The 56381-nt window shown below is 63.8% G+C and carries 57 protein-coding genes, 2 tRNA genes and 1 other RNA gene (1 of these 60 running past the window's edge); 17 read left to right on the top strand and 43 right to left on the bottom strand.

Translation table 11 applies throughout. The features are described from left to right. On the top strand, positions 1 to 29 hold the 3' portion of the coding sequence (locus Q0D44_RS10480) for a citrate synthase (RefSeq protein WP_294136341.1). It extends 1258 nt beyond the left edge of the window; the window shows 29 of its 1287 coding nt (coding positions 1259–1287); its start codon lies off the left edge, out of view; its stop codon occupies positions 27 to 29. Positions 30 to 93: 64 nt separating this feature from the next. Here the strand turns inward: Q0D44_RS10480 and Q0D44_RS10475 are convergent, their stop codons facing one another. From Q0D44_RS10475 to Q0D44_RS10460, 4 genes are all read right to left on the bottom strand, one after another. Further along, entirely contained in the window at positions 94 to 1473 is a 1380-nt protein-coding gene (locus Q0D44_RS10475) for a HAMP domain-containing sensor histidine kinase (RefSeq protein ID WP_294136339.1), read from the bottom strand. Then, on the bottom strand, positions 1470 to 2558 hold the full coding sequence (locus Q0D44_RS10470) for a DUF2336 domain-containing protein (protein ID WP_294136338.1): 1089 nt from the start codon (positions 2556 to 2558) through the stop codon (positions 1470 to 1472). The genes Q0D44_RS10475 and Q0D44_RS10470 overlap by 4 nt, the downstream gene beginning before the upstream one ends. Before the next feature lie 57 nt (positions 2559 to 2615). Continuing rightward, entirely contained in the window at positions 2616 to 3797 is a 1182-nt protein-coding gene (locus Q0D44_RS10465) for a hypothetical protein (protein WP_294136336.1), read from the bottom strand. A gap of 90 nt (positions 3798 to 3887) precedes the next feature. Next, entirely contained in the window at positions 3888 to 4190 is a 303-nt protein-coding gene (locus Q0D44_RS10460; RefSeq protein WP_017184587.1) for a hypothetical protein, read from the bottom strand. Between the two features lie 81 nt (positions 4191 to 4271). Here Q0D44_RS10460 and Q0D44_RS10455 point away from each other — a divergent pair, with 81 nt between their 5' ends. Next, positions 4272 to 6944, top strand: a complete 2673-nt coding sequence (locus Q0D44_RS10455; RefSeq protein ID WP_294136333.1) for a hypothetical protein — start codon at positions 4272 to 4274, stop codon at positions 6942 to 6944. Between the two features lie 12 nt (positions 6945 to 6956). Here the strand turns inward: Q0D44_RS10455 and Q0D44_RS10450 are convergent, their stop codons facing one another. The 24 genes from Q0D44_RS10450 to Q0D44_RS10335 form a co-directional block, all read right to left on the bottom strand. Beyond that, on the bottom strand, positions 6957 to 7220 hold the full coding sequence (locus tag Q0D44_RS10450) for a DUF1467 family protein (RefSeq protein ID WP_217672160.1): 264 nt from the start codon (positions 7218 to 7220) through the stop codon (positions 6957 to 6959). Positions 7221 to 7229: 9 nt separating this feature from the next. Next, positions 7230 to 8867, bottom strand: a complete 1638-nt coding sequence (locus tag Q0D44_RS10445; protein WP_294136331.1) for a ribonuclease J — start codon at positions 8865 to 8867, stop codon at positions 7230 to 7232. Beyond that, a complete protein-coding gene (locus tag Q0D44_RS10440; RefSeq protein WP_294136329.1) occupies positions 8867 to 9646 on the bottom strand; it encodes a type III pantothenate kinase in 780 nt (259 codons plus the stop codon). The genes Q0D44_RS10445 and Q0D44_RS10440 overlap by 1 nt, the downstream gene beginning before the upstream one ends. Before the next feature lie 14 nt (positions 9647 to 9660). Continuing rightward, on the bottom strand, positions 9661 to 10365 hold the full coding sequence (locus Q0D44_RS10435) for a biotin--[acetyl-CoA-carboxylase] ligase (RefSeq protein ID WP_294136502.1): 705 nt from the start codon (positions 10363 to 10365) through the stop codon (positions 9661 to 9663). Continuing rightward, on the bottom strand, positions 10362 to 11798 hold the full coding sequence (gene nuoN / locus Q0D44_RS10430) for an NADH-quinone oxidoreductase subunit NuoN (protein ID WP_294136327.1): 1437 nt from the start codon (positions 11796 to 11798) through the stop codon (positions 10362 to 10364). Before nuoN ends, Q0D44_RS10435 begins: the two co-directional genes overlap by 4 nt. After that, positions 11798 to 13351 carry an NADH-quinone oxidoreductase subunit M gene (locus Q0D44_RS10425; RefSeq protein WP_294136325.1) on the bottom strand — a complete coding sequence of 518 codons (1554 nt, stop codon included), beginning with the start codon at positions 13349 to 13351 and terminating at the stop codon, positions 11798 to 11800. The genes nuoN and Q0D44_RS10425 overlap by 1 nt, the downstream gene beginning before the upstream one ends. Then, on the bottom strand, positions 13351 to 15387 hold the full coding sequence (nuoL, locus tag Q0D44_RS10420) for an NADH-quinone oxidoreductase subunit L (protein ID WP_294136323.1): 2037 nt from the start codon (positions 15385 to 15387) through the stop codon (positions 13351 to 13353). Before nuoL ends, Q0D44_RS10425 begins: the two co-directional genes overlap by 1 nt. A 10-nt stretch (positions 15388 to 15397) precedes the next feature. After that, entirely contained in the window at positions 15398 to 15703 is a 306-nt protein-coding gene (gene nuoK / locus Q0D44_RS10415; RefSeq protein WP_294136321.1) for an NADH-quinone oxidoreductase subunit NuoK, read from the bottom strand. Then, a complete protein-coding gene (locus Q0D44_RS10410; RefSeq protein WP_119743844.1) occupies positions 15700 to 16311 on the bottom strand; it encodes an NADH-quinone oxidoreductase subunit J in 612 nt (203 codons plus the stop codon). Before Q0D44_RS10410 ends, nuoK begins: the two co-directional genes overlap by 4 nt. A gap of 136 nt (positions 16312 to 16447) precedes the next feature. Then, complete coding sequence (nuoI, locus tag Q0D44_RS10405) at positions 16448 to 16933, bottom strand: NADH-quinone oxidoreductase subunit NuoI (protein WP_017184597.1); 486 nt, start codon at positions 16931 to 16933, stop codon at positions 16448 to 16450. Next, positions 16930 to 17979: an NADH-quinone oxidoreductase subunit NuoH gene (gene nuoH, locus Q0D44_RS10400; protein ID WP_294136316.1), complete on the bottom strand. Its 1050-nt coding sequence runs from the start codon at positions 17977 to 17979 to the stop codon at positions 16930 to 16932. Before nuoH ends, nuoI begins: the two co-directional genes overlap by 4 nt. Beyond that, positions 17976 to 19982, bottom strand: a complete 2007-nt coding sequence (gene nuoG, locus Q0D44_RS10395; RefSeq protein WP_294136314.1) for an NADH-quinone oxidoreductase subunit NuoG — start codon at positions 19980 to 19982, stop codon at positions 17976 to 17978. The genes nuoH and nuoG overlap by 4 nt, the downstream gene beginning before the upstream one ends. Before the next feature lie 2 nt (positions 19983 to 19984). Then, complete coding sequence (gene nuoF, locus Q0D44_RS10390) at positions 19985 to 21331, bottom strand: NADH-quinone oxidoreductase subunit NuoF (protein WP_294136312.1); 1347 nt, start codon at positions 21329 to 21331, stop codon at positions 19985 to 19987. Next, positions 21331 to 21480 carry a hypothetical protein gene (locus tag Q0D44_RS10385; protein WP_294136310.1) on the bottom strand — a complete coding sequence of 50 codons (150 nt, stop codon included), beginning with the start codon at positions 21478 to 21480 and terminating at the stop codon, positions 21331 to 21333. The genes nuoF and Q0D44_RS10385 overlap by 1 nt, the downstream gene beginning before the upstream one ends. A 106-nt stretch (positions 21481 to 21586) precedes the next feature. Then, positions 21587 to 22255 carry an NAD(P)H-dependent oxidoreductase subunit E gene (locus Q0D44_RS10380; protein WP_294136309.1) on the bottom strand — a complete coding sequence of 223 codons (669 nt, stop codon included), beginning with the start codon at positions 22253 to 22255 and terminating at the stop codon, positions 21587 to 21589. A gap of 297 nt (positions 22256 to 22552) precedes the next feature. After that, positions 22553 to 23788, bottom strand: coding sequence for an NADH-quinone oxidoreductase subunit D (locus Q0D44_RS10375; protein WP_294136307.1), 1236 nt, complete (start codon positions 23786 to 23788; stop codon positions 22553 to 22555). Positions 23789 to 23914: 126 nt separating this feature from the next. Next, positions 23915 to 24721, bottom strand: coding sequence for an NADH-quinone oxidoreductase subunit C (locus Q0D44_RS10370; RefSeq protein ID WP_294136305.1), 807 nt, complete (start codon positions 24719 to 24721; stop codon positions 23915 to 23917). 1 nt (position 24722) lies between these two features. Next, a complete protein-coding gene (locus Q0D44_RS10365) occupies positions 24723 to 25277 on the bottom strand; it encodes an NADH-quinone oxidoreductase subunit B (protein WP_294136303.1) in 555 nt (184 codons plus the stop codon). After that, positions 25268 to 25642 (bottom strand): NADH-quinone oxidoreductase subunit A, encoded by a 375-nt coding sequence (locus Q0D44_RS10360; protein ID WP_006959701.1) that lies wholly within the window; start codon positions 25640 to 25642, stop codon positions 25268 to 25270. The genes Q0D44_RS10365 and Q0D44_RS10360 overlap by 10 nt, the downstream gene beginning before the upstream one ends. A gap of 128 nt (positions 25643 to 25770) precedes the next feature. Then, positions 25771 to 26583, bottom strand: a complete 813-nt coding sequence (locus Q0D44_RS10355; protein WP_294136301.1) for an inositol monophosphatase family protein — start codon at positions 26581 to 26583, stop codon at positions 25771 to 25773. Between the two features lie 120 nt (positions 26584 to 26703). After that, positions 26704 to 27267, bottom strand: coding sequence for an elongation factor P (efp, locus tag Q0D44_RS10350; protein ID WP_119743854.1), 564 nt, complete (start codon positions 27265 to 27267; stop codon positions 26704 to 26706). Positions 27268 to 27369: 102 nt separating this feature from the next. After that, a complete protein-coding gene (locus Q0D44_RS10345; RefSeq protein WP_294136501.1) occupies positions 27370 to 27924 on the bottom strand; it encodes a M23 family metallopeptidase in 555 nt (184 codons plus the stop codon). 2 nt (positions 27925 to 27926) lie between these two features. After that, positions 27927 to 29009: a L,D-transpeptidase family protein gene (locus Q0D44_RS10340; RefSeq protein WP_294136295.1), complete on the bottom strand. Its 1083-nt coding sequence runs from the start codon at positions 29007 to 29009 to the stop codon at positions 27927 to 27929. A gap of 67 nt (positions 29010 to 29076) precedes the next feature. Then, positions 29077 to 31191: a malate synthase G gene (locus Q0D44_RS10335; protein ID WP_294136500.1), complete on the bottom strand. Its 2115-nt coding sequence runs from the start codon at positions 31189 to 31191 to the stop codon at positions 29077 to 29079. A 95-nt stretch (positions 31192 to 31286) separates the two neighbouring features. Between Q0D44_RS10335 and Q0D44_RS10330 the strand changes: the two genes are divergently transcribed. The 6 genes from Q0D44_RS10330 to Q0D44_RS10305 all read left to right on the top strand — a co-directional run bounded on the left by Q0D44_RS10330 (position 31287) and on the right by Q0D44_RS10305 (position 38433). Further along, a complete protein-coding gene (locus tag Q0D44_RS10330) occupies positions 31287 to 32210 on the top strand; it encodes a LysR family transcriptional regulator (RefSeq protein WP_294136293.1) in 924 nt (307 codons plus the stop codon). 9 nt (positions 32211 to 32219) lie between these two features. After that, on the top strand, positions 32220 to 34487 hold the full coding sequence (locus Q0D44_RS10325; protein ID WP_294136291.1) for an NADP-dependent malic enzyme: 2268 nt from the start codon (positions 32220 to 32222) through the stop codon (positions 34485 to 34487). Between the two features lie 53 nt (positions 34488 to 34540). After that, positions 34541 to 35224 (top strand): L,D-transpeptidase family protein, encoded by a 684-nt coding sequence (locus Q0D44_RS10320; RefSeq protein WP_294136289.1) that lies wholly within the window; start codon positions 34541 to 34543, stop codon positions 35222 to 35224. A 111-nt stretch (positions 35225 to 35335) separates the two neighbouring features. Continuing rightward, complete coding sequence (locus tag Q0D44_RS10315) at positions 35336 to 36544, top strand: MFS transporter (RefSeq protein WP_294136287.1); 1209 nt, start codon at positions 35336 to 35338, stop codon at positions 36542 to 36544. Positions 36545 to 36584: 40 nt separating this feature from the next. Further along, complete coding sequence (locus tag Q0D44_RS10310; RefSeq protein WP_294136286.1) at positions 36585 to 37724, top strand: aspartyl/asparaginyl beta-hydroxylase domain-containing protein; 1140 nt, start codon at positions 36585 to 36587, stop codon at positions 37722 to 37724. A gap of 88 nt (positions 37725 to 37812) precedes the next feature. Then, entirely contained in the window at positions 37813 to 38433 is a 621-nt protein-coding gene (locus tag Q0D44_RS10305; protein WP_294136284.1) for a YitT family protein, read from the top strand. On the opposite strand, the gene Q0D44_RS10300 is transcribed toward Q0D44_RS10305, so the two are convergent. The 13 genes from Q0D44_RS10300 to Q0D44_RS10240 all read right to left on the bottom strand — a co-directional run bounded on the left by Q0D44_RS10300 (position 38427) and on the right by Q0D44_RS10240 (position 49017). After that, on the bottom strand, positions 38427 to 38957 hold the full coding sequence (locus Q0D44_RS10300; RefSeq protein ID WP_294136282.1) for a hypothetical protein: 531 nt from the start codon (positions 38955 to 38957) through the stop codon (positions 38427 to 38429). The genes Q0D44_RS10305 and Q0D44_RS10300 overlap by 7 nt on opposite strands. Next, positions 38944 to 39315: a phosphoribosyl-AMP cyclohydrolase gene (gene hisI / locus Q0D44_RS10295; RefSeq protein WP_294136280.1), complete on the bottom strand. Its 372-nt coding sequence runs from the start codon at positions 39313 to 39315 to the stop codon at positions 38944 to 38946. The genes Q0D44_RS10300 and hisI overlap by 14 nt, the downstream gene beginning before the upstream one ends. A gap of 90 nt (positions 39316 to 39405) precedes the next feature. Then, positions 39406 to 39482: transfer RNA gene (locus Q0D44_RS10290), tRNA-His, on the bottom strand. 104 nt (positions 39483 to 39586) lie between these two features. Then, entirely contained in the window at positions 39587 to 40150 is a 564-nt protein-coding gene (locus Q0D44_RS10285; RefSeq protein WP_294136278.1) for a septal ring lytic transglycosylase RlpA family protein, read from the bottom strand. 195 nt (positions 40151 to 40345) lie between these two features. After that, positions 40346 to 40618, bottom strand: coding sequence for an HU family DNA-binding protein (locus tag Q0D44_RS10280; protein ID WP_006959670.1), 273 nt, complete (start codon positions 40616 to 40618; stop codon positions 40346 to 40348). 182 nt (positions 40619 to 40800) lie between these two features. Next, positions 40801 to 43197: an endopeptidase La gene (gene lon / locus Q0D44_RS10275; RefSeq protein WP_294136271.1), complete on the bottom strand. Its 2397-nt coding sequence runs from the start codon at positions 43195 to 43197 to the stop codon at positions 40801 to 40803. Positions 43198 to 43351: 154 nt separating this feature from the next. After that, positions 43352 to 43675 carry a YbaB/EbfC family nucleoid-associated protein gene (locus Q0D44_RS10270; protein WP_119744209.1) on the bottom strand — a complete coding sequence of 108 codons (324 nt, stop codon included), beginning with the start codon at positions 43673 to 43675 and terminating at the stop codon, positions 43352 to 43354. Between the two features lie 3 nt (positions 43676 to 43678). Further along, positions 43679 to 45289: a DNA polymerase III subunit gamma/tau gene (locus tag Q0D44_RS10265; protein ID WP_294136269.1), complete on the bottom strand. Its 1611-nt coding sequence runs from the start codon at positions 45287 to 45289 to the stop codon at positions 43679 to 43681. Positions 45290 to 45337: 48 nt separating this feature from the next. Next, positions 45338 to 45435, bottom strand: an RNA gene (gene ffs, locus Q0D44_RS10260) — signal recognition particle sRNA small type. A gap of 57 nt (positions 45436 to 45492) precedes the next feature. After that, a complete protein-coding gene (gene blaSGM, locus Q0D44_RS10255; RefSeq protein ID WP_294136267.1) occupies positions 45493 to 46467 on the bottom strand; it encodes an SGM family class A beta-lactamase in 975 nt (324 codons plus the stop codon). Positions 46468 to 46469: 2 nt separating this feature from the next. Further along, complete coding sequence (locus tag Q0D44_RS10250; protein ID WP_217672132.1) at positions 46470 to 46805, bottom strand: 2Fe-2S iron-sulfur cluster-binding protein; 336 nt, start codon at positions 46803 to 46805, stop codon at positions 46470 to 46472. A 17-nt stretch (positions 46806 to 46822) separates the two neighbouring features. Continuing rightward, positions 46823 to 47911 carry a cysteine desulfurase family protein gene (locus Q0D44_RS10245; protein ID WP_294136263.1) on the bottom strand — a complete coding sequence of 363 codons (1089 nt, stop codon included), beginning with the start codon at positions 47909 to 47911 and terminating at the stop codon, positions 46823 to 46825. Then, a complete protein-coding gene (locus Q0D44_RS10240) occupies positions 47908 to 49017 on the bottom strand; it encodes an aminotransferase class V-fold PLP-dependent enzyme (protein WP_294136261.1) in 1110 nt (369 codons plus the stop codon). Before Q0D44_RS10240 ends, Q0D44_RS10245 begins: the two co-directional genes overlap by 4 nt. Positions 49018 to 49169: 152 nt before the next feature. Between Q0D44_RS10240 and Q0D44_RS10235 the strand changes: the two genes are divergently transcribed. Continuing rightward, positions 49170 to 49826: an alpha/beta hydrolase gene (locus Q0D44_RS10235; protein ID WP_017184627.1), complete on the top strand. Its 657-nt coding sequence runs from the start codon at positions 49170 to 49172 to the stop codon at positions 49824 to 49826. Between the two features lie 180 nt (positions 49827 to 50006). On the opposite strand, the gene Q0D44_RS10230 is transcribed toward Q0D44_RS10235, so the two are convergent. After that, positions 50007 to 50198, bottom strand: a complete 192-nt coding sequence (locus Q0D44_RS10230) for a hypothetical protein (protein WP_294136239.1) — start codon at positions 50196 to 50198, stop codon at positions 50007 to 50009. Positions 50199 to 50300: 102 nt separating this feature from the next. Here Q0D44_RS10230 and rpiB point away from each other — a divergent pair, with 102 nt between their 5' ends. From rpiB to Q0D44_RS10210, 4 genes are all read left to right on the top strand, one after another. Continuing rightward, positions 50301 to 50738, top strand: a complete 438-nt coding sequence (rpiB, locus tag Q0D44_RS10225) for a ribose 5-phosphate isomerase B (protein WP_294136236.1) — start codon at positions 50301 to 50303, stop codon at positions 50736 to 50738. A gap of 11 nt (positions 50739 to 50749) precedes the next feature. Continuing rightward, positions 50750 to 52051, top strand: coding sequence for a serine hydroxymethyltransferase (gene glyA / locus Q0D44_RS10220; protein WP_217672127.1), 1302 nt, complete (start codon positions 50750 to 50752; stop codon positions 52049 to 52051). Positions 52052 to 52182: 131 nt separating this feature from the next. Beyond that, on the top strand, positions 52183 to 52641 hold the full coding sequence (gene nrdR, locus Q0D44_RS10215) for a transcriptional regulator NrdR (RefSeq protein WP_294136230.1): 459 nt from the start codon (positions 52183 to 52185) through the stop codon (positions 52639 to 52641). Positions 52642 to 52717: 76 nt separating this feature from the next. Then, positions 52718 to 53797: a TrmJ/YjtD family RNA methyltransferase gene (locus Q0D44_RS10210; protein ID WP_294136228.1), complete on the top strand. Its 1080-nt coding sequence runs from the start codon at positions 52718 to 52720 to the stop codon at positions 53795 to 53797. 77 nt (positions 53798 to 53874) lie between these two features. On the opposite strand, the gene Q0D44_RS10205 is transcribed toward Q0D44_RS10210, so the two are convergent. Beyond that, entirely contained in the window at positions 53875 to 54171 is a 297-nt protein-coding gene (locus Q0D44_RS10205) for a chorismate mutase (protein WP_294136225.1), read from the bottom strand. Between the two features lie 213 nt (positions 54172 to 54384). Here Q0D44_RS10205 and rpsD point away from each other — a divergent pair, with 213 nt between their 5' ends. The 4 genes from rpsD to Q0D44_RS10185 all read left to right on the top strand — a co-directional run bounded on the left by rpsD (position 54385) and on the right by Q0D44_RS10185 (position 55982). Further along, positions 54385 to 54999 carry a 30S ribosomal protein S4 gene (rpsD, locus tag Q0D44_RS10200; RefSeq protein WP_006964269.1) on the top strand — a complete coding sequence of 205 codons (615 nt, stop codon included), beginning with the start codon at positions 54385 to 54387 and terminating at the stop codon, positions 54997 to 54999. Positions 55000 to 55080: 81 nt separating this feature from the next. Continuing rightward, on the top strand, positions 55081 to 55308 hold the full coding sequence (locus Q0D44_RS10195; RefSeq protein WP_294136219.1) for a hypothetical protein: 228 nt from the start codon (positions 55081 to 55083) through the stop codon (positions 55306 to 55308). 44 nt (positions 55309 to 55352) lie between these two features. Then, positions 55353 to 55883 (top strand): 2-amino-4-hydroxy-6-hydroxymethyldihydropteridine diphosphokinase, encoded by a 531-nt coding sequence (gene folK / locus Q0D44_RS10190; RefSeq protein ID WP_294136216.1) that lies wholly within the window; start codon positions 55353 to 55355, stop codon positions 55881 to 55883. Positions 55884 to 55906: 23 nt separating this feature from the next. Then, a tRNA-Lys gene (locus Q0D44_RS10185) sits at positions 55907 to 55982 on the top strand. Positions 55983 to 56381 lie beyond the last annotated feature (399 nt).

The raw sequence follows: 56381 nt of genomic DNA, 5'->3' as shown, positions 1-56381 counted from the left end.
GCGACTATGTGCCGGTCGACAAGCGCTAACACGCCCGACCACACCGAAAATGCAGAACGGCGCTCCCATCAAGGTGCGCCGTTTTTCATGGGATCATAGGCCGGTCGGCAATGACAGGATGAAGCGCGCGCCCTCGCCCGGCGCGCCGCTAATGCGAATATCGCCCCCCATCGCGCGGGCAAGACGGCGGGAGATATAGAGGCCCAGGCCACTGCCCCCGGCATCGTCGCGGCCCAGCCGCTCGAACTTCTCGAAAATCCGCTCGCGATCCGCGACCGCAACCCCCTGCCCCTGGTCGATCACCATGATCCGCGCCTGGCCATGATCGCCTTCAGTAACGATCCGCACTTCACTGCCTTCGGGCGAATAGCGCACCGCATTGCCGATCAGGTTCACCAATATTTGCAGCACCCGGCGAAACTCGCCGATCGCGGGCGTGCTGGCGTCCGCCTCCGGCGCAATGATGCGAATCTGCCGGTCGAGCGCCTTGACCGCCAGCAATCCGGCAGCGCGACGGCCCACATCGGCCAGATCGACATCTTCGGCGATCACGCTGAAATCGGGCCGGTCGATCGCCTGCAAATCGGCCAGATCATCGACCAACGCCATCAGATGCCGACCGGCCGCCGCGATGTCCGTCGCATAATCGGCATAATCGGGACGCAGCGGCCCTTCCAGCTGCGCACTGATCGTATCGGCGTTGGCGATGATCCGCCCTAGCGGCTGGCGCAGCGACCGGTCCAGCCGCTTGCCAAATTCGCCGGGATAGAGCGCGACCGCCGCTTCCTGCTCCATCGGCACGACCACCGTCTGCTCCAGCGGAAAGGCGGTGCCGCGATAGCCGGTCAGTTGTCCGGCCAGATCGAACATGGGAAAACCCGACAGACGAAACGACCGCGCCGGATCGTTGATCAGCGCTGCCGTCTGGTCGCGAAAGGCGCGCCGCTGCGCAAAGGCGCGCAGCATCGCCATGTCGCCATCCTCGTCAGGCAAAAGCTGGAAATAGCCGGAAAAGCGGCTGCCCGGCACCGGCGGATCGGTCGGCAGCGCGCCATGCGCGTCGCTGCCCGCCAGCACCATCTGGAACCGCAACTGCATGTCGATCTGCCAGCTCCAGCCATCGGCCAGCGCGGCAATATCCGCCTCGCGCCGCGCTGTGTCCGCTGGCAGCGCGACCGCAGGCCGCTCATGCCAGTCGATGATCGAGAGGGTCACGCCATCGCTATCGGGCCGCGCCCGCACCCACATATCGATGTCACCATGCTCGGTCGCGGCGATGATCGGCCGCGATACGGTGATGCCCAGCCGGGCCGACAGCCGCGCGATCGCGGCCAGTTGCGGCACGGCCACTGGCCCGCCCAGATCACCCCCCGCCTCGCGCTGAAGCGTCAGCAGGCGCAGGTCTGCGCTCAGCAAAAGGCCGTCGCTGGAGATGGAGGCCCGGATGATCGCAGGATGCGACGGCATGTTCACGCGCCCGTCAACCGGCGCAAATGATCGAGCCGGGAGCGGAAGGCGGGCGGCGAGCGTAGCGCGCTGACGGCCGCATCGGCCTGCATGTCGGTCAGCCCCTGATAGCGCTCCGCCTCTGCCACGATCGCAGCGTCGGACAGGGCCGGGCGCACAGGACGCAACGCCAGCAGCAAATGGCGATAATCAGCGTCCGATCCGCCCAGCGCCCGGCAAAGCATCGCCACCTGCGCCAGCGGTCCCATCACCAATATGTCCGTCGCCTGGACCGTCGTCATGCGCAGCCGCCTTGCCGCCAGCGCCGTAAACAGCAAAAAGCGCCGCTGCCCCAGCGCGATCCCCATCAGTTCCGGCGAATCAGCCAGCTCGCCCATCCGCCGCACCAGGCGGTCGGCCTCGGCAATCGGACTGGCGCTTTCATCATGGTCGGCGAGCAAGGCCCAGCCCGACCGTTCAAACGCCGCCAACATGGCATCGCCCAGATCAGCCGCGCTCCGCTGGACCACCGCCGCCAGACAGGCCGCTGCCGTCCACACCAGTTCGGCAAAATATTCAGCGGGCAGGTCCGGTCGCATCGATCGATCCTCGCCGCCCGTGGCGATCCAGCGTCCCTCCGCCAGCGCCAGCGCGGACAGCGCATCGCCGACCAGCGGATCATCGCCCAGCGCCAACACGCCGCCATCGCCATCTTCCAGCCGCTCGATGTCGGGCTGACCAAATTGCCGCAGCATCAGGCTGACCCCGGCACGCATCTGCATATGCGCCAGCAGCGCCGGTCCGATCAGCGTCGGTTGCGCCTGCACCGTCGGCCAGCATAGCGAGTCAGGCGACCGGGAAAGGATCTGCGCGACATCGGGCGCATGGTCGAGCGACAGCCGCAGCGCCATCTCGATTGCATTGAGGCATCCGCCCAGATGCCGCCGCGTTTCCGCGATCAGCGCATCATGGCGTGCCCGTTCCTCGACCGGGAAGAAGAAAGCCAGATCGATGGCATGGCCAACCGGCACGGCGGACATGCCCGCCATGACTTGCGCCATAGGCCAGCTGTCCGCCATGGCCGCACCGGTAAGGGACGAATAGGCGTTCATACCGGGACCATAGCCCGACGTCCTTAAAATGCACTAAACCCTGGCGGCGAAATATGCTCAGTCGCGCGGGCGCAATATGATCGCCCCGGCCGATGCGATCAGCGCCAGCATCGCCACTCTGATGCCCTGCGCCAGCATCCCGACCAGCCCGGCGACGATCAGCAACAGCAGGACCGTTCCGGGCGTGACGATCATCCATGGCCGGGCATTGCCGGTCCGTCGCCAACGATCCGCCACCAGCATGATCCCCAGCAACAGCGCGAGATCAGCGGCCAGCGTACTGCTGCCCGCCAGCACGATGCCGATCAGCGCCAGCAACGGCGTCACGAACGCCAGCAAGCCCATGGGCGGCGGTCGCAGCGCCAGTTCGTCCAGCCGGTCGGCGATTTCCGCCAATAACAACGCCACCAGCAACAGGGCAAATCCGGTCAACGTCCACAGCAGCTCGACCGGCACCAGCGCGATCGCTCCCAGCGCGATGGCGGCGATCCGCACCTGCATCGCAGGCACCTGCATCCGCATCAGTGCCGGGCTGATCATCCGGGCGAGGGGCGAGAGAAGATAATGTTCAACGCCCCCGCGCGCCCGCGCCGACGACGCACCCGCTGCCGTCACCGCCTGCGCCACCAGATCGGCCTGCTGCTGGGTTTCGATCAGCGCGACCCGCCCTTCGAGCAGATCATCCTGTGACACGGTGACGCGGCGCGCGCCTTTCTGCACCGCCGCGCGCACCAGCGTCAGCGACAAATCCCAGTCGCCGATCATGTCGAGCGTGCCGAACAACAATGTCGGGCTGATCCGCGCCAGCCCGGCCCAGCGTTGTCCGGCGTCGATCCGCTCGAACGGCGTGCTGGCACGGCTGTCGTCCGTGACCAGCAGGGCATTGCCCTCTGCGCTGCCCATCGCTTCGAAATGCGCCTGCGACACGATCGCCCCGTCGGCGACCAGCAGCACGTCGGCATCACGCGGCGCATCCCGCACCATCGACACCATGTCCCGCACCAGCGCGACCGCGATCCCGTCGGCGCTCAGCCGGTCGACGGCCTGCGACAAAGCGGGCGTAATGACGCTCACCAAAATCATGATGCGATCCGCGCCAGCCTGCGCCGCCTGCCGCGCCTGATATTCCACCAGCGTCTGCCCGGCAAAATACAGACTCGCGCGCTGACCCCCGGTCGATTGGCCCCCGGACGAATCGCCCGAAGCCCGGCTGGCGCTGAGAATAGCCGCGAAACTCATATCGTTATGGTATCGACCCGATTGTTGTGCAGCGGGCCTTGTCGCAAGGCTTAGGGCTTCGCGCAAGCGCAGCCGTGCCCGCGTCGCGATTCAGGTCTGTTGCAGCCCCGCCAGCGCCGCGCGCAAACGGCGCAACACGCGCGGATCGCCCGGTGCCGCCTCTGCCGCTTCGTCGGCCAGCGCCATCAGCGCGGTCAGCCCGAAACTGGCCGCCAGCCCTTTCAGCCGCCACGCCGCCAGTTCCCAATTGGCGTCGCACCGCGCCCGCCCCAGCAGGTCGATCTGCCGCTCCGCACTTTCCATGAAGGCGACGCGCAAGTCCGCAATCAGGGCGCTGTCGTCGCCGACGGCTGCGGATAAAGCTGCATGGAGGGCGCCAGGATCATAGGACATAGAGACAGACGCTATCTGGCTTGCGTTAAGTTTTGGTAACAGGGCATTTGCGCGGGCGGAAAAGCTGCTAGGATGCACGCCATGACAGGGGGCAGCACAATCGTCGAGTTTTGGCGCGACGAACCAAGCGCAGCCAGCGATGCGTCGCAGGCGGATGACATTTTACTTTTGAAACAGGCGGCTCTCAACATCGACGAAGATGATTCGGATGATGGCGCGGGCGATGCCTGGGTCAGGCGTGTGCGTGTCGGATTGACCTTGCTTGGCGTCGGCTGGGTCGGCTTTGCCGGCTGGGCGATGGTGGCGTCGGGCGATCTGGCCGGTGGTCCCTTGTTCTGGGCCAATGCCATCGCCACGCTGGTCGTCCCGCTCATCCTGCTTGGCCTGGCTTATCTGCTGTTGATGCGGAACAGCCGCGCCGAATCGCGCCGCTATCTCGACACGGCCCGCGCCCTGCGGACGGAGGCCGATCTGCTCGAACTGCGCCTTGGCCGGATCGCGACCCAGTTGGAAACCGCCCGCCAGTCCATGCAGGATCAGGCCGAATTGCTCGACAGCTATGGCGCGGCCGCCAGCAGTAATATGGAAGCGTCCGCCGAACTGATCGCCAGCCGGTCGCAGGCGACCGCCGACCGCGCCGAATCGGCCGAACGGGCCAGCACAGCGCTCCTTGCCAAGATGGACTCTCTGATCGCGTCGATCCCCGAACTGGAGGACCGCACCGGTCGCATGGCCGCGCAGATCATGGACAATGGCCATGCGCTGGCCGAACGGATCGACACGCTGGAAGCGCGGCTTCATGCACTGGCCGAATTGTCGGACGACGCCCGCGCCCGCACTTTGTCTGCGACCAAGAGCCTGTCGAGCCAGCTTACCCAACTCCAGGAATCGACCCGCGCCGCCAATGAAGAAGTGACCGGCATGGCCGAGATCGCCGCCGGACGCATCGACGCCACCGCGCAGAGCGCGCGGCAGGCGATGGATCGCACCCGTCAGGATATCGAATTGCAGGCAGCGGCCCTGGCAACTTTGGTCGAAACCGCCGGAACCGGCATCGCCAGCACCAGCGAAAGCGTGCGGGCGACGTTGATCCATGATCTCGACACGGCGCAGGCAGATTTGACCGGCCGTCTCGACAACGCTTTGCGCAGCGTGCGCGCCACCATGGCGACGACTGACGAAGGCCTGTCCCGCCGCGCCGAACATCTCGAAGCACTTGTTGCAGCCGCACAGGCCGGGATCGGCAATGTCAGCGAGACCACGCTGTCGACGTTGACGCGGGACATGAATGCCATCGAAACCGACCTGCGCGAACGGCTCGACGCTGCGCTGGCCCGCGCGCAGGAAGCGCTGGCGCTGACCGACGGCAATCTGTCGTCCCAGTCCGCCGCGCTCGAATCGCTGGTTGCCCGGTCGCGCGACAGCCTGGACGCCATTGGCAGCGAAACGGTTACGGGTCTGGCCAACACGATCGGCGACGTCGAAAACCGGCTGCACCAGATCAATGACGTCATGGCGGGGCAGCACAGCCTGATGACCGGTATCCAGGCCGGGCTGGACGAAACGATCACCACGACGGAGACCCGCTTCGCAACGCTGGAGGAAGTGGCCCTTGCCCGCAGCGAACGGTTGACCGAAGCGCTTGCGCGCCTGACCAGCGAAACGCAGCGGATCGACGGCGCGCTGGCCAATGGTGGCATGACCGCCGAAAAGCTGATCGGCTGCGCCGAAACGCTGCTCGTCGCGCTCGATTCGAGCGTGCGCGAACTCGACGAGACCTATCCCGCCGCACTGGAGCGGTTCGACGCCCGGCTGGAACAGAGCCGCGCGCTGCTGGGCAACACGACACCGGAAATGGAGCGGCTGGAGGCGATCTCGCAGGCGCTGGTCGGTCGGGCGGAAGAGGCCGAATCGTTGCTGCGCGGTCAGGGCAGTCGCCTGACCGAATGGCTGGAAAGCACGCAGGGCGGGCTGGAAGCCAATCGCAATCTGGTCGAACGGCTGCGCGTGGCGCTGGACGGCGCGCATCAGGACGCGACTCGCATCACCGAGGGTGCCGGGCCGCTGCTCGTTACTGCCCTGCTGCGCGTCAAGGACACGGCCGATCAGGCGGCCGAGCGCGCGCGTCAGGCGCTGGGTCGCGCCATTCCTGAAGCCGCCCAGGCACTGGCCGACGCCAGTGAACAGGCGATGCAGACCGCCATCGGCGACAAGGTCACGGCGCAGATCGAACAGGTCGCGCGGGTCGCGGAGGACGCGGTCAAGGCCGCACATCAGGCGTCCGAGCGGCTGACCCGCCAGTTGCTGACCATCGCCGACACCAGCGCCAGCGTCGAACAGCGGATCGAGGAAGCCGAGCGCGCGTCCGAAAATCGCGACCGCGACCATTTCGCCCGCCGCTCCGCGCTGCTGATCGAATCGCTAAACAGCACCGCTATCGACGTCGCCAAGATCCTGTCCAACGACGTCACCGACTCAAGCTGGTCGGCCTATCTGAAGGGCGATCGCGGCGTATTCACCCGCCGCGCAGTCAGGCTGCTGGATGCCGGGGAATCGCGGGAAATTGCACTGCATTACGACAATGACCCGGAATTTCGCGATCATGTGAACCGCTATATCCATGATTTTGAAGGGATGCTGCGGATCATCCTGTCGGCGCGCGACGGCAACGCGCTGGGCGTCGCTATCCTCTCATCGGATATGGGCAAACTCTATGTCGCGCTGGCGCAGGCGATCGAGCGGCTGCGCCAGTAAGCGGAGCGGAATTTAGCGCGAATAGCCCGGCAGCATGTCCAGCGTGATCCAGCCCTGCACATAATTGGCGTAATAGAGGCCGAACAGCAAAGCTGACAGCAGCGTCGCTCGAAGCGCCACTACGCCCGGACGGAAATTGCTGGGCGCGCTATCCGCCTGCCCCTTCACCATCCGCTCGCCCGTTTCGTCGGGCGTGCGGATGCCGAAAGGCAGGATGATGAACGCGCTGATCACCCAGAACAGCACATAGATAGCGAAAATGGCGTAGAGGTTCATGGCCGCGATTTACGCCCGAATGAGCAGCACGTCCACAATCGGTTTCTTGCCCGTCCATCGCGTCGCGGTGCGGCGCACGGCCAGGCGGATACGCTCGCGCACCGCCTCTTCCTCATGCGATCCTTTGGCAATCACATCTGCCGCATCGTCGGCGGCTTCGGCCAGGAAGTCCGCCTTATCCTCTTCCACTGGAACGCCCTGCGTCCGCAGCGTCGGTCGGCCAAGCAGCCGCCCCTTGGCATCGAGCGCCACGGCGACGCTGATCTGGCCATGCAGCCCCAGCTTGCGCCGCTCGTTCATGGTCGCGCCCTCGGCAGGCAGGATAACGTCGCCATCCAGCACCAGCCGCCCGACTTCCTGCCGCCCGATGATCGTCGGCTTGCCCGGCGCCAGTCGCAGCAGGTCGCCATTGGACTGTACCACGGCGTTGGGAATGCCCGTCGCCAAACCCAGCCGCGCCTGTTCCGCCATATGCCGTCGTTCGCCATGGACGGGCAGCAATATCTCTGGCCGGATCCAGCGATACATGGCTTCCAGTTCAGGACGCCCCGGATGGCCCGATACATGGACTTCGGCCTGCCGGTCGGTGACCATCTCGATATTCTTGGTCGCCAGCGCATTCTGAATGCGACCGATGGCGATTTCGTTGCCGGGGATCTGCTTGGAGGAAAAAACGACCAGATCGCCGTCGGTCAGCTTGATCGGATGGCTGTCGAACGCAATACGCGCCAGCGCCGCGCGTGCCTCACCCTGGCCGCCCGTGGCAATGATCATCACCTCGTCACGGGGCAGCTTCATCGCCTCGTCCCAGTCGACCGTGGGCGGGAACCCTTTGAGATAGCCGCTCGCCTTGGCCATGCCGATGATCCGGTCGAGCGAACGGCCCGCGACGCACACCTTGCGCCCCATCGCGACCGCCACTTCGCCCAGCGTCTGGACGCGCGCGGCATTGGACGCAAAGGTGGTGACCAGCACCCGGCCCTTGGCCCCCTCGATCGTCTGCATCAATCCTTCGCGGACATCGCCTTCGGACCCGCTGGCCTTGTCATTGAACACATTGGTGCTGTCGCACACCAGCGCCAGCACGCCCTGGTCGCCCACCGCGGTCAGTTCCGCCGGGGTCGATGGCACGCCGAGCAGCGGCTGATCGTCCAGCTTCCAGTCGCCGGTGTGGAAAATCCGGCCATGGGGCGTGTCGATCACCAGCGCATTGCCCTCAGGGATCGAGTGCGCCAGCGGCATGTAGCGGAAACCAAACGGGCCGAGTTCAAAGCTGCCCTCGTTCGGGATGACGTGGAGCTTAACCTCCTTGGTCAACCCCTCTTCCTCCAGCTTCAGGCGGATGAGGCCAGCGGTAAAGGGCGTGGCATAAAGCGGCACGCCAAGGTCCGCAGCGAGATAGGGGATCGCGCCGATATGATCCTCATGCCCGTGGGTCAGCACGATGCCGAGCAGATCCTTGCGCCGTTCCTCGATAAAGGTCAGGTCCGGCAGCACCAGTTCGATGCCCGGATAATTGGGATCGCCAAAGGTCATGCCGAGATCGACCATCACCCATTTGCCTTGGCAACCGTATAAATTGACGTTCATGCCAATCTCGCCCGACCCGCCAAGGGCCAGGAAGAGCAGCTCATCCTTGGGTTTCATTACGCTTGTAAACTCCGTTCGTGCATCAGCGCGAGGCCCTGAACCGTCAGGTCCGGCGCGATCGCATCGAAAATATCGCTGTTATCATTGAAGAGGACCGCAAGGCCCCCCGTCGAAATCACTCTGGTCGGGCGGCCAATTTCGGCCCTCATCCGGGCGACCAGCCCCTCCATCATGGCTACATAGCCCCAAAAGACGCCGATATGCATCTGTGCTTCGGTCGTCCGGCCAATGACCGATCGATTTTCCGGCGGGGCGATGGCGATCTTGGGCAGTTTCGCCGCCGCCGCGACCAGCGCATCGAGCGAAAGGTTGATGCCCGGCGCGATGACCCCGCCCTTATAAGCGCCGCTATAATCGACCACGTCGAACGTCGTCGCGGTGCCAAAATCGATGACGATCAGGTCGCCTGCATAAAGATGGTGCGCGGCGATGACGTTTACAACCCGGTCAGCCCCCACCGATCCTGGCTCGGCCACATCCAGTTCTATGCCCCAGTCGACCGGTGCTTGCCCGGCGATCAACGCCGTCGTCCTGAAATATTTTTCGGCCAGCACCTGCAGATTATGCAGCGCGCGCGGCACCACGGTCGCAATGATGACCGCATCAACGTCAGCGATCTTATAGCCTTCCAGCATCAGCAACTGGTTGAGCCACACCGCATATTCGTCCGCCGTGCGGCGCGGATCGGTCGCAATCCGCCAGCGCGCGCGGATGGTCCGCCCTTCGAGCAGCGCGAAAACCACATTGGTGTTGCCCGCGTCGATCGCGAGAAGCATGGCCGGTCCTTGGTTCAGGTGAGAAATATGTCACCGGCGTGAATGGCACGGCTCTGCCCGTTCGCCAAGCGCAGGATCAACATACCCTGCCGATCGAGCGTATCGAATAGGCCGTCAACTGTCTCGCCATCGGGTTGCACCACCCGCATCGGCGTGCCGGTCGGGTGGGCGTTGAGCAGCCAGTGGGTCCGCACCGGGTCCAGCCCCTGCGCCCGCCAGATGGACAGCCAGTGCGCGAAAAGCTGCGCCAGCCGCTCCAGCAACGCGCCCGCCTCTGCATCGGCCGCGCCCTGCGCCAGCAGGCTGGTCACGGGACGGTCGAGATTGCGTGGATGGTCAGCAACGTTGATGCCGATACCCACGACGACAGCGTCGCCAGCCCTCTCCAGCAAGATGCCGGCAATCTTCGCGCCATCGACCAGAACGTCATTGGGCCATTTGATCCGTGCCTGTCCCGCACAGAGCGGCGCGACCAGCGCGTGGACTGCATTCGCCGCGACCAGCGCCAGCGTGTGCGGTAGGGGATCGCCCGCCCGCAACCGAACCAGCGTAGAACAATGAAGATTGCCAACCGGGCTTTCCCAGCTGCGGCCCATCCGCCCCTTGCCGCCCGTCTGCCGCCCCGCGCGCAGCCAGCTGCCATCGGGCGCGCCCTGATCCGCCAATGCCAGCATGTCGGCATTGGTGGACCCGGTCTCGGCAACGAAGCGGATGGTCAGAACAGGGACGCCGCAGCGGCGGCGCTCGCCTGATCCAGCACGGGATTGAGCAGATAGCCCAGCACGATGACGACGGCGCAGGCAGTCAGGATGACATTTTCGACCGCCCCGCCCTTCGCCTCATAGGCACCGGTCGGCTCGTCGAAATAGATCGTCTTGATGATCTTGAGATAATAAAAAGCCCCGATCACCGACGCCGCGATGCCGAACGCCGCCAGCGCGGTCAGGCCCGACGCCACCGCCGCATCGAACACCAGGAACTTCGCCCAGAAACCGAAGAGCGGCGGGATACCAGCCATCGAGAACATGAAGATCGCGAACGCAGCCGCCAGACCTTTACGCGACTGCGACAGGCCCGCCAGGCTGGCGATCGTCTCGACCGGCTTGCCGTCGGCATCGCGCATCTGGAGGATGCAGGCGAAGGCGCCGATCGTCATGACGACATAGATCGCCATATAGCTCATCGTCGCGGCAACACCGGCAGGTGTGCCTGCGGCAAGACCGATCAGCGCAAAGCCGACATTGTTGATCGACGAATAGGCCATCAGCCGCTTGATGTTGCTCTGGCCGATCGCCGCGACCGCACCGAACAGGATGGAGGCAAGCGCGACGAAGATCACGATCTGCTGCCAGTCCAGCCCCGCCGGACCCAGCGCCTCGATCGCGACGCGAACGGTCAAGCCCATGGCCGCGACCTTGGGCGCGCTGGCGAAGAAGGTCGTCACCGGCGTCGGCGCGCCTTCATAGACGTCGGGCGTCCACATATGGAACGGCACGGCGCTGATCTTGAAGGCAAGGCCTGCCAGCACGAACACCAGGCCGAACAATTCGCCCTTGCCCACGCCATCGCCCAGCGCAACGGCAATGCCGTCAAACGCCGTGCTGCCGGTAAAGCCATAGAGCAAAGAGATGCCATAGAGCAGGATGCCGCTCGCCAGAGATCCCAGCACGAAATATTTAAGGCCCGCTTCGGAAGAACGCCCGTCCTGCCGCATGAAGCTGGCGAGGACATAGGAGGCGAGGCTGTTCATTTCGAGGCCAACATAGAGCGTCAGCATGTCGCCCGCCGACACCATCATGCCCATGCCGATGGCTGCGAACAGGATCAGGATGGGATATTCAGGCCGCAACGCGCTGTCGGTCGAAAAGAAGCGTGGTGCCAGCAGGATCGCTGCTGCCGCCGCCGCGTAGATCAACGCCTTGGCATAGACGGAGAAGGCATCGGCGCGGACGAGTCCGCCGAATGCGTCAGGGCCGTGCGCCAGCGAGCAGGACAAAGCGACGCCCGCGACGATCAGCGTCAGCACCGACAGCGCGTTGACGATCCGCGCCGTGCCGTCGCCACCGAAGGCAGCCACCAGCATCAGGATCAGGCCACCGGCCGTCAATATGAGTTCCGGCAGAACGGCCAAAAGGGAAGCGGAGTCGATCATCAGTGCGCCTCCCCGTGCGCCGAAACTTCTTCATGGTGTGCCTCGCCAGCAGGCTTGGGCGCACCCATCTTGATCTTGGAGTCTCCCGCCGGAGCGGCAGGCGCGAGGCGGGCTTCGAGCGCGCGAATGTCGGGACGCATGGGGCTAAGGAAGCTTTCGGGATAAACACCCATCCACAGCACGACAGCGGCGATCGGTGCCAGCAGCCAGATTTCGCGGCCCGACAGGTCGGGCATCGCGGCGGCATCGGCGTTGACCTGTTCGCCATAACAGATGCGGCGATAGAGGTAGAGCATGTAGGCCGCGCCCAGGATAATGCCCGTGGTGCAAACAAGCGCCACCCAGGTGGATGCCTGATAAATGCCCATCAGCGCCAGAAATTCGCCGACAAAGTTCGACGTGCCGGGCAGACCGACCGACGCCATGGTGAAAAACAGGAACAGCACCGCATAGCGCGGCATGTTGATCGACAACCCACCATAGCGCGCAATCTCACGGGTATGCAGGCGATCATAGATCACGCCCACACACAGGAACAGCGCGCCCGCGACCAGACCATGGCCCAGCATCACCATCATCGCGCCTTCGATGCCCGCCTGGTTGAAGGCGAACAGGCCGACCGTCACGATCGCCATATGCGCGACCGACGAATAGGCGATCAGCTTCTTCATGTCCGACTGCACCAGCGCGACGAGCGAGGTATAGACCACCGCGACCATCGACAGGCCCCAGACCAAAGGCGCGAGTTGCGCCGAGGCTTCGGGGAACATCGGCAGGGAGAAGCGGATGAATCCATAGCCACCCATCTTCAGCAGCACACCCGCCAGAATGACAGAACCCGCGGTCGGTGCCTGAACGTGCGCGTCGGGCAGCCAGGTGTGGACTGGCCACATCGGCATCTTCACCGCGAAGCTGGCGAAGAAGGCCAGGAACAGCCAGGTCTGGACATGCGGATCGAAATTATAGGCCATCAGCACCGGGATTTCGGTCGTCCCGGCCTCATGCACCATCCACATCATCGCGATCAGCATCAGGACCGATCCGAACAATGTGTAGAGGAAGAATTTATAGCTGGCGTAGATGCGATCCGCACCGCCCCAAATGCCGATGATCAGATACATCGGGATCAGGCCGGCTTCGAACATGATGTAGAAGAGGTAGAGATCCTGCGCCGTAAAGACGCCGATCATCAGCACCTCCATGAACAGGAAGGCCGCCATATATTCGCCGACGCGCTTGTTGATCGCGTTCCAGCTGGCACCGATGCAGATCGGCATCAGGAACACGGTCAGCGCGATCAGCATCAGCGCGATGCCGTCGATACCCAGCGCCCAGGCGAATTTGCCGAAGATCGGCGCATATTCCTGAAACTGCCACTGTGCGCCGCTGCCCGACTGGTCGAAATTCGCCCACAGGGCCATGCCCAGCACGAAATCGACCAATGTGGCGATCAATGCGATCCAGCGCGCGCTGTTCGCGCCCACGAACAGACAGGCGATGGCCCCCGCCATCGGCACTGCCATCATCAGGGAAAGGATGGGGAAGCCGTCCATTATCGTGTCATCGCCCAGGTTGCGGCAGCGGCGAGGCCAATCAGCATCACCAGCGCGTAGGTGTAGAGGTAGCCGGACTGGAGCCGACGGGTCACTTTATTGCCCTGCACGACCAGCGCCGCCAGACCATTGGGTCCGAACCGGTCGATGAAACCGACGTCACCGAACTTCCAGAAGAAGCGTCCGATGGCGAAGGCTGGCTTGACGAACAGAAAATTATACAGCTCGTCGAAATACCATTTGTTGAGCAGGAAGCTGTACAGACCGGTGAAGGTCGCGACGAAGCGCTGCGGCCAGTCGGTATTCTTGATATAGGCCAGCCAGGCGATCAGCAGCCCGGTCAGCATCACCGTGAACGGCGCGAACTTGACCCACGTCGGCACTTCATGCGCGGCGTGCATCAGATGGCTGTCGAACGACAGCGCCCCCTTCCAGAATTCGATACCACCTTCGGCACCGATAAACTGGTCGTGGAACAGGAAGCCCGCAAATACCGCGCCAAGGCTCAGCACGATCAGCGGCACCAGCATGACCCAGGGACTCTCGTGCGGATGATAACCGCCGGTCCCGGTTGCGGGCGCATGATGATGATCGTCATGCGCATGATCGTCGTGATGATCGTCATGCCCGTGGGAATCGTGGAGAGCGTGCTGGATATGCTCCGACGCAGCCCAGCGGGCTTTGCCGAAGAAGGTCAGGAACACCAGACGCCACGAATAGAAGCTGGTGAGCAGCGCCGCAAAAATACCGACCAGAAACGCGCCGGTCCCCGCCCCGCCAGCGGCATAGGCCGCTTCAAGGATACCGTCCTTGGAATAGAAGCCCGCAAAGCCGACGCCGATGAGCGGCAGGCCAACGCCGGTGATGGCCAGCGTCCCCAGCGTCATCGTCCAGAAGGTGATCGGTATCTCTTTCCGCAGCGCGCCATAATAGCGCATGTCCTGCTCATGGTGCATCGCATGGATGACCGAGCCTGCGCCCAGGAACAGCAAAGCCTTGAAAAAGGCGTGGGTGAACAGGTGGAACATCGCCGCGCCATAGGCGCCGACGCCCGCGGCGAAGAACATATAGCCCAGCTGCGAGCAGGTCGAATAGGCAATGACGCGCTTGATGTCGGTCTGCACCGTGCCGACGGTCGCCGCGAACAGGCAGGTCGCTGCGCCGACATAGGTCACGACGGTCAGCGCCGTTTGCGACGTCTCGAACATCGGCGACAGGCGGCACACCATGAACACGCCCGCCGTCACCATGGTCGCAGCATGGATCAGCGCGGACACCGGCGTCGGGCCTTCCATCGCGTCCGGCAACCATGTGTGCAGGCCAAGCTGCGCCGACTTGCCCATGGCCCCCACGAACAGTAGCAGACACAGCACCGTCATCGTATCGAAGCGGTGGCCGAGGAACCCGATGGTCGATCCCGCTATGGACGGGGCCATTTCAAGGATTTCGGGGATGGAGATCGTATTGAACACCAGATAGGTGCCGAAAATCCCCATCATGAAGCCAAGGTCGCCGACGCGATTGACGACGAACGCCTTGATCGCGGCCGCATTGGCGCTGGGCTTGCGGAACCAGAAACCGATGAGCAGGTAGGAAGCGAGGCCCACCCCTTCCCAACCGAAGAACATCTGGAGCAGATTGTTCGCGGTCACGAGCATCAGCATCGCGAAGGTGAAGAGCGAGAGATAGGCGAAGAAGCGCGGCTGATCCGGCTCCTCGTCCATATAGCCCCAGCTATACAGGTGGACGAGGCTGGACACGCTGGTGATGACCACCAGCATGACCGCCGTCATAGCATCGACCCGCAGCGCCCATTGCGCGTCAAAGCTACCCGACTGAATCCAGGTGAACAGCGGCGTGACATGCGCTTCGGCGCTGCCCGTCAGGAAGCTGATGAAGATCGGCCAGCTCAGCGCGCAGGAAATGAACAGTGCGCCGGTGGTGAGGATCTTGGCAGGCAGCTTGCCCAGCGCCTTGTTGCCAAGGCCCGCAATGGCAGCGGCCAGCAGTGGAAGAAGAACGATAAGCTGGATCATGAGTTCAGGCTCAGCCCTTCATCCGGTTGACATCGTCGACGGCGATGGTGCCGCGACCACGGAAGTAAATGACGAGGATGGCCAGCCCGATGGCCGCCTCACCCGCCGCGACGGTCAGCACGAACATGCTGAACACCTGCCCCACCAGATCGCCCAGAAAGGCGCTGAAGGCGACGAGGTTGATGTTCACGCTCAAAAGGATCAGCTCGATCGCCATCAGAATGATGATGACATTCTTGCGGTTGATGAAGATGCCCAGCACCCCCATCACGAACAGGATGGCGCCGACCACCATATAATGTTGAAGGCCGATCACAGCTCCACCCCCTGCCCGATGGGCTGATTGATATTGCGGACCGCATCCTGCGGACGGCGGCGGTTCTGCTTGGCGATATTCTGGCCCTTCACCCCGCCCCGCGCCCTATGGGTCAGGACGATCGCGCCGATCATTGCGACCAGCAGGACAATGCCCGCCGCCTCGAATAGGAAGATATAGCGGGTATAGAGCAATGTCCCGATCGCCTTGATGTTCGATACATCCGGCGCGGTCGGCGCGGCGCGCTGCGCCAGTTCGATCGGACCCGCGCTCCACAGGCCAATGCCCAGCACGATTTCCGCCAGCAGCACAAAAGCGATCAGCAGACCAAAGGGCAGGTAACTCACGAAACCGGCGCGCAGTTCGGCAAAGTCGATGTCGAGCATCATGACGACGAACAGGAACAGCACCGCGACCGCGCCGACATAGACGATGACGAGCAGCATCGCGATGAACTCAGCCCCCAGCAGGATCATCAGACCCGCCGCGTTGAAGAAGGCCAGGATCAGCCACAACACCGAATGGACCGGGTTGCGCGACAGGATCGTCAGCGCACCGCTGGACACCACCAGGATCGCGAACAGGTAAAAGGCTAAGACGTGGATCAATGGATGGCCCCCGGAAACCGTTCGGGCTGAGCGAAGTCGAAGCCTTCCACTGAACGAAGTGAAGTGACTTCGCTACGCTCAGTCGAACCCTTCGACAGGCTCAGGGCGAACGGGTTTGAGTTAGACACGGCGCGCATTACCGATAAGGCGCATCGGCGGCAAGGTTCGCGGCGATCGCGCGTTCCCACTTGTCACCATTTTCAAGAAGCTTGGCCTTGTCGTAGATCAGCTCCTCGCGGGTTTCGGTCGCAAACTCGAAGTTCGGACCTTCCACGACCGCATCCACCGGGCAGGCTTCCTGACAGAAACCGCAATAGATGCACTTGGTCATGTCGATGTCGTAGCGCGTCGTGCGGCGGCTGCCATCCTCGCGCGGCTGCGCCTCGATGGTGATCGCCTGCGCCGGACACACCGCCTCGCACAGCTTGCACGCGATGCAGCGCTCTTCCCCGTTGGGATAGCGACGCAGCGCATGTTCACCCCGGAACCGCGGCGAGATCGGGTTCTTCTCATAGGGATAGTTGATCGTCGCCTTGGGCTTGAAAAAATATTTCAAGGTCAGCCAGTGCGCTTTCACAAACTCCCAGAGGGTAAAGCTTTTGACGTAATATCCGAGGCTCATTGTGCGCCTCCATAGCGCGTCAGCATGAGGAAACCCGACACCAGAAAGACGAAGAAGAGCGAGGTCGGAAGAAAAATCTTCCAGCCCAGCCGCATCAACTGGTCATAACGGTAGCGGGGCACCGTCGCCTTTACCCAGGAAAAGACGAAGAAGAAGAAGAGTATCTTGGCGAACAGCCAGAGGATGCCCGGCACATAATAGAGCGGTGCCCAGTCGACCGGGGGCAGATAGCCGCCCCAGAACAGGATCGCGTTCAATGCGCACATCAGGATGACGTTGGCATATTCGCCCAGCCAGTAGAGCGCGAAGGCCATGGACGAATATTCGGTCTGATAACCCGCGACCAGTTCGCTCTCCGCTTCGGTCAGGTCGAAGGGCGCACGCGCGGTTTCGGCCATGGCGGAAATCAGGAACATGATCGCCATCGGGAAGAGCAGCGGATTGAAGCCGTTGCCGTTCAGGAAGCCATAATAGCCCTTCTGGCTTTCCACGATCGCGGTCAGGTTGAAGCTGCCCGCCCACAGAACAACACAGATCAGGATGAAGCCGATCGAGACTTCATAGCTGATCATCTGCGCGGACGCGCGGATCGCGGAATAGAAGGGATATTTGGAGTTGGACGCCCAGCCCGCCAGCACGATGCCGTACACGCCCAGCGACGAAATCGCGAGGATGTAGAGCAGCCCGACATTGATGTCCGCCAGCACCACGCCGACATCGAACGGCACCACCGCCCAAGCCAACAATGCCACCGTGAAGGTGATGATCGGCGCGATGATGAACAGCGCCTTGTTCGCCGCGGACGGGATGATGGTTTCCTGCAGGAACACCTTGGCCCCGTCCGCAAAGGACTGGAGCAGGCCGAAGGGACCAACCACGTTCGGCCCGCGCCGCAGCGCCATCGCCGCCCAGATCTTGCGATCGGCATAGATGATCATCGCGACCGCCAGCATCAGCGGCAGGGCGATCACGAGGATGCCGATGATGGTCGAGAGGAACCAGGCGACACCGAACGGCGCGCCCCATGAAACGAAAAGCGCGGTCACTCTGCGGCCTCCGCAAATTCAACCCCATGGACCAGTTCCGCCGAGCATTGCTGCATCGTCGGGCTGGCGCGGCAGATGGCGTTGGTCAGGTAGAAATCCTTGATCGGCGAAGCCAGTTCGCCGGTCGCGCCGGTGGGCACCGAAGGCACGGACCAGCCATAATCGGCCAGACCCTCGACACCCAATGCAGGCACCGCCCTGATCATTTCGGCGCGCAGTTGCTCGAAATTGTCGAACGGCAGCGTCGCACCCATCACTTCGGACAGAGCGCGCAGGATCGACCAGTCCTCACGGGCGTCACCCGGCGCGAACACGGCCTTTTCGCCCCGCTGCACGCGGCCTTCGAGATTGACGTATGTGCCGGCCTTTTCGGCATAGCTTGCGCCCGGCAGGATCACGTCTGCCGCGTGCGCGCCCTTGTCGCCATGATGGCCGACATAGACTTTGAAGCTGCCCTCGAAGGCGGCATAATCGACCTCGTCCGCGCCCAGCGCAAAGAGCAGCTTTGGCTTGGCAGCAGCCACCGCCTTGATCCCGCCAGCCGTCGCATAGCCGAGCATCAGCCCGCCCATCCGCGCCGCCGCGAAGTGCAGCACATTATAGCCGTTCCAGCCATCTTTCACGAGGCCCAGCGTCTCGACCAGCCCCAGCGTGTCGCCATGCGCGCCGTCCTTGGCCAGCACACCGCCGCCCACGATCATCGCGGGCCGCGCGGCCTTGCCAAACGCCTCGACAACGGCGGCAGGCAGCTTGCCCAGCAGCGACGCATCATTGCCCAGCCACTCGACCTTGTAGGTCAGGTCAAACTCCGGCCCGATGCCAAAGACCTTCGCGCCCTTCTTGATCGCCTTGCGCAGCCGCGTGTTCACCAGCGGCGCTTCCCAGCGCAAATTGGTGCCGACCAGCAGGATGACGTCAGCGGTTTCCAGATCGGCCAGCGGCGTGTTGAACACTACCGACGACAGGCTCGACACATCATAGGCAAGGCCGGTCTGACGCCCTTCGAGCATCGTGCCGCCCAGCTTCTCGACCAGCGCCTTGCCCGCAAACATCGTCTCGCAATCGAGCAAATCGCCCGCGATGGCCGCGACGCTGCCGCCATGCTGCACCGCCGCGACGGCGGCAAAAGCCTCCGCCCATGTCGCAGGCACCAGCTTGCCGTCCTTGCGAACATAGGGCTTGTCGAGCCGCTTGCGCACCAGACCATCGACATTGTGCCGGGTCTTGTCCGACGCCCATTCCTCGTTCACGTCATCATTGATGCGCGGCACCGCGCGCAGCACCTGACGGCCCCGGCTGTCGAGACGGATGTTGGTACCAACGGCATCCATCGCGTCGATCGCATGGGTCTTTTTCAGCTCCCAAGGCCGCGCCTCGAACGCATAGGGCTTGGCGGTCAGCGCGCCGACCGGGCACAGGTCGACCACATTGCCCGACAGCTCGCTCTTGGCGGCATGTTCCAGATAGGTGGTGATCTGCATATTTTCGCCGCGATAGATGGCGCCGATTTCCGGCACGCCCGCGACTTCCTCGGCAAAGCGCACGCAGCGGGTGCACTGGATGCAGCGGGTCATGACCGTCTTGACGATCGGACCCATATTCTTCTCGGTCACCGCGCGCTTATTTTCGTCATAGCGCGACGCGCCGCGGCCATAGGCGACCGACTGGTCCTGCAAATCGCATTCGCCGCCCTGGTCGCAAATCGGGCAATCGAGCGGATGGTTGATGAGGAGAAACTCCATCACCCCTTCGCGCGCCTTCTTGACCATTTCGCTGTCGGTGCGGATCTCCTGCCCCTCGGCAGCGGGCAGCGCGCACGACGCCTGCGGCTTGGGCGGTCCGGGCTTCACCTCGACCAGGCACATGCGGCAATTACCCGCAATGGACAGCCGCTCATGATAACAAAAGCGCGGAATTTCCTTCCCCGCCAGTTCGCACGCCTGCAGGACCGTGGCACCCGCCGGAACGTCCAATTCTACGCCGTCAACTTTGACCTTGGGCATGATTACTCCGCTGCCTCCATCACGGGCGCGCCGCGCTCGTTGATCCGCCGCTCGATTTCAGGCCGGAAATGCCGGATCAGCCCCTGGATCGGCCAGGCCGCCGCGTCGCCCAGCGCGCAGATGGTGTGGCCTTCGACCTGCTTGGTCACCTGATGCAGCATGTCGATTTCCGACAGATCAGCATCACCCGTGCGCAGCCGTTCCATCACCCGCCACATCCAGCCCGTGCCTTCACGGCAGGGCGTGCATTGGCCGCATGACTCATGCTTGTAGAAATAGGACAGGCGCGAAATGGCGCGGACGATGTCGGTGGACTTGTCCATGACGATGACGGCGGCGGTGCCAAGGCCGGAGCCGACCGCCTTCAACCCGTCAAAATCCATGGGCGCGTCCATGATCTCGCGCGCAGGGACCAAAGGCACCGACGATCCGCCGGGGATCACCGCCATCAGATTGTCCCAGCCGCCGCGAATGCCGCCGCAATGGCGGTCGATCAGTTCGCGGAACGGGATCGACATCGATTCCTCGACCACGCAGGGCTTGTTCACATGGCCGCTGATCTGGAACAGTTTGGTGCCGCGATTGCCCTCGCGCCCGAAACGGTTGAACCAGGCCGCGCCGCGCCGCAGGATCGTGGGGCTGACCGCGATGCTCTCGACATTATTCACCGTGGTGGGGCAGCCATAAAGGCCCGCGCCCGCCGGGAAAGGCGGTTTCAGCCGGGGCTGGCCCTTCTTTCCTTCCAGGCTTTCGATCTGCGCGGTTTCCTCGCCGCAAATGTATGCGCCCGCGCCGCGATGCACGAACACGTCGAAATCATAGCCCGACCCGCAGGCATTCTTGCCGATGAAGCCCTTGGCATAGGCCTGCTCGACCGCCGCGAAGAGCACCTTGGCTTCGTAGATGAACTCGCCGCGAATATAGATATAGGCCGCGCGCGCCCGCATCGCGAAGCCCGCGACCAGCGCGCCCTCGATCAGCTTGTGCGGATCGTGGCGGATGATCTCGCGGTCCTTGCACGACCCCGGTTCGGATTCGTCGGCGTTGATCACCAGGAAGCTGGGACGGCCATCCTTGCTTTCCTTGGGCATGAAGCTCCACTTCATGCCGGTCGGGAAGCCCGCGCCGCCACGGCCGCGCAGGTTCGACGCCTTCATGATGTCGATGATCGCGTCCTGGCCCAGCGCCAGCAGCGCCTTGGTATTGTCCCAGTCGCCACGCATAATCGCGGCGTCGATCCCCCAGTCCTGAAAGCCATGGACATTGGTGAAGATGCGGTCCCTGTCCTCCAGCGGGCCGACGAACGGCGGCGGAGGCGGCGGCGCAACAGGGGCGGTTTCGTCGGCCATCAGCGGCCCTTTCCGATCAGTTTTTCAGCCACGAAATAGATGATGACGGCCAGCCCCAGCCCGATGACCAGACCCAGCACCGCACCGATAATCTTGAGCGCGATCACGAACACGATCAGCCCGATGATGATGGCGATCAAGGCGTTCATGTGGCGACACCATTCACCGTCACCCCAGCGAAAGCTGGGGTCTCAGGCGTCTGCGCGCCAACGCACGAGATCCCAGCCTTCGCTGGGATGACGGAGGTGAAATAGCTCACGCCCACTCCCCCCGATAATCATGATTGCCCTCGACCATCTCTTTCAGCGTCGTCGGGCCACCCTCCGGGCAACTCGTCTGCCGGTCGATCTGCGGACCAATCTTGGGCTGACCACCCGCCGCCAGCGTTTCCAGCACCGCGCTCATGCTGTCATAGGTCAGATCCTCGAAATTATCGTCGTTGATCTGCACCATCGGCGCATTGGCGCAGGCGCCCAGGCATTCTACCTCGGTCAGCGTGAACAGGCCGTCGGGCGTCGTCGCGCCCTTCACCAGACCCTTATTCTTGCACGCCGCGAACACATCGTCGGAGCCGCGCAACATGCAGGGCGTCGTGCCGCACACCTGCACATGATAGCGGCCAACCGGCGCCAAATTGTACATGGTGTAGAAGGTCGCGACCTCATAGACGCGCATATAGGGCATATCGAGCTGATCGCCGATATATTCCATCACCGGTACGGGCAGCCACCCTTGCGTCTGCGTCTCCGCACCAACCTGCCGCTGGGCAAGGTCCAGCAGCGGCATGACCGCCGATTGCTGGCGACCGGCGGGATAGCGGGCGATGATGGTTTTCACCTGTTCGGCATTCTCCGCCGTCCACGCAAAAGCGCCCCAGCGCGCGCGGGTTTCGGTTTCGTCGGGGATATGGGGTGCGTCAGCCATTATGATTTCTCGAAACTCGGATCGCCGAACGGAAGATGAAAAAGCTGCCAACGGCCACAATCACTACGAACCACGCGCCGGATAACAGCATCCAAACCCTCACAAGGCTGGAGGCGTCTGACCATTTAGGCAGGAACGGCACGCTCAAGATAATCGGCAGCAATCCGAGCAAAAAGAGCTTTGCTTCGTTCCGTTTGGAACGATTCAGTCCCCGAAATCGCTCGTTGACCGAACGTCCCGTGATCAGGCCTTTTAGCGCCCCATGTTCTCTACGAACCCACCGATCAATAGCCGCAATCACCGGTCACACTCCCCGAACACGATGTCCATCGAGCCAAGCACCGCCGTGACGTCGGCCAGCATATGGCCCTTCATCATGAAGTCCATCGCCTGCAAATGGCTGAACGCGGTCGGGCGGATCTTGCAGCGATAGGGTTTGTTGCTGCCATCCGCGACCAGATAGACGCCGAATTCGCCCTTGGGGCTTTCGGTCGCGACATAGACTTCGCCTGCGGGCACATGGAAGCCCTCGGTATAGAGTTTGAAGTGGTGGATCAGCGCTTCCATCGACCGCTTCATCTCGCCCCGCTTGGGCGGCGATACTTTGCGGTCGAAGCTGGCGATCGCGCCTTCGGGCATGTCGTTCAGGCACTGTTTCATGATCCGCACCGACTGACGGACCTCCTCCACGCGCACCATGAAGCGATCATAGCAGTCATATTGGGTGCCGACCGGCACGTCGAAATCGACCCGGTCATAGACGTCGTAGGGCTGTGCCTTGCGAATATCCCACGCAATGCCCGACCCGCGCAGCATCGGGCCGGAAAAGCCCCACTTCAGGGCATCTTCCTTGGACACGATCGCGATATCGACATTGCGCTGCTTGAAGATGCGATTGTCTGCGACAAGGCTGATCGCATCCTCGAACAGGCGCGGCAGACGGCCGTCGAGCCAGTCGGCAATGTCGGTCAGCAGCTTGAGCGGCACATCCTGATGCACGCCGCCCGGACGGAAATAGGCGCTATGCATCCGCGCGCCCGACGCGCGCTCGAAGAAGTTGAGGCAATCCTCGCGAATCTCGAACAGCCACAGGTTGGGCGTCATCGCGCCCACGTCCATGACGTGCGACCCAAGGTTCAGCATATGATTGCAGATGCGCGTCAGTTCCGCGAAGAACACGCGCAGATATTGCGCGCGCAGCGGCACTTCCAGGTTCAGCAGCTTCTCGATCGCCAGCACATAGCTATGCTCCATGCCCAGCGGCGAACAATAATCGAGCCGGTCGAAATAGGGCAGAGCCTGCAAATAGGTCTTATATTCGATCAGCTTCTCGGTGCCGCGATGCAGCAGCCCCACATGCGGGTCGCAACGCTCGACGATCTCGCCTTCCAGCTCCATGACGAGGCGGAGAACGCCGTGCGCCGCGGGATGCTGCGGACCGAAATTGATCGTATAATTCTGGATTTCCGTGTCGCCATAGGTCGGATCGGCGGCGTCGGTGTGGTGGTCCAGCTTTTCGAGATAATCAGCCATGATCCGCCTCCATAATCCGTTCAGGCTGAGCGAAGTCGAAGCCCTCGCCTGAACGAAGTGAAGGGGCTTCGACAAGCTCAGCCGACCCCTTCGACAAGCTCAGGGCGAACGGAGGTAGGTTGACACTCATGCCTTGTCCTCCGGCTTGGCGGCACCCTTGCCTTCATCCGTCGCGGACGCAGGCTTTGCGGGCGCATCGGCCGACTTGACCTGCGACGCCTTGTTCGCCGCTTCGCCAGCGCCAGTGTCGGACTTTTTCTCGGTCGTCTTGGGCGTGGAGACTGCGGGGGATGCGGCAGGCGTCGGCGCGCCGGGCGCTTCGCCCTTGGCCTTCTCGTCACCCGGCAAAATATACTCCGCGCCTTCCCAAGGCGACATGAAGTCGAAGCTGCGGAAGTCCTGCGCCAGCTTCACCGGCTCATAGACGACGCGCTTATCCTCTTCGGAATAGCGCAGTTCGACATAGCCGGTCAGCGGGAAATCCTTGCGCTGCGGATGCCCCTTGAACCCGTAATCGGTCAGGATGCGGCGCAGGTCTGTATTGCCCTCGAACACCACGCCATACATGTCGAACACTTCGCGCTCCAGCCAGCCCGCGACGGGCCAGAGGTGCGTGACGGTCGGCACCGGCAAATCCTCGTCGGTCGACACCTTCACGCGGATGCGGTGGTTCCGCGTGACGCTGAGCAGATGATAGGCGACCTCGAACCGTTCTGGACGATCGGGATAATCGACCCCGGCAATCTCCATCAGCTGCTGATACTGCGCGCGATCACGCAGCAACGTCATAGCCTGCGGCAGCGCATCGCGCAGCACGGTGAAGCTCAGCTCATCGGCATGATCGACCGTCTCGACCAGCATCGAACCGAGGATCGCCTCGATTTCCTGCGTGATCCCTTCGATGGTCGCGATTTTCGGTGCGGAATGGCCCATCTTAACGCTCAATCGTCCCGATCCGGCGGATCTTCCGCTGCAACTGCATCACGCCATAGAGCAAGGCTTCGGCAGTCGGCGGGCAACCCGGCACATAGATGTCGACCGGCACGATCCGGTCACAGCCGCGTACTACCGAATAGCTATAATGATAATAGCCACCGCCGTTCGCACACGACCCCATGGAAATCACATATTTCGGTTCCGACATCTGATCGTAAACCTTGCGCAACGCGGGAGCCATCTTGTTGCACAGCGTGCCCGCGACGATCATCACGTCGCTCTGGCGCGGGGATGCGCGCGGGGCAGCGCCGAAACGCTCCATGTCGTAACGCGGCATGTTGACGTGGATCATCTCGACCGCGCAGCAGGCCAGGCCGAACGTCATCCACCACAGCGAACCGGTGCGCGCCCAGGTGAACAGATCCTCGGTCGATGTCACCAGGAAACCCTTGTCATTCACTTCGCTGTTGAGCGAATTGAAGAAGTCCTGATCGGGCTGCGTCCCTTGCGCGGGCAATGTGCCGGGCGCCGGGCTATAGAGTTCTACTCCCAATCGAGCGCTCCCTTCTTCCACGCATAGACGAGGCCAAGCACCAGCTCCGCTATGAAAATCATCATCGTCGCCCAGCCGGCCCAGCCGATCTGGTCGAGGCTCACCGCCCAGGGAAACAGGAACGCCGCTTCAAGATCGAAGATGATGAAGAGGATCGCCACCAGATAGAAGCGGACGTCGAATTGGCTGCGCGGTTCTTCAAACGCGGGAAAGCCACATTCATATTCGCTGAGCTTGGCCGGGTCCGGCTTGTGCGCGCCGGTCAGGCGGCCCACCAGCATCGGCAGAAAGACGAATGCGCTGGAGAGCAGCAAAGCGACCCCAAGAAAGATCAGGATCGGCAGATATTGGGCAAGATCGACCAACGTTATCCCCTGGGCGAAAAGGTTGTGGGGGCGCTTTAGGCCTGCTGCATATGCGAAGCAAGGGGCCTAAAGGCTGAGAATGAATCGCAAAAAGGCCAAGTGGCTGAACCGCTTGGCCTAGATGGACCTTAGCGCAGGGCGTTGGCGACCAGCTTGTGCAATTTGCTGTGGATCGCGTCATTGCCCGCGATGATTTCCTTGCGTTCGATCGCCTGATCGCCGCCGCGGAAATCGGACACGAAACCGCCCGCTTCGCGCACCAGCAACATGCCGGCCGCAACATCCCAGGGCTGGAGGCCGCTTTCCCAGAAACCGTCATAACGGCCCGACGCCACATGGGCGAGATCGAGCGAGGCGGCACCGAAGCGGCGAATCCCCGCGACCGACGGCGCGACCGCACCGAAGATGCGGGTCCATTGCGCAAAATCGCCATGGCCCATGAAGGGTATGCCGGTCGCGATCAGACATTCGCCCATGTCGCGCCGCGCCGACACGCGCAGTCGCTGGTCATGCCGCCACGCGCCGCGGCTCTTTTCCGCCCAATAGCTTTCATCGGAAAAAGGCTGATAGACCAGACCCGTCGTAATCTCGCGCTTGCCGCCATAAAGCGGCTCCTCGACCGCGATAGAGATGGCGAAATGCGGGATGCCGTGCAGGAAATTGGTGGTGCCATCGAGCGGATCGATGATCCAGCGCGGCTTGGAGGGGTCACCCTCGATCACCCCGCCCTCTTCCAGCAGGAAACCCCAGTCGGGCCGCGCCTTCTGCAATTCCTCCACCAGCGTCTTTTCCGACTGCTGGTCGGCCTTGGACACGAAATCGGCCGGTCCCTTGCGCGACACCTGAAGATGCTCGACCTCGCCAAAGTCGCGGCGCAGCTTGGAGCCGGCCTTGCGCGCGGCGCGTTCCATGACGGTGAGAAGGCCTGAGTGGGATGCCATATTACTGTCTTTCTCCCCTCCCGCTGGCGGGAGGGGTCGGGGGAGGGCATGTTATGGAGAGGATGCGACACGCCCTCCCCTAACCCCTCCCGCAAGCGGAAGGGGGACTTTAAGGTCGCGTCAGTCCGCGCGCTTCACATATTCGCGGGCGTACACATCGACGACGATGCGCGTGCCGCTGACGATGTGCGGCGGCACCATGACGCGCACGCCATTGTCCAGGATCGCGGGCTTGTAGCTGGCAGAAGCGGTCTGCCCCTTCACCACGGCGTCGGCTTCCACCACGGTCGCTTCGATCGTGTCGGGCAACTGCACCGAAATCGGCCGCTCCTCATACATTTCCAGCGTCACTTCCATGCCGTCCTGCAGGAAGTCAGCCGCATCGCCCAGCAGTTCCTGCGGCAGATTGATCTGCTCATAGGTTTCCTGATCCATGAAAACGAGCATGTCGCCTTCGGCATAGAGATACTGGAAATCCTTGGTGTCGAGCCGGATGCGCTCGACGCTCTCGGCGGAGCGGAAGCGGACATTATTCTTGCGGCCGTCGATCAGGTTTTTCAGCTCCACCTGCATATAGGCGCCACCCTTGCCGGGCTGAGTGTGCTGAATCTTGACAGCGCGCCACAGGCCGCCCTCATATTCGATATTGTTGCCGGGACGAATGTCCACGCCGCTGATCTTCATGGGAAGAGCCTGCCTGTATGTCTGTGGTGAAAAGAGCCGCGCCTTCGTTAAAAAGGCTGGGCGGGCCAATACAGACAGACGGGCCGCAGGGCAAGAGGGGCGTCAACGCGAGCCGGTCAGCAGCGGATAGGGGTTGACCGGACGCCCGCCATGCCATGGCTCGCCCGGCGCGATGGCGTGGACCGCGAAGTGGAGATGCGGCCCCGCCGGATCGGCATTGCCGCTGCTCCCAACGCGCGCGATCCGTTCCCCCCGCCGCACCGCCAGCCCCTCGCGCACGCCGGGCGCATAGCCGTCCAGATGCGCGTAATAATAGAGGGTGCGCCGGTCTGGTGACCGCAAATAGAGAGTCCGTCCGCCTGCCTCGCTCCAGAACAGTTTTTCGATCCGACCGTCCGTCGCCGCGATCACCGCGCTGCCGCGTGGCGCCATGATGTCGATCGCGTCATGCGGCCGCGCTCCGGCGTCCCTCGCCTGCGTGAAGGTGTCAGTTAGCCCAGCGGGTGGCACACCCTCGACCGGAACAACCAAAGCCCCACCCCCGCGCTTAACGGACAGCTCTGGCCCGTCACCCGGCACGATCCGCACGCAAAAATGCGCGAAGGCGATGCACAACAACAGCGCCAACGCCGCCCAGCCCCACCTTCGCACGCTCAGCCTCACGGCTGAAACACCGCCTTCATGCCGCCTTGCACCATCTGCGCCAGCCGCGCCGCGTCCCAATTGGTCAGGCGGATGCAGCCATGGCTTTGCGTCCGGCCGATATTCTGCGGCTCCGGCGTCCCATGGATGCCATAATGATCCTTCGACAGGTCGATCCACACCACGCCCACGGGGCCGTTGGGGCCGGGTTTGAGGACGGCCTTCTCATCCTTGGCCGCCGCGTCCCAGAACAGGTCTGGATTATAATGGAAATCGGGATTGCGGCTGACGCCCTTGACCGTCCAGTTACCGATCGGCAGCGGATCATATTGCGACCCGGTCGTCGCCGGGAATTGCGCGATCATCCTGTCATCGGCGTCATAGACTTTCAGCAGCCCTTCGGACTTGTCGACCACGATACGGTCGGCCTTGGGCTGGTCCTTCGCCACTGCCAGACTGGCCAAAGTTTCACCCCAGCCACGCTCATCGCCCTCGATTGTCGCAACCGGCTGGTTGGCGACCGCTGGCACGCGGATCGTTGCCCCGCCTCCAACCTTCGTGCCGGGCTGGTTCAGCGCCACAAGCACCTCCGGCGTCGTATGAAACCGCTCCGCCAGCTTCTCCAGCAGATTGCGATAGGACAGAGCGGGCAGTTTCGCCTGCTCGTTCAACCCCTTGGGAAGCGTAGCAAACGGCCCGCGCGCAAAGCCCTCCGGCACCTGCACCAGCCAGGTCGCGGGCGGCGGCGCATCGCCCAGCAACGCCTTGGCCGTCGCCTCGTCATATTGCCCGTTGGGCGTCAGCCCGCGCGCCTCCTGAAAACCCGTCAGCGCCTTGGTGAAGGACATGCCCTCCTTGCCATCCAGCACGCCGGGCGAAAAACCCGCCCGGTCGAGCGCGACCTGCGCTTGCAGGATAGAATCCACACGCGGCGGCGCACCCGCCGGTTCGGGCTGCACGACGAAGGCATAGGGGTCAGCTACAGGCTGCGGCGCTGCCTGCTCCTCTCTTTGCGGCGCGGCGGCGCTGTCATTCGCCTCCGTCACCGACATGTTGCAAGCCGAACAGCATAAAGCCGCCACAAGCAGAGACTGTTTCAAGACGATACTCTCCCATCAAATATAGGAGAGAACGCCCCGACCCATCAAAAAGCTGCTTCGCCCCCGCTTATGCCGGTTCAAGCGCCGCCTGTGCCTTGGCCCGCGCACGCCAGGCGTGCAGCAGCGGCTCGGTATAGCCGTTGGGCTGTTCAACGCCCTCGAACACCAGCGCCCGCGCAGCCTGAAAGGCCAGGCTTTCCGCCTCCCGCCCGCTCATCGGCTGATAGAGCGGATCGCCCGCATTTTGCGCATCGACCTTCGCTGCCATCCGCGTGAGCGCCGCATCGACCTGCTCTGCCGTGCAGACGCCATGCAGCAGCCAGTTGGCCATATGCTGCGATGAAATGCGCAACGTCGCGCGATCCTCCATCAAGCCGATGTCGTGAATGTCGGGAACCTTGGAACAGCCGACCCCCTGGTCGATCCAGCGGACGACATAGCCCAACATGCCCTGCGCATTATTGTCCAGTTCCTGCGCAATCTCTTCCTCCGACCAGTTGCGCCCGGTCGCGACGGGAATCGCCAGCAGCCGGTCGAGCGATGCGATCCCCTCCGCCTTGCGCGCCTCCTGCCGGGCAAACACGTCGATCCGGTGATAATGGGTCGCGTGCAGCGTCGCCGCGGTCGGCGAAGGCACCCAGGCCGTGTTCGCCCCCGTTTTGGGATGCCCGGCCTTCTGCTCCAGCATGTCGGCCATCCGGTCCGGCGCGGCCCACATCCCCTTGCCTATCTGCGCCCGGCCCGACAATCCGCAGGCAAGGCCGATCTGGACATTGCGATCCTCATAGGCCGCGATCCAGTCGCTGCTCTTCATCTCGCCCTTGCGGATCATCGGTCCGGCCTGCATCGACGTGTGCATCTCGTCCCCGGTGCGATCGAGGAAGCCGGTGTTGATAAAGACGATCCGGTCGCGGACGGCATGGATGCAGGCGGCGAGGTTCGCCGACGTGCGCCGTTCCTCATCCATGACGCCGACTTTCAGCGTATGGCGGGTCATGCCCAGCATGTCCTCGATGGCGTCGAACAGGCTGTTGGTGAAGGCCGCCTCCTCCGGCCCGTGCATCTTGGGCTTGACGATATAAACGCTGCCCGCGCGGCTGTTGCCGCCATCCCGCGCCAGATCGTGCATCGCGATCAGGCTGGTGACGATGCCGTCCAATATGCCTTCTGGCGCCTCCTCGCCATCGCGCAGGCAGATGGCAGGCGTCGTCATCAGATGGCCGACATTGCGGACGAACAGCAGGCTGCGCCCCGGCAGGGTGAAGCCGTTGCCGTCCGGCGCTGTGTAGGCACGGTCGGGGTTGAGCGCGCGAGTCATCATCGCCCCGCCCTTCTCGAACGTCTCGGTCAGGTCGCCCTTCATCAGCCCCAGCCAATTGGCATAGGCGGCAACCTTATCCGCCGCATCGACCGCCGCGATCGAATCCTCCAGATCGCAGATCGCGGTCAGCGCCGACTCCAATATGACATCGGAAATACCCGCCGGATCGGTCGCGCCGATCGGATGCGCGCTATCGAAAACAACTTCGATATGCAGGCCATGGTGGCGGAACAGACGCCCCTTGGCGCTCCGCCCCAGATATTGCGCGGAGTCGGCCAGAATGATCTCGTCACTCGCCAGATCAGCCCAGCTACCATTGGCCAGCGGAATAGCCTCGTCCAGAAACGCCTTGGCCCATGCAATGACCTGCGCCCCGCGCGCAGCATCATAGCCCTTGCCCGCAGCCGCGCCGGGAATCGCATCGGTGCCATAGAGCGCGTCATAGAGGCTACCCCAGCGCGCATTGGCCGCGTTCAGCAGGAAGCGGGCATTGAGAATGGGAACGACCAGCTGCGGCCCGGCCAACCGCGCAACCTCATCATCGACATTCTCGCTACCGATCATGAAGGGGGCGGGCTCGGCGACCAGATAGCCAATATCCCGCAAAAACGCCTGATAAGCCACACGATCATGCGGCTGCCCGGCGCGCTGCTCATGCCAGCTGTCGATCTGCGCCTGTATCGTGTCGCGTTTGCGCAGCAACGCGATATTGTCGGGCGTGAAACGCGCGACAATATCCGCCGCCCCGGCCCAGAAAGCGTCAGGTGCGATCCCGGTGCCGGGCAGCGCCTGACTGTCGATAAAATCGGCGAGCGATGCTGCGACCTGAAGGCCGGCCCTGTCGATCATGCGTTCGGTCATCATTCCACTCCTTGATTGCCGACATGCATAGAGTTTTTCAATTATGTCGTATATTCACTATTATTCGAACATAGTATTTCCCATGGTGAATGAATATGATGGACCCGGACCATGAACTGTTCACGACCATAGTGGACGAAGGCGGCCTCGCCGCGGCTGGTCGCCGCCTGCATATTTCGCCTGCCATGATGTCCAAGCGCCTCGCCCGGCTGGAGGAGCGGCTGGGTGCGCGGCTGATCCATCGCACCACCCGCCGCCTGGCCCTCACCCCGGCAGGCGAGCGGCTCCATGCCGATTTGCGCACTATATTGGCCGCGCTCGACGAAGCCGAACGGCGCGTGTCGGGCGTGTCGGCGGTCGCCGCAGGGCCGCTGCGCATCACCGCCCCCACATCCTTTGGTCGCCTCCATCTAGCCCCCTGGCTGCCCCGCTTCCTCGACGATCATCCCCGTGTCGACCTGACGCTCAACCTGTCCGATGATTTTGCCGACCTGATCGAAGCACGCGCGGACCTTGCCATCCGTATCACTGCCGATCCCGGCCCGACGCTCACCGCCCGTCGCCTCGCGACCAACCGCCGGATTCTGTGCGCCGCCCCCGCCTATCTCGACCGCTTCGGCACACCTCGCCGGATCGCCGAACTCAAAAGGCACCGTCTGCTCGCTGCCGACGGCCAGATGCCCTGGCGGCTGGTCGGGCCGAAGGGACCCGTCATGGTGGAGGGGCGCAGCCACGTCCGCACCAACAGCAGCGAAGTCGTCCGCGAAATCGCGCTGGCCGGCGGCGGCATTGCGCTGCGTTCGCTCTGGGATATTAGCGAAGCCCTGGCACGCGGCGAAGTTCGGCAGATTTTGCCGGATTTTGAGGGGTCAGCGGACGTCGGCCTGTTCGCCGTGCAATTGCCCCAGCATAATCCGCCGCTCGCCATCACCGCCTTCGTCGATTTTCTTGCCCAACTCTACGCCCCGACCCCGCCTTGGGAGCGCACGGCCATTGCCCCCGGCGCGTCGCGCCTCTAAGGGCATCGCATGGACGATAATACCCGCCGCGCCGCCCTCGACTATCACCGCTTTCCCCGGCCCGGAAAGCTGCGCATCGAACCGACCAAGCGAATGGTCAACCAGCGCGATCTGGCGCTGGCCTATTCGCCCGGTGTCGCCGCGCCCTGCATGGAGATCGCTGCCGATCCCGACAAGGCGCTCGATTATACCGCGCGCGGCAATCTGGTCGCGGTCATCACCAACGGCACCGCCGTCCTTGGCCTTGGCGCGATCGGCGCACTTGCGTCCAAGCCGGTGATGGAGGGCAAGGCGGTCCTCTTCAAGAAATTCGCCGACATCGATGTGTTCGACATTGAAATCGACACGACCGACGCCGACAAATTCGTCGAGGCCGTCGCGCTGATGGAGCCGACCTTCGGCGGCATCAACCTCGAAGATATCAAGGCGCCCGAATGTTTCGCGATCGAGGCGCGGCTGAAAGAACGGATGAATATCCCGGTCTTTCATGACGATCAGCATGGCACCGCCATCGTCGTCGCCGCCGCCGTGCGCAACGCGCTGGTGTTGCAGGGCAAGACTTTGGCCGACGCCAAGCTGGTGACGTCTGGTGCGGGCGCGGCGGCGCTGGCCTGCGTCGATCTGCTCGTGTCGATGGGCCTACCGGTCGACAATGTCACGATGACCGACAAGGACGGCGTCATCCATTCGGGCCGCGAAGGGATGCTGCCCAACATGGCGCGCTACGCCCGCGTCACCAACGCCCGGACCCTGCCCGACGTGCTGCCCGGTGCCAACCTGTTCCTCGGCCTCTCCGCGCCTGGCGTGTTGAAGCCGGAATGGCTGCCGCTGATGGCGCCTAACCCGCTGATCTTCGCGCTCGCCAACCCGGAACCCGAAATCCGCCCCGAAGCCGCGCGCGAAGTCCGCCCCGACGCGATCATCGCGACTGGCCGCTCGGACTATCCCAATCAGGTCAACAACGTCCTGTGCTTCCCCTATATCTTCCGCGGCGCGCTGGACGTCGGCGCGACCCAGATCAACGAAGCGATGAAGGCCGCCGCCGCCGAAGCCATTGCCGGTCTCGCCCGCCTGCCCGCGCATGACAGCGTGGCGCAGGCCTATGGCGGCCAGAAACTGGTGTTCGGCCCGGACTATATCATCCCCACCCCATTCGACCCGCGCCTGATCGCGGAGATCGCCCCCGCCGTGGCGAAAGCAGCGATGGACAGCGGCGTCGCCCGCCGCCCGATCGACCTGGAGGACTATAAGCGCAGCCTGTCGCGCCAGAGCGCCCGGTCCGGCCAGCTGATGATGCCGGTGTTCGAGGCCGCCCGCGGTGGCAGCCGCCGCATCGCCTATGGCGAAGGCGAGGATGAGCGCGTACTGCGCGCCATTCAGGACGCGCTGGACGAAGGCATTGTCCGCCCCGTCATCGTCGCGCGCCGCCGCATCCTGAACCAGAAGCTGCCCGACCTTGGCCTGCGTTTCCAGCTGGACCGCGATGTCGAGGTGATCGACCCCGAAACCGATCATCTGGTCATGGGCGAACTGGTCGAAGCCTATCGCGCCGTCGCCTCGCGCCGGGGCGTGCCCGCCGCCGAAGTCATCCGCCATGTCTATCGCCGCCCGACCGTGACGGCCGCCTTGTTGCTGCGCACCGGGCGGGTCGATGCCGCGCTGGTGGGCGGCAACAGCGAATATTGGGGCCAGGTCGAACATGTGATGCGCATCATCGACCGGGTGCCGGGGCAGAGCCGCGTCTATGCGCTGTCGGGCCTGATCCTGGACGCAGGCGCTTTGTTCATCACCGACACCCATATGGTGCCCGATCCGACGCCTGAACAAATTGCCGAAATGACCCTGCTGGCGGCGACCGAATTGCTCAATTTCGGTCTGACCCCGCGCGCAGCCCTGCTGTCCCACTCCAATTTCGGCGCATCGCACAGCAACAGCGCGCGCAAGATGCGATCGGCACTCAAGCTGGTCCGCGAAGCCGCGCCCGAACTGATGGTCGATGGCGAAATGCACGCCGACGCGGCGCTCAGCCAGTCGTTGCGTGAGCGCCTCATCCCCGACTCGCGCTTTGAAGGCCCGGCCAATCTGCTGGTCATGCCCAATCTGGACGCAGCCAACATCACGTTGACGGCGCTCTCCGCCTCCTCCAGCTCGCCCACAGTCGGGCCGATGCTGATGGGCCTCAAGCAACCGATCCATGTGCTGACGCCCGGCGTCACCTCGCGCGGCATTCTCAACCTCACCGCCATCGCGGCGGCGGAAGTCGCACGCGAAGGCTGAGCTTAACCTTTTGGCGCTAAGATCGCGCCGACTGGACATAAGCGAGGACGGACATGGCGGGATTGCTCAAGGCGCTGGCGAAAAGCGCCGGACCCAAGCTGGCGATCGGCGCAGCGCTGGCGGGCGTCGGCCTGCTGGTGACCAACTGGATCGACCGGCCCGCCGCCGAAGAAACGGTGCCCGTTGCCCAGCCGGTCGCCGCATCCACCCCCACGCCCGCAAAGCCGGTAGAACGGAGCAGCGATCAGGGCATGGCGGTCGATCCCGCAGCGCTGCGGGTCAAGCGCGTGCTGAAGATCGACGGCCCGTTCCGCCATGGCGACTTTGCCTGGGACGAAAATGGCGCGCCCGCGACCGGCCCGGTCATCATCACCGTGGACCTGCGCGCGCAAACCCTGTCGGTGTTCCGCGCCGGTTACGAGATTGGCGCCGCCGTCATCCTCTATGGCGCAACCGACAAGCCCAGTCCTCTGGGTGCCTTCCCGATCATGGCCAAACATGCCGACTATTATTCGCGCACCTACGACAATGCCCCCATGCCCTTCGCGCAGCGCCTGACCAACGATGGCGTGTTCATCCACGGCAGCGACGTGCAATGGGGCCGCGGCACCCATGGCTGCATCGGTGTACCGAAGGAATTTGCCCAAAAACTGTTCGGTGTCACCAAACCGGGCGACCTCGTCGTCATCACCAACGGCAAGATGCTGGACGTCAGCAAGGCGCAGGTCGGCGGTTAATCCACATTGCGCGCCATGACGACGCACTTGCAATAAACTCACCCACTCCGACCCTTGACCAGCGTTGTCACCGGGTCCATTTGCCACGCTCACCCTTTATTGCATTGCAGCATGGAGCTGGCCATGGGCAGTCCCCGCCCCACCGCGCATCCCGCGCTCGTCCTTTTCGCATTGTCGGTCGGTGCTTTCGCCATCGGCACGACCGAATTTGCGGCGATGAGCCTGCTGCCTTTCTTCGCCCGCGACCTGAGCATTGATGCGCCGACCGCGGGTCATGCGATCAGCGCCTATGCGCTCGGCGTCGTAGCCGGCGCACCAGTGATCGCGGCTTTCGGCGCGCGCCTGCCGCGCCGCACCCTGCTGATCGGCCTGATGGCGATGTTTGCGGTCGGCAACGGCCTCTCCGCCCTCTCGCCCAGCTATGGCTGGATGCTGGCCTTCCGTTTCCTGAGCGGTGTGCCGCACGGCGCCTATTTTGGCGTCGCCGCGCTGGTGGCGGCCAGTCTGGTGCCGATCGAAAAGCGCGCGCAGGCGATCGCACGGGTCATGTCGGGCCTGACCATCGCCACCGTCATCGGCGTGCCGGTCGCCAACTGGATGGGACAGGCGATGGGCTGGCGATCCGGCTTCTTCGTCGTCACCGCCCTCGCCATCGCCACGATGACGCTGGTGGCGCTTTACGCCCCGCGCGACGCGGGCGATCCCAAAGCAAGTCCCGCACGCGAACTGGGCGCGCTGGCCAAACCGCAAGTCTGGCTGACGCTGCTGACCGGCGCGATCGGCTTTGGCGGCCTGTTCGCCGTCTATACCTATGTCGCATCGACCATGATGGAGATCACCCACGTATCCCCGGCCTGGGTGCCGGTGGTGCTGGCCATTTTCGGCATTGGCCTGACGATCGGCAATCTCGTCTCGGCCTGGCTCGCCGACCGCTCGCTTAACCGCACCGTCATCGGCGTCACCCTGTGGAGCGCCGCTGCGCTGGCCCTCTTCCCCTTCATGGCGGGCAACATCTGGACGCTGTGCCTCAGCATCTTCCTGATCGGCGCGGGTGGTGGCCTCGGCACGCCGTTGCAGGCGCGGCTGATGGACGTGTCGGGCGACGCACAGACGCTGGCAGCGGCGCTCCACCATAGTGCCTTCAACATCGCCAATGCGCTTGGCCCATGGCTGGGCGGCCTGTCGATCGCGGCGGGCTATGGCCTGACCTCCACCGGCTGGATCGGCGCGGCGCTAGCGCTGGGTGGCCTTGGCGTCTTTCTGCTGTCGATCATGCTGCAACGGCGCACGACGCGCCTTGTCGCCATTCCCTGCGAATAAGCCGCTTCCGCCCCGACCCGTCGCCGTTTAAGGCGGGACCATGACCGATCAGGCAAGAGAAAGTGCGCTGCAAGAGGCGGCCATCGCAGCGTTACGGCGCGGGGAAGCCGCCGTCGCGCGGGCCGCATTGAACGACATGGCCGCCCCACCGCCCATGCTGCTGGCGCAGGCGTGCAACCGCACCGGCGACTGGGACGGCGAAGCCGCCGCGCTCCAGCACATATTGCGCGACCAGCCGCGCGATCTGCCCGCCATGCTGGCAATGGGCCAGAACGCCCTGCGGCGCGGCGATGATCGGGAGGCAACCCGCTGGTGCCGCGCCGCCGTCGCGCAGGCCGCCGCGACCGGCGCGCCGCCCCAGCTCCAGCCGATGCTGCTCCAGGCACAGGCCATCCTGAATAACGCCAGTGCCCGGTTCGAGGATCATCTGAGCGCCGCCATCCACGACCTGCCAACCCTGCCGCGCATCACCCAGGCGACCAACCTGCTGCTGGGCAAGAGCCAGCTCTACCTCCAGCAACCCAGCATGTTCTATTTCCCCGGCCTGCCCCAGCGCGCCTTTTACGAACGCAGCGAGTTCGACTGGGTCGCGCCGATCGAAGCGATGACCGGTAACATGGTGGCAGAACTGAACGCCGTGCGCGCGGGCGCGCCCGACTTTGCCCCCTATGTCGAAACCCCGTCCAACGGCCCCGCCCCCAACAATCCGCTGCGCGACGATCCCAGTTGGGGCGCCTATTATTTCTGGCAGGGCGGCGCGCCCGTCACGGATCATGCCGCCCGCTGCCCCGCCGTCATGGCCGCGCTGGCCTTTGCACCCATGCCGGTCATCACCGGCCGATCGCCCATGGCGCTCTGGTCGCTGCTCAAGCCCGGCACCCATATCCAGCCGCACCATGGCCTGCTCAACACCCGGCTGATCTGCCACCTGCCTCTGCTCGTCCCCGAAGGCTGCGCGCTGCGTGTCGGCGCGGAAACCCGCGCCTGGCGGCCCGGCGAAATGCTGATTTTCGACGACAGCGTGGAACATGAAGCCTGGAACCGCAGCACCGACACCCGCGTCGTCCTGCTGTTCGAAGTCTGGCGTCCCGAAATCAGCCCCGAAGAACGCGAAGCGCTCACCCGGCTGTTCGAGGCGATCGACCAGTTCGGCCCGGCCCAGATCGACACGGGCGGTTAGAGCCAGGGCTTTGCAGAACGCCGCGACGCGGCTATCAAAAATCCAAAGGGAGAGGATGACCGGGGCATAACCCTGTATCGGACATGCCATGCCCCCTGCCTCTGCGACCCTCGCGCCCCGCCCGCACAATCTGGCCGAAGATGGCTATGCGATTGCCATTGGGTGCGCCTTCATCGCCATGGGGCTGATGCTGCTCAAGGCCGCCAATCTGGTGACCGGCGGCATGGCGGGCATTGCGCTGCTGCTCTCCTATCTTATGCCCTATCCGCCCGCGACCCTGTTCCTGCTGATCAACATCCCCTTCTTCCTCTTTGCCGGGCGTGCGATGGGGGTGGCCTTCGGTCTCAAGACTTTGTTCGCCAATCTGGCGATCATGGCGATGGGGCTGATGATGCCATCGGCGCTGCGTCTGGCGCAGGTCAGCCCGCTCTTCGCCGCGCTGTTCGGCGGCTCGATCATCGGCTTCGGCATTCTTGCCATCGCTCGCCATGGCGCAGGCGTCGGCGGCCTCGGCGTCATCGCACTGCTGCTCCAGAAACGGCGGGGATGGAATGCGGGGCGAACCCAGATGCTGGGCGACGCGCTGATCCTGTTCGCCTCGCTCCCCTTGCTCAGCCTCGACCGCTTCGCCCTGTCGATCCTCTCAGCCGCCGCCATCAACGCGGTGCTGATCGTCAACCATCGGCCCGGACGCTATATCGGTTATTGAGGCTCACATAGCGCATCGCCGTCCCGGTCGCGGGCACGCAACGCGCTGGCCGCATCATTGGCGATCCGCGGGAAGCTCACCCCCTCCAGCGTACCGCGCCCTTCGCACAGGTCCGCGCAGGCCATATCAACCACGCCGGGCAGCGCCACCTGATCGCCATCATATTGCGCCACGACGATGCAACGGTCGCCACCGGAAAAGCTCAGGATCAGCTTGTCGCCCGTGCGGCGCGCCTGGCCCCGGCCCCGGCAGCTTTGCTCCTCGCCGAAATTGGCCTCCAGCCCGAACCGCAGCGCGCCGCTTTTGCCGGGGATGACGCACAGCGCGTCGCGCCCGGCCTCATGATCACGCTGGAACAGCCCGACCGGGGAAATTGCCGCCGCATCCGCAATCGCGCCGCTGGCGATCGCCGCCTGCTCCAGGCCCGACGCTGCGACGCCACCCGTCACCGGTCCAGCATCGCTGGCCGGTTCACGCTGACACGCCGCCAGCAACAATAGCAGGACAGCGCTAGTCCGCCGCATCGACCGCCATAAGCCCGTCCGCACCCACCCGGCGGAAGAAGCAGGACCGCGCGCCCGTGTGGCATGTCGGCCCCGCCGGCACCGCCTTCACCCACACGGCATCCTGATCGCAATCGATCCGAATATCGCGGACCTCCAGCATATGCCCGGACGTCTCGCCCTTCTTCCACAATGATTTGCGACTACGCGACCAGAAATGGGCAAGGCCGGTTTCGACCGTCAGCGCCAGCGCCTGCGCATTCATATGCGCCACCATCAGCACGTCGCCGCTGGCCACATCGGTGACCACCGCGGTGATCAGGCCATGGTCGTCATATTTGGGATTAAGGGTCAGCCCTGTGTCGCGCGCATCGGTCATGCCGGGGCTATAGAGCGCAATCGTGATGCTGCGAAGCCCCTTCCCGCCTGCCCGGCGAATATGCCGGGATCAGGCCAGGAAAAGTGAAAATGGGGCGATCGAGGGGTCTTGAACCCCCGACCTCCGGTACCACAAACCGGCGCTCTAACCAACTGAGCTACGATCGCCACAACACTTGCTGGGGCACTTGGCCCCGCGAGAAGTGGGCACATATGCGGCGGATAACCGGGCGTCAAGCAGGCAATTGCACCCGCGCCATCTTTCGCCGGGGTTACAGCCCCGCCGCCTTCATCTGCGCGCGCAGCCTGACCAGCGTCCGCTCCGGCACGCGCGGCCGTTCTTCCGCCGCTTTGCCCTTGCGCAGCCGCTCGCGCGCCTTTTCCGGCGGATTGACCACCCGCACCCGCACCGCAACCTGCCCCTGCGCGCGCATCCCCAATTGCTCGGCCGCCCCGCGCGACAGGTCGATCACCCGTCCCTTGCCCGCAAACGGCCCGCGATCATTGACCCGCACGATGATGGTGCGTCCGCTGTCCAGCGCCGTGACCTCGACATAGCTGGGCAGCGGCAGGCTGGTATGCGCCGCCGTCACCCAGTCAGGCCGGAACCGCTCGCCATTGGCGGTGCGGTTGCCCGATTCCGATCCGTACCAGCTGGCATAGCCCAGCATGTCATAAGCCGGATCGGCAGCCGGCACATAAGTGACGCCGCGCACCGTATAAGGCGGGCCGATCCTGACCGGCACATCGCGCACCGGACGGTAATCGCCGCCTGCACACGCCGACAGGGCCAGTGCCAGACCCAGCGCGCCTGCGCTCCCCCATCTACCTTTCATGCCACCCCGACACGCCACATCGCCCTACCAAAAGAAAAGGGGCGAAAGCTGCATCAGCCTTCACCCCCTTGCCCAGACATACATGCGCGCCTGGGGCTGTCCCCTGTGGCAACGCTACTCTCCTAAATGCTTTCCGGCCGCGACACCGGTTTTGGTCAGACGTGAGCGCTCACCCAATGGCAAGCGCCCGGACCGTCAGTTGACCGAATCCTTGAGGCCCTTGCCGGCCTTGAACTTGGGCTGGGCCGAAGCCTTGATCGTCATCGTCTCGCCGGTGCGCGGGTTGCGACCGGTCGAAGCCTTGCGCTGCGAAACGGAAAAAGTACCAAAACCAACCAGGCGCACTTCGTCGCCCTTCTTCAACGCGCCAGTGATGGCGTCGAATACACCTTCGACGGCCTTGCTGGCGTCGCTTTTGCTGAGACCGCTGCTGTCGGCGACAGCGCTGATAAGATCCTGCTTGTTCATGCCTTGGGAACCCCCTTGTGCTATTTGGTTGTTTAGGAATCGCGGCGTAGGCGGCGCAATAAGGCGCAGCTTCCAGCGCCTGTCAAAGGGAAAGCGACGAAGCCACCAGCTTCGATGCAATTTTGCGCCATCAGGTGCAAAATGCCCGAAAACCGGCTGTTATCAGCCGCTTTCCCCTTCAATCAATGCCGCAGTGCAGCATCCCCGTCCCGCGTCGGCCCGTTGCTCGGCTGCGCGGCGAGGTCATCCTCCTCCGTCCAGGCGATCGCTTCGGGCAGCGACACCAGCGCGCGGGCCAGCACCTCATCGACATGCGACACCGGCACGATCTCCAGCCCGTCGCGGATGTTGGCCGGAATTTCCGCTAGGTCTTTCTCGTTTTCCTGCGGGATCAGCACCGTCTTGATGCCACCGCGGAGCGCCGCCAGCAGCTTCTCCTTCAAGCCACCGATCGGCAGCACCCGGCCACGCAACGTCACCTCGCCGGTCATCGCCACATCCTTGTGGACCGGGATACCGGTCAGGGTGGACACGATGCAGGTGACCATGCCGATGCCCGCCGACGGACCATCTTTGGGCACCGCCCCTTCGGGCAGATGGATATGGATGTCCTTGCGGTTGAACAGGCTGGGCTTGATGCCATAGCCCGGCGATCTCGCGCGGACATAGGAAAACGCCGCCTGGATCGATTCGTTCATGACCTCGCCGAGCTTGCCGGTGGTCTTGATCATGCCCTTGCCCGGCACGGTCACCGCCTCGATCGTCAGCAATTCGCCGCCAACCTCGGTCCAGGCCAGACCGGTCACCGCGCCGATCTGATGCTCATCCTCACCCACGCCATGGCGGAATTTGCGCACCCCGGCATAGTCGGCCAGATTGTCCGGCGTGATGACCACCTTGTCATATTCGCCCTCCAATATCTTGCGCAGCGCCTTGCGCGCCAGCCGGGCGACTTCGCGTTCCAGCGTGCGGACACCGGCTTCCCGCGTGTAGTAACGGATCAGGTCGCGCACCGCGTCCTCCGTCACTTCAAACTCGCCGTCCTTCAATCCGTGCGCATCGATCTGCTTGGCGATCAGATGGCGCTGCGCGATCTCGACCTTCTCATCCTCGGTATAGCCCTCCAGCCGGATGATCTCCATCCGGTCGAGCAAAGCCTGCGGCAAATTCAGCGAGTTGGCGGTCGTCACGAACATGATGTCTGAAAGATCGACGTCGATCTCCAGATAATGGTCCTGGAATTTGTTATTCTGTTCCGGGTCCAGCACCTCCAGCAGCGCCGACGCCGGATCGCCGCGGAAATCCTGGCCCAGCTTGTCGATCTCGTCGAGCAGGAACAGCGGGTTCATCGTCCCCGCCTTTTTCAGGTTGGTCACGATCTTGCCGGGCAGCGACCCGATATAGGTGCGTCTGTGGCCACGAATTTCCGCCTCGTCGCGCACGCCGCCCAGCGACTGGCGCACAAATTCGCGCCCCGTCGCCTTGGCGATCGAACGGCCAAGCGATGTCTTGCCGACGCCCGGAGGACCAACCAGGCACAGGATCGGGCCTTTGAGCTTATTGGTGCGCGCCTGCACCGCAAGATATTCGATGATCCGGTCCTTGACCTTGTCGAGCGCGAAATGATCCTCGTCCAGCACGTCCTGCGCGCGTTTCAGGTCATTCTTGACCTTGCCCTTCTTGCCCCAGGGCAGGCCCAGCAGCACGTCCAGATAATTGCGCACCACTGTCGCTTCAGCCGACATGGGCTGCATACCTTTAAGCTTCTTCAGCTCGGCGGTCGCCTTGGCGCGGGCTTCCTTGGACAGCTTGGTCTTGGCGATCTTCTCGGTCAGTTCGGCAAGTTCGTCGCCTTCCTCACCCTCGCCATTGCCCAGCTCGCGCTGGATCGCCTTCAACTGCTCGTTCAAATAATATTCGCGCTGGGTCTTTTCCATCTGGCGCTTCACGCGGCCACGGATCTTCTTTTCGACCTGGAGCACGCCCAGTTCGCCCTCCATGAAGGCGAATACCATCTCCAGCCGCTTGACCGGATCGGCCTCGACCAGCAGCGACTGCTTGTCGCATACCTTGACGTTGATGTTGGCGGAGATCGCGTCGGCCAGCCGCCCGGCATCCTCAATCTCGCGCAGCTGCACCGGCGTTTCTGCGGGCAGCTTCTTGTTGAGCTTGGCGTAATTTTCAAACTGTTCGGCCACCGACCGCATCAGCGCGGCGGCTTCCGGTCCCTCGGCAACGATATCCTCTACCGTCTCGACGTCCGAAACCAGATAGCCATCCTTGCTGTCCATCGTCTGCAAACGGGCGCGATGCTTGCCCTCCACCAGCACCCGCACGGTGCCGTCGGGCAGCTTGAGCAGCTGCAACACGATGGCGACGACGCCCGTGTCATAGAGCGAGTCGCGACCCGGATCATCCTCCGCCGGGTCGAGCTGCGACACGAGGAAGATTTCCTTGGAACCTTCCATCGCCGCTTCCAGCGCGGCAACGCTCTTGTCACGACCAACGAAGAGCGGGACGATCATCTGCGGAAAGACGACAATGTCACGCAGCGGCAGAAGGGGATATTGCACGGTCATTCACTCTCCGGGGCCAAAAGACGCGGCCCTGTCCTACGGTTCATCGCCTTTATGGGGATGCCCGTCGCACCAATCAATCGTCACTTGTCATAATGCCGCAACGATGAACCGGGGTTTATCGGGTTTTGGCGGGCCAGCAACGGCCCTACACCCATCAGAATGGCAGCTTGAAGCCGGGCGGCAGTTGCAGGCCGGATGTCATCTTGCCCATTTCCGCATTGCTGACCTCATCGGCCTTCTTGCGCGCATCGTTGAAGGCGGCGGTGACCAGATCCTCCAATATCTGTTTTTCAGACGGCGCGAGCAGCGTCTCGTCGATCGATACGCCGATGATCCGCCCCTTGGCCGACGCGCGCACCTTGACCAGTCCGCCGCCTGCCGCGCCTTCGACTTCCAGCTTGTCCAGATTATCCTGCGCGCGTTGCAGTTCCTCCTGCACGCGGGTGGCCATGCCCAATATTTCGTTCAAATCTTTCATGCGTCATGCACTCCATTGTTCCGGCTGGTCGGTTTCGACCAGCGCAGCATCGGGGAAAGCGGCCATCGCCGCCTTGACCACCGGAATTTCCAATATATCGGCGCGGGCTGCCGCCTTGGCCGCTTCCTCGCGCTCCAGCAAGGTCGGCTGCGCCGCCGCGTCGCTGGGCGTCACGCGCCAGCCGCTGCCGGTCATCTCGCGCAACGCCTGGGTCAGGCGCGCGGCAAAGTCGGACGGCAATTGCGGCGTCGCGCGATAGTCGATTTCCGGCGGCGCATAGCGGACCAGCCCGACACAATCATGCAGTTCCTGCGCCAGCTGCCCCTTGCCCTTCTGCCACAGCGCTTCGATCAAGTCCTCGAAGCTCGCAGGCAGCTTCGCCGCCGGGCCAGTCATCGGAGCCGCAGCAACCGCCCCCGATGGCGCAGCGACAACAGGCCCGCCTTCGCGCAGCAGCCGCGCCAGTTCACCCGGATCGGGCATGGTCGCCGCGTGCATCACCCGCAGCAACGCCATTTCGCAGCTTTCGATCGGCAGGATCGCGCCCGCCACCTCGTCATGCCCTTTCAGCAGCAACTGCCACAACCGGTGCAGCGGCGCGAAGCCCAGTTGCGAAGCCCAGTCGGCCAACGCCTCGCGCTCCTCGGCCGACTGGCCGGGGCTGGCAATGTCGCGTCCCGCCTTCACCAGCGTCACTGCATGGACCAGTTCCAGCAGCCCGCGCATCAGCGCCAGCGGCTCGACCCCCAGCGCATATTGATCGCGCACCCCGCCCAGCATTGCGGCGGTATCCCCCTCCAGCAGCAGCCCCAGCAACCGGCGTACCGATCCGCGATCCGACAGGCCCAGCATGTCGCGCACCTGGGTCGCAGTGACCATCGGCTCGCCCTCACCCATTTCCGCATGGGCAATGGCCTGATCCAGAATCGACAGCCCGTCGCGCGCAGACCCTTCTGCCGCCTGCGCGATCAGCGACAGCGCATCCGCATCCGCCGCGACGCCCTCGGCCTCCACGACATGGGCGAAATGCCCCGCCAGCAACTCGGCCGGAATCCGGCGCAAATCGAACCGCTGGCAGCGCGACAGCACCGTCACCGGCACCTTGTTCACCTCGGTCGTGGCGAACAGGAATTTCACATGGGCGGGCGGCTCCTCCAGCGTTTTCAACAGCGCGTTGAACGCATTTTTGGAGAGCATATGGACTTCGTCGATGATGTAGATCTTGTAGCGCGCCGACACAGCGGCATAGCGCACCGCCTCGATAATCTCGCGCACATCATCGACGCCGGTATGGCTGGCGGCGTCCATCTCGACCACGTCGATATGCCGCCCCTCGGCAATCGCGCGGCACGGTTCGCACACCCCGCAAGGGTCGATCGTCGGCCCGCCCTGCCCATCCTCGCCAATGCAGTTCAGCGCCTTGGCGATCAGCCGCGCGGTCGACGTTTTGCCGACCCCGCGCACCCCTGTCATAAGGAAGGCATGGGCCAGCCGCCCCCGCTTGATCGCATTGCCCAGCGTCTGGACCATCGCGTCCTGGCCGATCAGCTCGCGGAAATTGCGCGGCCGATATTTGCGCGCAAGGACGCGATAGGGCTGGGGGGAATCGGACATGGGGATTGTCTAGCCGTTTGGATGGCTATTGTCGAAGCGGGATGATGGGAAGGTGGGAGCCGGAACGACCCGCGGCAAAATCACTGTGGCTGCTTCCGTCAGGACCTGACCAGGTTGGCGACGACCTCGTCCGCCCGACTCCCGGCGCGGCATATGGCGAAGAAGGATGGGGATGGCAAGGGGCCACACACCACATCCGTTCGTCAGTCCAGCCCGCTCTTCTGCGCCTTGGCCAGAAAATCGAGCGCCGCCTGCGCCGCCTGCGCAATCGCCGCTTCCGCAGCCTTGGCGTCCACGGTCGGGCGATCGAGATAGACCGCCAATATATATTCCTCGCCCGACGGTGCTTTCACCAGCGCCACGTCATTATAGGCGGTGCCGCACGTCCCGGTCTTGCTGCCCGACGTCCAGCCGTCGGGCAGGCCCGCCTTGATCCTTTTGTCGCCGGTGCTGCTGGCATTGAGCCAACCGCGCAGCGTATCGGCGCTCTTACCCTGCATGTCGCGAAACAGCAGCCGCCCCATCAGCCCCGCCATCGCGGCTGGCGTCGTCGTATCGCGCGGATCGCCGGGCGCATTTTCATTCAATGCCGGTTCGTTGCGATCCAGCCGGGTGACGCCATCGCCATGCGCGCGCATGAAGGCGGTCAGCCCCTCCGGCCCACCCAGCATCGGCAGCAGCAGGTTCGCTGCGCTATTGTCGCTCACCTCGACCGCCGCCTGCGCCAGTTCGGCCATGCTCATCCGGCCGCGCTTCTTATTCTTCTTCACCACCGGCGCGTAATCTAGGATGTCGTCCTTGCCGAAGGGGATTTCTCCCTCCATCCCGAACTTGCCACCCTCCGCGCCGATCAGCACGGCAGCAGCCAGCGGCGCCTTGAAGGTCGAACAGAGCGCAAACCGCTCGTCGCGGTTGAACCCCAGGATCAGCGCGCCCTTGCTGTCCACCAGCGCGATGCCCAGCCGCCCGCCGGTTTCCTCCTCGATCGTCTTGGGATTGCGCACCGACGCCAGCGCCGATTGCGGCACCAGATAGCGCGGTGGCGGCGGCATCAGAGAATCGAGCCGCCCGGTCGGCACTGGCTCCGGCACCTTCTTCTTTGGCGCGGCCAGCGTCGGCACAGTGAGAGACATTATAGCAGCCAGCGCAGCCAAACGAACGGCTCGGCGCACGATCATGCTCACATGCCCTGCATATTATAGGCTTCGGACGGAATACGGACGGTCAGGCTCTCCAGCCCTTCGGCCAGCACGATCTGGCAGGACAGGCGGCTGGTGCGCGTGGCAGCGGCTGCCAGGTCCAGCATATCCTCCTCATCCTCGCTCGCCCGGCGCAGACGCGGAAAGTCCGCCGCATCGACGATGACATGGCAGGTGGAACAGGCCATCTGACCTTCGCATGTTCCTTCCAACGGCTGGCCCGCCGCCTGCGCCACATCCAGCAGGACCGATCCCGCCGGCGCGTCGACTTCCTGCCGTCGCTCGCCATCGGCGCTGATGAAAATGATCCTGGTCATTGACGCGACGCTCCCTGTCACGGCGCCCTTTGCTCGGCTGCCGCCCTGTTCAATGCCTCCGCAGCGCTCTCCAGTTCGGTCGCTGTCGTGTAGCGGCCAAAGCCGATCCGCACCGATCCACGCGCCTGTGCGTCTGTCAGGCCCAGTGCGCGCAGCACATGGCTAGGCCGCCCGGACCCGCTTGCGCAAGCGCTTCCCAACGAAAAAGCAATATTGCGGCAATATGACAACAGCCGCGCCCCGTCGATCCCGTCCCGGCGCAGGTTCAGATTGCCTGGATAGCGCGCCTCCACACTGCCATTGATCGTCCAGTCGGCAAACAGGCGACGCGCCATCCCAGCCAACATCGCCACATGCGCGCGATCAGCCTCAGCCCGCTCCCGCATCAACCGCGCCGCCACGCCAAACCCCGCACACAGAGCGGGCGACAGCGTGCCCGATCGCAAGCCGCCCTCCTGCCCCCCGCCATGGATCAGCGGCGCAGGCGTCACCCCGTCGCGCAGCCACAATGCGCCGACACCCTTGGGACCGTGAATCTTGTGCGCGCTGATCGCCACCATGTCGCAATTGTCCGGGATCGGCACCCGGCCATAGCCCTGCACCGCGTCGCACAGGAACAGGGCACCCGCCCCCTGCGCCAGATCGGCCAGTGCGGCGACCGGCTGGATCACGCCAATCTCGTTATTGACCAGCATCGCCACCACCAAAGCGACACCCGGACGGATCGCCTGCGCAGCGGCATCCATGTCGACGATACCGTCCTTCTTGACCGGCAACACCGTGACCGTCCGCCCCGCCCTGCGTAACGCTTCGACCGTATCCAGCACCGCGGCATGTTCCGTCGCGATCGTCACGATGTCCCCCGACGGCGCACCCTGTATCGCGATATTCAGCGCCTCGGTCGCCCCGGACGTAAAGAGCAAACGCCCACCAACCGGCAACAACCGACCAATCTCCTCCCGCGCCACCTCCACCTGTGCAGCGGCAGCCCGGCCAGGCCGATGCGCGCTGTGCGGATTGGCAAACTGGTCGCGCAACAACGGCACCATCGCGTCAAAGGCTTCCGGGGCCAGCGGCGTGGTCGCCTGATAATCCAGATAGATCATCGCCGCACCCGCGCGGCCATGGCGACCCACTGCCCCAGGAACCGCTCGATATCCGCCTCGTTCGTCTGCGGCCCGAAACTCACCCGCACCACCTCGCTCGCCGCCGCCTCGTCCCAGCCCATCGCGTGCAGCACATGGCTGGTCTTGAGCGATCCCGACGAGCAGGCACTGCCCGCCGACACCGAAATCCCCGCCAGATCAAACTGGATCAGCTGCGCCCGCGCCGACAGGCCCGGCATCCGGTAGCTGGCAATGGCCGGAATCCGCGCCGCATCGCGCGCAACCACCTGCCCCCCCGCTGCCTCGACACCCGCATCCACCCGCGCCCGCAGCCGCGCCGCATCGGGCAACCAATCCGTACGCGCCTCCAGCGCCGCTGCCATCGCCAATATGGCCGGCAAATTCTCTGTCCCCGCGCGATAGCCCTGCTCCTGCCCGCCCCCGGCGTGGAGCAACCCCAGATCACGCACCAGCAGCGCGCCAATACCCGGCGGCCCGCCAAATTTATGCGCACTGATCGCGATCATGTCCGCGTCGGGTAGCGGCAGCTTGCCCGCACTCTGGGCGCAGTCAGCAAACAACAAAGCCCCGCCCCGCTCCAGCCCATCGAGCGGCTGGATCACCCCCGTTTCATTATTGACGTGCTGTACGGCAAACATAACTCCGTCATCCCCGCGAAGGCGGGGATCCATCTCCGGTGTTACGGCTGGCGACAAGGTGGGAGATGGATTCCCGCCTTCGCGGGAATGACGAAGCATAAAAACGCATCCATCCCCATCCACAGCCAGCCGCTCCGCGCCCTCCGTCACCCGCAACACCGAATCATGCTCGACCGGCGACGTCACCACCCGCGCCGCCTTTGCCCGCGTCAGCCCAATCGCAATCGCCTCGCTCGCCCCGGACGTAAAGACCACATGCCCCCGCCACCCCAACGCCTCGGCGATCCGCGCCCGCGCCCGCTCCAGCGTCGCGCGCGCGGCGCGCCCGTCGGCATGAGGGCTGGACGGGTTGGCCCAGCACTCCAGCGCATCGACCATTGCCGCCTTGGCGGCGGGCAGCATCAGCGTGGTCGCGGCATGGTCTAGATAGAGGCGGTCGGCAGCCACGATGCGATGCTACTCATTGATTGCGGAAATGGCGGCGGCTTCTATATAGGCGGTCTGCCGCGCAGCGCCAGCTTCTGGCGCGGCGCGCGTCCTTTTGCCACCGCCCGCCGACCTGACATAGGTGTTCGGTGGCCATAACGATAACAGGTGCCATGCCCGACGTAATCTTTACCGGACCCGAAGGTCGCCTCGAAGGCCGCTTCAGCCCCCCGCCCCGCCCGCGTGCGCCGGTCGCCATGATCCTGCACCCGCACCCTCAGGGCGGCGGCACGATGAATGACCGCATCACCCAAGCGCTCTACAAGACCTTCGTGAAGCGCGGCTTTGCCGTGCTGCGCTTCAACTTCCGCGGCGTGGGCCGCAGCCAGGGCACGTTCGACAATGGCATCGGTGAACTGTCCGACGCCGCCGCCGCACTCGACTGGGTCCAGAGCTTCCATCCCGAAGCGCAGACCACTTGGATCGCGGGCTTCTCCTTTGGCGCATGGATCGGGATGCAGTTGCTGATGCGACGCCCGGAAATCCGCGGCTTCATCTCGGTCGCACCGCCCGCCAACATGTACGACTTCTCCTTCCTCGCCCCCTGCCCTTCATCGGGCATCATCGTGCAGGGCACCTCGGACGAAGTCGTAACCGCCAGCGCCGTGCAGAAACTTGTCGACAAGCTGCGCACGCAAAAGGGCATCACCATCCACCACGACGAAATCCGTGGTGCCAACCATTTCTTCGAACATGAACTCGACCAGCTGATGAAGTCGGTCGACAATTATCTCGACATGCGCCTGTCCCCGGACTCGCCGATCCGCTGAGGATAGTGGGAGGCAAGGGGCATCCACTCCCTATGCCCGTTCGCCCTGAGCGAAGTCGAAGGGCTTGGCTGAGCGCAGTCGAAGCCACTTCGCTTCGCTCAGTGCAGGGCTTCGACTTCGCTCAGCCCGAACGGTGTTAAAACAGGCCGTTTGCCCCTTGGTCGGCCTTGCCCTTGCGGCTCAGCGCTGCTCCAGCCCCGGCAGATCCGGCCCCGGAATCGCGGTGATCGCCACATTACCGAACATCACCAGCCCCGCGATAATCATCAGCGCGCCCCGCTTGCGATCCCGCAATTTGAGCATCACATATAGCCCGCCGCCGGTCAGCAGCAGCCCGGCGAGCATCAAGATAGATAAAATCGTGCCTGTCATGCCCCTTCCCATAAGGGCGGCGGTCCAAGGTGGCAATTGCCGCCCTCACCCCCTATGAGGCGCGGGAACGAATCACCCCCGTGGTGAAGGGACGCATTCCATATGAAAATCGCCATTGCATCCGACCATGCCGCTATCGATCTGAAGGCGGAACTCGCCCAGTGGCTGCGCGACGAAGGGCATGAGGTCGCCGACCTTGGTCCGGCCACGGCCGACCGGGTGGATTATCCCGATTATGGTTACAAGCTGGCGACAGCCGTAGCGTCCGGCGACGCCGAACGCGGCATCGCGCTGTGCGGATCAGGCATCGGCATTTCCATCGCGGTCAATCGCAACCCGGCCTGCCGCTGCGCGCTGGTCGGCGAACCGCTGTCTGCCGCGCTGAGCCGCGAACATAATGACGCCAATGTCCTCGCCATGGGTGCGCGCCTCACCGGCGTGGACATGGCCAAGGCCTGCGTCACCGCTTTTCTCACCACGGAATTTGGCGGAGGCCGTCATAGCGGCCGCGTCGAAAAACTCTCCCATCCCGCGCTCTGAAAGGAATCCAGATGAGCATCGACACCCTCGCCCCCGCCATCCGTCAGGACGGCTTTTTCAGCGAAAGCCTCGCCAGCGCGGACCCGGAAATCTTCGGCGCGATTGGTAACGAGCTGAAGCGCCAGCAGGACAAGATCGAACTGATCGCGTCCGAAAATATCGTTTCGAAAGCGGTGCTGGAAGCAGCCGGCTCCATCTTCACCAACAAATATGCCGAAGGCTATCCGGGCAAGCGTTACTATGGCGGCTGCGAATATGCCGACGTCGTCGAAACGCTGGCGATCGAGCGCGCCAAGCAATTGTTCGGCGCGAACTTCGCCAACGTCCAGCCCAACAGCGGCAGCCAGATGAACCAGGCCGTATTCCTGGCGCTGCTCCAGCCGGGTGATACCTTCATGGGCCTCGACCTGTCGTCGGGTGGCCACCTGACCCACGGTTCGCCGGTCAATATGAGCGGCAAATGGTTCAACCCCGTCCCCTACGGCGTGCGTGCCGACGATCATCTGATCGACATGGACGAAGTCGCCCGCATCGCCCGCGAGTGCAAGCCAAAGCTGATCATCTGCGGCGGCACCGCCTATTCGCGCGTCTGGGACTTCCCGCGCTTCCGCGAGATTGCCGACGAAGTCGGCGCCTATCTGCTCGCCGACATGTCGCACTTCTCCGGCCTGGTCGCGGGCGGCGCGCATCCCTCGCCCGTCCCCTACGCCCATGTCACCACCACCACGACCCACAAGTCGCTGCGTGGCCCGCGGTCGGGCATTGTCCTCTGCAACGACGAAGCGATCGCCAAGAAGATCAACAGCGCCATCTTCCCCGGTATGCAGGGCGGCCCGCTGATGCACATCATCGCTGCCAAGGCCGTGGCCTTCAAGGAAGCGCTCAGCCCTGAGTTCAAGGCTTACGCTCACCAGATCGTCGCCAATGCCAAGACGCTGGCCGCAACGCTGGCGGACGCTGGCCTGTCGATCGTGTCGGGCGGCACCGACAATCACTTGATGCTGGTCGATCTGCGCGCGAAGAACACCACCGGCAAGGCGGCGGAAAAGGCGCTCGATCGCGCCTTCATCACCTGCAACAAGAATAATGTGCCCTTCGACACCGCCAGCCCGTTCGTGACGTCGGGCGTACGCCTCGGCACCCCCGCCGGCACCACGCGCGGCTTTGGCGAAGCGGAGTTCCGGGAGATCGGCCAGCTGATCGCGCAGGTCGTCGAAGGCCTCAAGCGCAACGGCGACGAAGGCGACGGCCAGGTCGAAGCCCATGTGCGCGAAAAGGTGCTGGCCCTGACAAGCCGCTTCCCGATTTACTGAGCAACATGACGCCCCTCTCCTTCAGGGGAGTGGTTGGGGTGGGGCCTTGTCCGGCTTAGGCAGCGTTAGGACAGGCCCACCGCCTAGCCCCCTGCCGCAAGCGAGAGGGGGGAACTTGTGGGAGAATGTGAATGCGCTGCCCCTTCTGCGCCCATGAGGACAGCCAGGTGAAGGACAGTCGGCCCACGGAAGATGGCAACGCCATCCGCCGCCGCCGCCAGTGCGAAGCCTGCGCCGCGCGCTTCACCACCTTTGAGCGTATCCAGCTGCGCGACATCTGGGTGGTCAAGAGCGAGGGCCGCAAGGAAGCGTTCGAGCGCGACAAGCTCGCCCGCTCGATCGGCATCGCCTGCCGCAAACGCCCGATCGACCCCAGCCGCATCGAAAAACTCATCTCCGGCATCCAGCGCCAGCTCGAAACCAGCGGCGACAGCGAAGTCCCCGCCCGCGCGATCGGCGAACTGGTGATGGAAGGCCTCAAACGCCTGGACAGCGTCGCCTATATCCGCTTCGCCAGCGTCTATAAGGACTTCAGCGACGCCAAGGATTTCGAGGAATTTGCCAGTACGGTGAAGGAAGTGGGCGGGTGATGGGCTTCCCAGCTCCATTTGCCAGGCCCGCACCCTCCCCCCGTTCGGTTCGAGCTTGTCGAGAACAGCGCGCGACATGAGTTTCTGGATATATATCCTCCGCTGCGCCGACGGGACTTATTATACCGGTCATACCGACGATCTGGAACGACGTATCGGCCAACATCAGTCGGGCGACATTCCCGGATACACGCATGATCGACGCCCGGTCGAACTGGTATTTAGCGAAACCTTCACGGACCGGATCGACGCCCTGGAGCGCGAACGCCAGGTCAAGGACTGGTCGCGCAAGAAGAAGGAAGCTCTGATAAGGGGCGATTGGGCAGCGGTATCGGAGGCAGCCCGTTCTCGACCACGGGTCTCGACTACGCCCGACCCTGGCTCGAACCGAACGGGTTTGGATGGCCACCCTAGAACGAACGGTGATATGAACGAAGCCCCCACCCCTCCCCCCGTCATCGTCCTAGTCCGCCCCCAGCTTGGCGAAAATATCGGCAAGGCCGCCCGCGCCATGCTCAATTTCGGCCTCACCGAAATGCGGCTGGTCTCGCCCCGCGACGGTTGGCCCAACCCGGACGCCGGCCCATCGGCCGCGGGCGCGGATTTCATCCTCGATCAGGCGCAGGTGTTTGAAACGCTCGCCGAAGCCGTCTCCGACTGCGCCCATGTCTATGCCACCACCGTGCGCAAGCGCGGCGTCACCAAGCCGGTCGTGACGCCAGAGGAAGCCGCCCGCGAAATCCACGCCGCACAGGGCCGCTGCGCCTATATTTTCGGGCCGGAACGCTCAGGGCTAGAGACAGAGGATGTCGCACTAGCCCGCAAGATTCTCACGGTCCCGATCAACCCGGAATTCGGGTCGCTAAACCTCGCGCAAGCGGTCATCCTGTGCGCCTATGAATGGTCCAAACAGGCTGACCTGAAACAACCCACCATCACCGACCTTGGCGAACCCGCGCCGCAGGTGGAGCTGGAGGGGATGATCGAGCAGCTCAACACATTGCTGGAAAAGGTCGGCTATTTCTTCCCGCCCGACCGCGCCAACGCGACCCGGCTGACGCTGCGCAACCTGCTGACCAAGCCGGGCTGGAACCATCTGGAGGTGCGCACGCTCCGCGGCGTCCTCTCCCACCTCAACCGCCCGCGCGAACGCTAACCCATCCCCGTTCGGTTCGAGCCTGTCGAGAACTCAGCGCATCATTCTCGACTTCGCTCGAAACGAACGCAGGCAAATTAACCCCGCGTCCGGTCAAACTCCGCCATCTCATAGGCAATCGACGCTTCGACCAGTTGCTCCCACAACTCGCCCACAATCTCCACCGGCGCGCCGACCCGCGCCGCCTCCGCGCAGGCCTGGTCGATCACCTGACGCTTGCGCGCCTCGTCCCGCACAGCGCCGCGATCAGGCTTGATCCGGGCGGCGGCACGCATATGGGCAAATCGCGCGGCCAACAGCGCGACCAGTTCGCGGTCGATCGCATCGACACCTGCCCGCACCTCGACCATGCTGCTATAATCATCAGGGTTCATGCCCCGCCAATTAGGCGTCGCCCAGGCCCCTGTCGAGGGTTGACATGCAGCCCCCTTGTGGCCATAGGCGCGCCTTCGCAATTGGTCCCGCATCCCGGTGAAGCGGTGGCCCTGCCCCTGAGCGCGCAAACGCAAAACGGACGTAGGCGATACCGGGAATGATGCTCATCCTTTCAGGGCGGGCTTAGTCGTTAGCTATTGTAAGGAAATACCATGACGAAGCGCACCAGCGCCAAGTATAAACTCGACCGTCGCATGGGCGAGAATATCTGGGGCCGTCCCAAGTCGCCTGTGAACAAGCGCGAATATGGCCCCGGTCAGCACGGCCAGCGCCGCAAGGGCAAGGTGTCCGATTACGGCATCCAGCTGCGCGCCAAGCAGAAGCTGAAGGGCTATTACGGCGACATCACCGAAAAGCAGTTCAAGAAGAACTATTTTGAGGCGAGCCGCATGAAGGGCGACACCGGCCAGAACCTCATTGGCCTGCTGGAGCGCCGCCTGGACGCCGTCGTCTATCGCGCCAAGTTCGCGCCGACCATCTTCTCGTCGCGTCAGATCGTTTCGCACGGCCACATCTATGTGAACGGCGTGAAGTGCAACATCGCCTCGCGTCTGGTGAAGCCGGGCGACGAAATCACCTTGGGCAAGAAGGCGCAGGAAATGGCGCTGGTGATGGAAGCACAGGCTCTGGCCGAACGCGACATCCCCGACTATGTCTCGCCCGATGGCGCCGCCAAGGTCACCTATGTCCGCGTCCCCACGCTGGACGAAGTGCCTTATCCGGTGAAGATGGAACCCAATCTGGTCGTCGAATTCTATTCGCGCTGATCGGCTTCTACCCAAGCGTTACAAAAAGGGCGGCCCCGCAAGGAGCCGCCCTTTTTCATGCAGAAGGCGCCACGACAAAACATGACCGACACCCAAAGCGCATCGCCGATCGGACGAACGCAAAGGCGACTGCTGCGGCGGATCTATAATGGTCGCACCGTGCCGATCATCGCCGATGGCAAGGCCTTCCTGACCTACAAGGACGCCGTCAGATATCTTGAGGCGCTGGACGCCGATACGCGCGAAGCCGTGTATGAGGAAATGAAGGCGTCAGCGAAAAATGGCAAAGGCGGGACACCACTGTCCTGACGTCCGGGCTTGCACGCGCCCGCCACCTCGTTAAGCGCAGCCCTATGGCGAAAACAGCCCTTCACCTCTACGCGCTGGCCCTGGGATCGAACCGCGCCCTGTCCGCCCGCCTGACGCCCCGGCAGTTGTTGGCCGAAGCCGCCACGCGAATCGCGCAGCACGCCCGGATCGTGGCAACGTCGCCTACCATCGAAACCCCGCCCATCGGCCCGTCCCGCCGCCGCTACGCCAATGCCGCGCTGCTGGTCCAAAGCCCGCTCGAACCACCCGCCATGCTGGCCTGGCTCCAGTCGATCGAACTGGCGCTCGGTCGCCGCCGCTATCGCCGCTGGGGCGCGCGCAGCGTCGATATCGACATTATCCTCTGGTCCGGCGGCGTCTGGAACAGCCCGATGCTCACCATCCCCCATCCCGCCTTTGCCGCGCGCGATTTCGTCCTGACCCCGTTGCGCGCCATCGCGCCCGCCTGGCGCGATCCCCGATCCGGCCTCACGATCCGCCACCTCGACGCCCGCCTGCAAAAAGCCCGACAAACCATGCCACAAGAGGTTGACCATCCCCGCCGCCCCCTTTAGGGCGAGCGCACCTCAGCAATCGGGGGTCCATAGCTCAGTCGGTAGAGCAACTGACTTTTAATCAGTAGGTCGCTGGTTCGAACCCAGCTGGACTCACCATTTTTATACAATTTTATCAGGCACTTATCATGGAGCCTCTTCCATGAATTGCCCGAAAACGGGAGCTACTGACAATCGATCAGTAGGTCACGGCCTGCAATACTGCCGGAATCCATACAACTGTGAAGCGATTAGATAATGGGTCAGAAGAGCGCCTGACTCTCGGCTAAAAGCATCGCATATGTCAGTTCCAGCCAAATAGCCAATCTCGCCTTGACGATAAGATCATTACGCTGTCCAATGAAATGGATGGCGTAGACTTCGACGTAGCGATTAGCAGTCAAGCCCAAGTTGAACAGTGCCAGCGGAACACGCAGAGAACGTGAGCTGGTAAGTATCTGATATCGCTGGGCGTGGATTTGGTGGCAAAACCGGGTGTGCTAACAACATTTTGCCTGT

Source organism: Sphingobium sp. (assembly GCA_023266575.1).
GTDB lineage: Bacteria > Pseudomonadota > Alphaproteobacteria > Sphingomonadales > Sphingomonadaceae > Sphingobium.
This window is presented reverse-complemented; position numbering and strand designations above follow the sequence as displayed.

Excerpts from the sequence above, each read along its gene's own strand:
- Q0D44_RS10230 (WP_294136239.1), bottom strand. The coding sequence starts at position 50,198 with ATGACAGGCACGATTTTATCTATCTTGATGCTCGCCGGGCTGCTGCTG.
- Q0D44_RS10245 (WP_294136263.1), bottom strand. The coding sequence starts at position 47,911 with ATGATCTATCTGGATTATCAGGCGACCACGCCGCTGGCCCCGGAAGCC.
- efp (WP_119743854.1), bottom strand. The coding sequence starts at position 27,267 with ATGAAGATCAGCGGCGTGGACATTCGTCCCGGCAACAATATCGAATAT.
- Q0D44_RS10205 (WP_294136225.1), bottom strand. The coding sequence starts at position 54,171 with ATGAACCCTGATGATTATAGCAGCATGGTCGAGGTGCGGGCAGGTGTC.
- nuoG (WP_294136314.1), bottom strand. The coding sequence starts at position 19,982 with ATGCCCAAGGTCAAAGTTGACGGCGTAGAATTGGACGTTCCGGCGGGT.
- Q0D44_RS10320 (WP_294136289.1), top strand. The coding sequence starts at position 34,541 with ATGGCGGGATTGCTCAAGGCGCTGGCGAAAAGCGCCGGACCCAAGCTG.
- nuoI (WP_017184597.1), bottom strand. The coding sequence starts at position 16,933 with ATGAGCCTCGGATATTACGTCAAAAGCTTTACCCTCTGGGAGTTTGTG.
- Q0D44_RS10425 (WP_294136325.1), bottom strand. The coding sequence starts at position 13,351 with ATGGACGGCTTCCCCATCCTTTCCCTGATGATGGCAGTGCCGATGGCG.
- Q0D44_RS10440 (WP_294136329.1), bottom strand. The coding sequence starts at position 9,646 with ATGCTTCTCGCGATCGACGCGGGCAACACCAATGTGGTTTTCGCGCTG.
- nuoN (WP_294136327.1), bottom strand. The coding sequence starts at position 11,798 with ATGATCGACTCCGCTTCCCTTTTGGCCGTTCTGCCGGAACTCATATTG.
- Q0D44_RS10285 (WP_294136278.1), bottom strand. The coding sequence starts at position 40,150 with ATGAAAGGTAGATGGGGGAGCGCAGGCGCGCTGGGTCTGGCACTGGCC.
- Q0D44_RS10460 (WP_017184587.1), bottom strand. The coding sequence starts at position 4,190 with ATGTCCTATGATCCTGGCGCCCTCCATGCAGCTTTATCCGCAGCCGTC.
- Q0D44_RS10445 (WP_294136331.1), bottom strand. The coding sequence starts at position 8,867 with ATGAAACCCAAGGATGAGCTGCTCTTCCTGGCCCTTGGCGGGTCGGGC.
- folK (WP_294136216.1), top strand. The coding sequence starts at position 55,353 with ATGGCGAAAACAGCCCTTCACCTCTACGCGCTGGCCCTGGGATCGAAC.
- Q0D44_RS10385 (WP_294136310.1), bottom strand. The coding sequence starts at position 21,480 with ATGAACGCCTTGATCGCCATCATCATCGGGCTGATCGTGTTCGTGATC.
- Q0D44_RS10330 (WP_294136293.1), top strand. The coding sequence starts at position 31,287 with ATGATGGACCCGGACCATGAACTGTTCACGACCATAGTGGACGAAGGC.
- Q0D44_RS10305 (WP_294136284.1), top strand. The coding sequence starts at position 37,813 with ATGCCCCCTGCCTCTGCGACCCTCGCGCCCCGCCCGCACAATCTGGCC.
- lon (WP_294136271.1), bottom strand. The coding sequence starts at position 43,197 with ATGACCGTGCAATATCCCCTTCTGCCGCTGCGTGACATTGTCGTCTTT.
- Q0D44_RS10310 (WP_294136286.1), top strand. The coding sequence starts at position 36,585 with ATGACCGATCAGGCAAGAGAAAGTGCGCTGCAAGAGGCGGCCATCGCA.
- Q0D44_RS10280 (WP_006959670.1), bottom strand. The coding sequence starts at position 40,618 with ATGAACAAGCAGGATCTTATCAGCGCTGTCGCCGACAGCAGCGGTCTC.
- Q0D44_RS10450 (WP_217672160.1), bottom strand. The coding sequence starts at position 7,220 with ATGAACCTCTACGCCATTTTCGCTATCTATGTGCTGTTCTGGGTGATC.
- Q0D44_RS10335 (WP_294136500.1), bottom strand. The coding sequence starts at position 31,191 with ATGACCGAACGCATGATCGACAGGGCCGGCCTTCAGGTCGCAGCATCG.
- Q0D44_RS10325 (WP_294136291.1), top strand. The coding sequence starts at position 32,220 with ATGGACGATAATACCCGCCGCGCCGCCCTCGACTATCACCGCTTTCCC.
- Q0D44_RS10235 (WP_017184627.1), top strand. The coding sequence starts at position 49,170 with ATGCCCGACGTAATCTTTACCGGACCCGAAGGTCGCCTCGAAGGCCGC.
- Q0D44_RS10300 (WP_294136282.1), bottom strand. The coding sequence starts at position 38,957 with ATGCGGCGGACTAGCGCTGTCCTGCTATTGTTGCTGGCGGCGTGTCAG.
- hisI (WP_294136280.1), bottom strand. The coding sequence starts at position 39,315 with ATGACCGATGCGCGCGACACAGGGCTGACCCTTAATCCCAAATATGAC.
- Q0D44_RS10210 (WP_294136228.1), top strand. The coding sequence starts at position 52,718 with ATGAGTTTCTGGATATATATCCTCCGCTGCGCCGACGGGACTTATTAT.
- Q0D44_RS10465 (WP_294136336.1), bottom strand. The coding sequence starts at position 3,797 with ATGAGTTTCGCGGCTATTCTCAGCGCCAGCCGGGCTTCGGGCGATTCG.
- nuoL (WP_294136323.1), bottom strand. The coding sequence starts at position 15,387 with ATGATCCAGCTTATCGTTCTTCTTCCACTGCTGGCCGCTGCCATTGCG.
- rpiB (WP_294136236.1), top strand. The coding sequence starts at position 50,301 with ATGAAAATCGCCATTGCATCCGACCATGCCGCTATCGATCTGAAGGCG.
- nuoF (WP_294136312.1), bottom strand. The coding sequence starts at position 21,331 with ATGGCCGACGAAACCGCCCCTGTTGCGCCGCCGCCTCCGCCGCCGTTC.
- Q0D44_RS10370 (WP_294136305.1), bottom strand. The coding sequence starts at position 24,721 with ATGGGCCATTCCGCACCGAAAATCGCGACCATCGAAGGGATCACGCAG.
- Q0D44_RS10315 (WP_294136287.1), top strand. The coding sequence starts at position 35,336 with ATGGAGCTGGCCATGGGCAGTCCCCGCCCCACCGCGCATCCCGCGCTC.
- nrdR (WP_294136230.1), top strand. The coding sequence starts at position 52,183 with ATGCGCTGCCCCTTCTGCGCCCATGAGGACAGCCAGGTGAAGGACAGT.
- Q0D44_RS10250 (WP_217672132.1), bottom strand. The coding sequence starts at position 46,805 with ATGACCAGGATCATTTTCATCAGCGCCGATGGCGAGCGACGGCAGGAA.
- blaSGM (WP_294136267.1), bottom strand. The coding sequence starts at position 46,467 with ATGATCGTGCGCCGAGCCGTTCGTTTGGCTGCGCTGGCTGCTATAATG.
- glyA (WP_217672127.1), top strand. The coding sequence starts at position 50,750 with ATGAGCATCGACACCCTCGCCCCCGCCATCCGTCAGGACGGCTTTTTC.
- Q0D44_RS10455 (WP_294136333.1), top strand. The coding sequence starts at position 4,272 with ATGACAGGGGGCAGCACAATCGTCGAGTTTTGGCGCGACGAACCAAGC.
- rpsD (WP_006964269.1), top strand. The coding sequence starts at position 54,385 with ATGACGAAGCGCACCAGCGCCAAGTATAAACTCGACCGTCGCATGGGC.
- Q0D44_RS10270 (WP_119744209.1), bottom strand. The coding sequence starts at position 43,675 with ATGAAAGATTTGAACGAAATATTGGGCATGGCCACCCGCGTGCAGGAG.
- Q0D44_RS10355 (WP_294136301.1), bottom strand. The coding sequence starts at position 26,583 with ATGGCATCCCACTCAGGCCTTCTCACCGTCATGGAACGCGCCGCGCGC.
- Q0D44_RS10375 (WP_294136307.1), bottom strand. The coding sequence starts at position 23,788 with ATGGCTGATTATCTCGAAAAGCTGGACCACCACACCGACGCCGCCGAT.
- Q0D44_RS10470 (WP_294136338.1), bottom strand. The coding sequence starts at position 2,558 with ATGAACGCCTATTCGTCCCTTACCGGTGCGGCCATGGCGGACAGCTGG.
- Q0D44_RS10195 (WP_294136219.1), top strand. The coding sequence starts at position 55,081 with ATGACCGACACCCAAAGCGCATCGCCGATCGGACGAACGCAAAGGCGA.
- Q0D44_RS10265 (WP_294136269.1), bottom strand. The coding sequence starts at position 45,289 with ATGTCCGATTCCCCCCAGCCCTATCGCGTCCTTGCGCGCAAATATCGG.
- Q0D44_RS10380 (WP_294136309.1), bottom strand. The coding sequence starts at position 22,255 with ATGGCTGACGCACCCCATATCCCCGACGAAACCGAAACCCGCGCGCGC.